Below are 56,324 nucleotides of genomic sequence, written 5' to 3'. Positions count from 1 at the left end.
TCGACGGCCGCCTGCAGGCCCTGCCCCCGGCGGCGATGGCCATCCTCACCGCCCTGGCCGGCCGGCCCGGTGCCGTGGTCTCGAAGGACCGCCTCGCCGCCGCCCTGCCCCGGGGCACCGACGGCCACGCCGTCGACGTGGCGATCGCCCGGCTGCGGACGGCCCTGGGCCCGGCCGGGCACATCGAGACCATCATCAAACGCGGCTACCGGCTGCGCGTCGACGAGCAGGCCGGATGACCGCCCCGGCGAAGGACCGGCGGCCGGTCCTGCTCGCGGTTGCGCACGGTACGCGCTCAGCGGCCGGCCAGGCGCAGATCCGCGACCTGGTGGACCGCATCGCGGGCCGGCGTCCCGACCTGGACGTGCGGCTGGCCTATGTGGACGTGCAGCAGCCCCGGGTCGGTGACGCGATCCAGGGCCTGCGGGCGGTGGTGGTGCCGCTCCTGCTCTCGGCCGGCTATCACGTCCGGGTGGACATCGCCGAGGCGGTCGCCGCCAACGACGCTGTGGCCACCGCCCCGCTCGGGCCGGACCCGCTGCTGGTGCGCAGCCTGGAACGCGGGATCGCGGGGGCGTCGGCGGACGCCGTCGTGCTGGCGGCCGCGGGGTCGAGTGATCCGGCGTGGCGGGCCGACATCGCCGGCGTCGCGGCGCGGCTGGGGGCGCAGGTGGCTTACGCGTCGGGGGCTGAGCTGCGGGTGGCCGATGTGGTGGCGGGGCTGCGGGAGCAGGGGGCGCGGCGGGTCGCTGTCGCGGCTTACCTGCTGGCTGAGGGGTTGTTCTACCGGTCGCTGCACCGGGCCGGCGCGGATGTGGTGACGCCGCCGCTGTGCGCGGACCCGGCTGTGGAGGATCTCGTGCTGCGGCGCTACGAGGACGCGTGCGCTCTGCAGCCGGCGAGCCGCTAGTCCTTGCCGCTCCGTGATGCGAACGCGATCAGTGTCAGCGCTGAAGCCACGCCCACGGTCGCGGCGATGGCTGACAGAGCGTCCTCGCCCAAATTGACGACGACCGCGACAACCGATACAGCGGCGGTCGCGACGAGGAGTCCGATCGCGACACGCGGTCGATAGATCTGTGCGTCGTGGTTCACGGGCTCGTTGTCCTGTTTGTGATCAGCCATAGACCTTCACCCCGGCCGCCACCGCACTGAGCAGGATCAGGCTCGCGACGCCGTTGGCAGCCCCGACCCACCACCAATTCTTGATTTTCGCATTTTGAGTGTAGGCCACCATGCGCAGCCCGAACGGCATGACGCTGAATCCGACAAAAAGCGCCAGCGCCGCCACCACCACCTGAGGAACCGGCACGTCTTTGTCTTCCGCCCTGGCCGCGGCAATCAGCGAGCCGACCAGCGCGAATGACGCTGCGATCACCCAGTCTGTCCACCATAGGGCGTCTTCCATTTCAAGACCGTGCTTCTTCGGTTGACGAGGTGTTCTGGAGATCAGTTTGAGCCACACCTGCAGAATCGCGGTCGCCGCGGCAACGGCCGCGGTAATCAGAAGAGCCCGCAGGTGATCACCCCCGTGGCTGAAGGATCAATGCTGACCGAAGGATCAAAGCTGGCCGAAGGATCAAAGCTGGCCGAAGGATCAAGATTGCAATCGATCTTTTCATTGTTGCCCGCCGACCGCAATCCTTCTTAGGGATGTCGGCGGGCAGCAGTCGGAATACCGACTGCTGCGCCGCGAGCGGCACCGTCAAAGCGTCAGTACGGCCCGGATGAACACCGCCGCCGACATCAGCAGAAGCGCCGAAGCGATCATGAACCAGATGGCCCAGGTGCGCCGCCGGCACTGTTGGCACTCGCAGTGACCCGAGCGTTGGTCACTCATGGCGAAGATCCTTTCGCTGCCTCGTCGACGGCGCGTCATCGACGAGCGTCCCGGCGTTGAGGTGCTGAAGCGCCCCGACTGCCGAGGTACCGCTTGAACCCTTCGTCTGTCCCACTAGACTCATCCAAGTGACCCGACTGATGCCACTTGTCCCAACCACCCCTACCGCAAGATGCTACCGTGCGGAGACAGTGTGGTAAATACAGTTGTCCCGTTCAGCCTCCTCAGTTAGGCGAGGCCTGCCGTAGGACTCATTCCAACAACGACTGCGAGGACTGGTGATGGCAGAACCGATGTACCGGCAGATCGCCGAGGAGCTCCGTCAGCGGATCGAGAGCGGTGACCTTGCCCCCGGCACCAAGTTGCCCACGGAGCTGGAGCTCCGCGAGGAGTTCAACAACGCCTCGCGCAACACCGTCCGGGATGCCATCCGCTCGCTCACCAGCCGCGGGCTCGTGATCACCCGGCCGGGACAGGGCACCTACGTCGTCGACCGGATCGTGCCCTTCGCCATCACACTGTCCACGGACAACGACACCGGCCTCGGCGGCGGTGAGGGTGTCGCCTACATGTCGGCGGCGCGGGCTCAATTGCGCCGGCCGGACGCCACCGTGCCGCGAGTGGAGATTCAGCTCGCCGCCGGCCGGGTGGCTCGCGAGCTCCAGGTCAACGAGAGCTCGGCGATAGTGTCCCGGCACCAGAAGCTCAGCATCGACGGCAAGCCCTGGTCGATGCAGACGTCTTTCTACCCGATGAAATTCGTGGAGATGGGCGCGACCAAGCTGGTCGAGGCCACGAACATCGAACCGGGTGTCGTGCGGTACGTCGCCCTGAAGCTGGGTCTTGAGCAGGCCGGCTATCAGGACAAGATCCTGGCCCGGCCGCCGGACGAGAACGAGATCAGTTTCTTCAAATTGCCGGAGAACGGTGTCGCCGTCATCGAGACCGTGCGAACCGCCTACGAGAGATCGGGAACTCCCATCAGGTGCACGGTGACGGTCTGGCCGGCCGACCGGAACCGCCTGGTCTACAACATCGGTGATGTGCCGCCGGAGATCCGTTCGCCGGCCCAGGCCGAGGACATACCGAGCAGTACCGAAGACGAGCAAAGCTGAGCATCTGTCCCCACCAGATGTGTCCGGTCCCTGTCGGCGTGCCCCTCGAGCCGCATCACAGAAACGCAAATGATGAGAAATCTAGCTATCGAGCCCGTGGCGGCGTCGATCGAGGATCACCAGGCCATCGTCAACCTCATCAAGGGGGCGGCCAGTTGGCTGCCGACGAAGGGCACCGACCAGTGGGCGAAGCCCTGGCCGTCGCTGGCGGAGCGGGACGAACGCATCCGCCAAGGACTGGAGACGGAATCGACGTGGATGGTGTGGGACGGCGCCACCGCGGTAGCGACCATCACGTCGTTCCGGCACGGTAGTACGTTGCTGTGGACCGCGGAGGAGCGCCGCTTACCGGCCGTCTACCTGAATCGCGTCTGCATCAACCGGGACTACGCGGGTCAAGGGATCGGGGCGAGGCTCATCGATTGGGCCAGCGGGAAGGCTGCCGCCGAATATGGCGCACAGGTCTCCCGTATCGATGTGTGGTCCACCAATTTCAAGCTCCATGACTACTACCGGGGTATCGGCTTCCGGTTTCTGCGCAGGGTCGACGACAGCCTCGACTACCCGTCCGGTGCGCTGTTCGAACGGCCGATCGCGGCCCGATGCCTGCCCTGATCAGCCGCGGCTCGTCCGCGGCCGGGTTCGGGCCGACCACCTGGTCGGTGCTGAGACATCGGCGATTCCGGTGGTATTTCGCCGGCAATTCGCTGTCGAACATCGGCACCTGGGTGCAGAACGCGGCGCAGGTCGTGCTCGCGTACCAGCTGACCGGCTCGACCACCGGAGTCGGCCTGGTCGTCGGAGCGCAGTTCGTCAGCCCGTTGTTGCTCGGCCCGGTGGCCGGGGCCGTGGCGGATCGTTTCGACCGCCGCCACGTCCTGCTCGTGACGCAGCTCGGTTCGGCCACGGTCTGTGTCGTCCTGGCGGGCCTCCAGTCTGCCGGTCAGCTCGGGCTGGCGACCCTGGTGACCTGCGCCTTCCTCATCGGCGTGGGTTACACGTTCACACTTCCCGCGCAGTCCGCGTTCGTGCCCACCCTGGTTCCGGTGGAGGAGACGCGCGCCGCGGTCACGCTCAACGGCGTCTCGTCCAACATCGGCCGGGCATTGGCGCCGATCCTCGGCCTGGGCGTGGTGGCCGTCCTGGGATTCGGCGCGGCTTTCGCCGTGAACGCCGCCTCGTTCCTGGCGCTGGCAGCGATCCTGCTCAGGATGAGGTCCGGTCGACCGCAATTCCGGTCGCGGAGTACGGCGCTCCTCGACGGTTTCCGCATCGTGCGTAGAACACGCCGTCTTCAGGTACTGCTCCTGATTGTGGCCGCCTCCACCGTGGCCACCGATCCGCCGCTCGTCCTCGGGCCTTCCTTGGCGGTCACCTTCGGGATGAGCGCGGCCATGTCGGCGTATTTTCTGTGCGCCTTCGGGATCGGGACGGTGATCGGTTCCCTGCTGCCCGGCCTCCGGACGGGTCTGACCGGCACCGGGTGGTTCCTGGCCGTGCTCGGCGGCGCCACCATCAGCTTGTCCATCGTGGATTCTTTCGGTGCTGCCCTGGTTGCCGTGGCGACCTCAGGAATCGCCTCGCTTCTGGTCGGCACCGCGACTCAGAGCCTCATGCTCGAGATCGCGGGCCCCGCCCAGGCCGGTCGCGTCATGGCCATGTGGGCCATGGCCTACGTCGGCAGTCGCCCGATCGCCACCGCCGTGGACACCTGGCTCGCCGGTGTTCTGGATGCGCGAACGAGCGCCGCCCTGCTCGCGGTGCCCGCGTTGACCGTGGCCGGTGTGATTCTGAGCTTGAAGGCCACGAATCGGGGCCGGCGCTGGGGCGCGAAAGTTCTGCGTGGCACATTGGCGGTGTCGCCTCGGGCATTGCCGAGCTGATGGTGAACAATACCGGCGACTTTCAACATATTCCTACCGATCAATACCATAAGTCGCTTCGTCACTGCTAGTGATCTGATCTTTCTGCTGCGTAACAATCCACGAAGACGTCTAGAGAGGACGACGACGTGGACTTGAACCTGACCGTGCAGCGGCATCCTGATCCGTGGCTTGATCTGCTCCGGCCGTACGTGCTTGACGTGGTGACCACCATGGCGCGGAGCGGCGTGCGTATCCAGGAGAGCTGGCTCGACCCGCGAGACCCGCGGGACGCGACGATCGTGTGTGCCGGGAGCGGCAGTGGTCTCGTCGGCCTGGTCTGGGATGAGGAGACCGGCTGGCGCACGGGCGAGTTCGTCGACGGCCGTCAGGGAAGCCGGACGGTGCTCCGCGACGTCGTCCACGTGGGCGGCGGGCTGCTGCCGTCGCCGGCGGGGCTGGCCCAGGACCTGATCAAGGGCGACGGGCAGCCGCAGCGCAGCTATCGTTCGCATCGGGATCTGCGGGACGGGCTGGACGAGACGCTCCGGAGCTGGCCTCGGCTCTGATCGGTTCGGTCTCACAACGGGGCCGGGGCGGTTGTAGGGTTTTTTGAACGCCGCGGCAATCGTCGCGGTCCGGTGAGGAAATGGTTACCGCCGAGCATCTTCGGTGTGACGGTGACCGAGACGCATTGCCCGTACTGCGCCCTGCAGTGCGGCATCGCGCTGACGCCTGAGATTCCCCGGGTGCGGCTGGAGCCCACCGAGTTCCCGGTCAACCGGGGTGGCCTGTGCGCCAAGGGCTGGACCGCGGCCGAGCTGCTCGACCACAAGGACCGGCTGCTCACGCCGCTGGTGCGCAAGGATCCCACGGACCGCGGCAGCCCGCTGCGGGAGGCGACGTGGGATGAGGCGTACGAGCGCATCGTCGCCGGGATCGAGCGCTGCCAGCGGGAGTACGGCCTCGACAGCGTCGGTGCCTTCGGTGGCGGTGGTCTGACCAACGAGAAGGCGTACACGCTCGGCAAGTTCGTACGGGTGGCGCTGCGGTCCGCGTCGATCGACTACAACGGCCGGTTCTGCATGTCGTCCGCCGCCACCGCCGCCAACCGTGCGCTCGGGGTCGACCGGGGGCTGCCGTTCCCGCTGGAGGATGTGGCCCAGGCCCGCACGGTCCTGCTGGTCGGGGCGAATCCGGCTGATGCCATGCCGCCGTCGATGCAGTATCTCGACGCCGGGCGGGCCGAGGGGGCGCGGCACATCGTCGTCGACCCGCGGCGTACGCCGACCGCCGCGGGCGCGTACCGGCATCTGCAGCCCTTGCCCGGCACGGACCTGGCGCTGGCCAACGGCCTGTTGCACATCGCGGTCCGGGAGGGCCTGATCGACGAGGCCTACATCCGGGACCGGACCAGCGGCTTCGACGGCGTGCGGGCGGCCGTCGCCGCCTACTGGCCGGAACGGGTCGAGCGGATGACCGGGGTCAGCGAGGCCGACCTGCGTGAGACCGTCCGGCTGCTGGCCACCGAGCGACCGTCGATGATCCTCACCGCTCGCGGGGCCGAGCAGCACAGCAACGGCACCGACACCGCACAGGCGTATCTCAACCTCGCCCTCGCGCTGGGCCTGGTCGGGCGGCCCTACTCCGGTTACGGGACCATCACCGGGCAGGGCAACGGGCAGGGCGGGCGCGAACACGGGCAGAAGGCCGACCAGCTGCCCGGCTACCGGCGGCTGGACGACCCGGCCGCCCGGGCGCACGTCGCCGGCGTCTGGGGGGTCGACCCGGACGAGCTTCCGCAGCCCGGCAGGTCCGCGTACGAGATGCTCGACCGGCTCGGCACCGACGGCGGGGTCCGCGCGCTGCTCGTGCTGGCCAGCAACATGGCCGTCTCCGCCCCGCACGCCGGGCACGTCATCGAGCGGCTGCGCGCGCTGGATCTGCTCGTCGTCTCCGACATCTTCCTCTCCGAGACCGCGGCGCTGGCCGACGTCGTGCTCCCCACGGCCCAGTTCGCCGAGGAGGAGGGCACGATGACCAACCTCGAGGGCCGGGTCATCCGCCGCCGGAGGGCCCTCCCGCCGCCGCCGGACGTGCGGACCGACCTGCAGTTCCTCAGCGGGCTGGCGGACCGGCTGGGCCGCGGGCGGTTCTTCAGCGACGACCCGCGGACCGTTTTCGACGAGCTGCGCCGGGCCAGCGCCGGCGGGATCGCCGACTACGCCGGCATCACCTACGAGCGGATCGAGGCCCAACAGGGCGTGTTCTGGCCGTGCCCGGCCGAGGACCACCCGGGTACGCCACGACTGTTCGCCGATTCGTTCCCGACCGCGGACGGGCGCGCGAAGTTCGTCCGCGTCGAGCACCGCGACCCGCACGAGATGCCCGACCGGGACTACCCGTACGTGCTCACCACCGGGCGCAACATGCAGCAGTACCAGAGCGGCAACCAGACCCGCCGGGTCTCCGCCCTGACCGTCTCGCTGCCCGAGCCCCGCGTCGAGCTGCATCCCGATCTGGCCCGCCGGCTCGGCATCGCCGACAGCGACATGGTCGAGCTGTCCAGCCGCCGCGGCCGGGCCGTGTTCCGGGCCCGGCTCAATCCCGGCATCCGGCCGGACACCGTCTTCGCGCCGTTCCACTGGGGCGGCGACCAGGCCGTCAACCTGCTCACCGACCCGGCCCTCGACCGGCACTCCAAGATGCCCGCTTTCAAGGCGTGCGCGGTCGCCATCACGAAAGGAACACCTAGGTGAACTCCACACCCCGCTTCCTGCAGGGCGTCCTGCCCTTCGAGGGCAAGGGCCTGGACCAGCCGGCCCCGATCGGCGTGCCGGGCTACGTCGTGCCCGCCGGCGTGGCCGCGCAGGCTGTCTACTTCCGCGGCGGCAACTCGGCCGACGATCTGATCTGTGTCGTGCTGATGCGGGACGGCAAGCCGATGCGGTACTTCCCGATCGGGGCCAAGGCCGACGTACACGTCCCACTGCGGGTCGTCGAGGACCTGGACGCCGGGACCGCCGTCGAGCTGTGGCTGGCCGCACCGGCCGGAACCACCGGCACCGTGGTCATTGATCTCGGGCTGGTGGAGGTCTGATGGCCCCGCGACTGGTCGTCATCGGCAACGGCATGGCCGGCGCGCGGACGGTGGAGGAGATCCTCAGCCGCGGCGGCGACTTCGACATCACCATGTTCGGCGACGAGCCGTACGGCAACTACAACCGGATCATGCTGTCCAACGTCCTGGCCGGGGTCGAGGACGAGTCCGGCATCTTCCTCAACGACCTGAGCTGGTACGCCGACAACGGCATCACCCTGCACGCCGGCCGCCGGATCAGCCGCATCGACCGGTTCGCCAAGCAGGTGTACGCCGAGGACGGCACCGCCACCCCGTACGACAAGCTCATCATCGCCACCGGCAGCCGGGCGTTCGTCCCGCCGATCCCCGGCATCCACCGCCCCGGCCGCGGCTACCACCAGGGCGTCTTCGCCTTCCGCACGCTCGAGGACACCCGCAGCATGATCCGCTACGCCCGCGAGCACGAGCGGGCCGTGGTGATCGGCGGCGGACTGCTCGGCCTGGAGGCGGCCCGCGGTCTGCAGAACCACGTCTCGCACGTGACGCTGCTGCACGCCATGGGGCACCTGATGAACACCCAGCTGGACGCCCAGGCCGGCGCGATCCTGCAGCGCAGCGTGGAGAAGCTGGGCATCGAGGTCGTCTGCGAGGCGATGACCACCGAGATCCTCGGCAAGCACGCGGTCACCGGGGTCAAGCTGGCCGACGGCCGGGTCATCGACTGCGACGTGGTCGTGGTCGCCGCCGGCATCCGGGCCAACACCGAGGTGGCCGCGGCCAGCGGGCTGGTGGTCGAGCGCGGCATCGTGGTCGACGACCAGATGCGGGCCCAGGACGAGCCGGACATCTACGTGGTGGGGGAGTGCGCCCAGCACCGCGGCGAGACGTACGGGCTGGTCGCCCCGCTCTGGGACCAGGCCAAGGTGCTCGCCGACCACCTCACCGGCCGGGACCCGCGGGCCGCGTACCACGGTTCCCGGATCGCCACCAAGCTCAAGGTGGCCGGGGTCGACGTCGCCTCGATGGGCCTGAAGGAGTCCGACCGCGAGGACGACGAGACGCTGGTCTTCAGCGAACCCCGCAAGGGCATCTACAAGAGCGTGATCATCCGCGACGGCCGGCTGGTCGGCGCGACGCTGGTCGGTGACGTCAAGAAGGTCGCGTTCCTGATGCAGGCCTTCGACCGCGGGCTGGCCCTGCCCGAGGACCGGGTCGAGCTGATGTTCGACCTGGGTGGCCCGCCCGCCGAGGTCAGCGCGGCCGAGCTGGCCGACGACGCCCAGGTCTGCAACTGCAACGGCGTCACCAAGGGCACGATCGCCGAGACGGTGCACGGCGGCTGCAAGACGGTCAGCGGCGTGATGGACAAGACCCGGGCCGGCAAGGGCTGCGGCACCTGCAAGAGCCTGGTCGCGCAGATCGTCGAGTGGGCCGCCGGCGGCGCCGTCGAGGAGGACCCCAGGGCGAGCTGGTACGTGCCCGGCGTGCCGATGCCCAAGGCCGAGCTGATGGCCGCGATCCGCACCTACGACCTGCGCTCGGTCTCGTCGGTCTTCGCCAAGCTGGTCCCCGGCGGCGAGGAGGACGCCAAGAGCAAAATGGGCCTGGCCTCGCTGCTGAAGATGATGTGGGGCGAGGACTACGTCGACGAGCGCGACGCCCGGTTCATCAACGACCGGGTGCACGCCAACATCCAGCGCGACGGCACGTTCTCGGTGGTGCCGCAGATGAAGGGCGGCGTCACCACCCCGGCCCAGCTGCGCCGGATCGCCGAGGTGGCCGAGAAGCACGCCGTACCCATGGTGAAGCTGACCGGCGGGCAGCGCATCGACCTGCTGGGAATTCCCAAGGAGACGCTGCCCAAGATCTGGGCCGACCTGGACATGCCCTCGGGCTACGCCTACGGCAAGAGCTTCCGCACGGTGAAGACCTGTGTGGGCTCGGACTTCTGCCGCTTCGGCGTCGGCGACTCCACCGCCCTGGGCATCGCCCTCGAGGAGCGCTACCAGGGCATCGAGGGGCCCGGCAAGATGAAACTCGCGGTCACCGGGTGCCCGCGCAACTGCGCCGAGGCGTACGTGAAGGACCTCGGCGTGGTGGCCATCGACGGCGGCCGCTGGGAGATCTACGTCGGCGGTGCGGCCGGCGCCCACGTCCGCAAGGGCGACCTGCTCGCCACGGTCGAGTCGCCCGCGGAGGTCATCACGCTGACCGGGCGCTTCCTGCAGTACTACCGGGAGAGCGCCAACTGGCTGGAGCGCACGTACGCGTGGGTGCCGAGGCTGGGCATCGAGCACATCCGCGCGGTCGTGGTGGACGACGCCGAGGGCATCGCCGCCGACCTGGACGCCGCGATGGCCGCCTCGGTCGCCGCGTACCGCGATCCGTGGAAGGAACGGGCCGAACCGGCCACCCCCGGGCAGTTCCGCACGTCGCTGCCGCTGGTCGTGCTGCCGCAGGTGCCGGTCCGATGAGGATCCTGGGGCCGGTCACCGACATCCCGCTGGGCGAGGGACGCACCTACGAGGTCGACGGCGAGATGGTCGCCGTCTTCCGGCTGCGCGACGGCTCGGTGCGCGCGCTGTCCGCCGTCTGCCCGCACCGCGGCGGGCCGCTGGCCGACGGCCAGATCGACAACAAGGTGCTGGTCTGCCCGCTGCACCTGATGGCCTTCGACCTCACCACCGGGTGCTCGCTGTCCGGGATCAGTGATCTCACCGTCTACCCCGTCACCGTCGACGCCGACGGTCACCTCGTCATCTCGTCGCTCACCGCCTCGGAGGTCCCGTCATGACCGCAACCCTGGAACGTCCCGCGGCGAGAACCGTCCACGGGCACTGGATCGACGACTGGCGTCCCGAGGACCGGACCTTCTGGGACACCACCGGCGCCCCGATCGCCCGGCGCAACCTGATCTTCTCGATCTTCTCCGAGCACATCGGCTTCTCGGTGTGGACACTGTGGTCGGTGCTGGTGTTGTTCCTCGGCCCCGCGTACGGCATCGACCCGGCCGGCAAGTTCCTGCTCACCGCCGTGCCCGCACTGGTCGGCGGCGCGCTGCGGATCCCGTACACCTTCGCGGTGGCCCGGTTCGGCGGCCGCAACTGGACCATCATCAGCGCGTCCCTGCTGCTGATCCCGGCGGTGCTGGCCGCTTTCCTGATCGAGCCGGGCGTCTCCTACACGACGCTGATCCTGCTGGCCGCGGTCGCCGGCGTCGGCGGCGGCAACTTCGCGTCGTCGATGGCCAACATCAACGCGTTCTATCCGGACCGGCTCAAGGGCTGGGCGCTGGGCATCAACGCCGGCGGCGGCAACCTCGGGGTCGCGGCCGTGCAGCTGGTCGGCCTGTTCGTGCTGGCCGTCTTCGGCGCCGGGCACCCGGGCATCGTCGCCGGCATCTACATCCCGCTGATCGTGGTGGCCGTGCTCGGCTCGGCGCTCAGGATGGACAACCTGACCCAGGCCCGCAACGAGAAGCGCGGCATGCGCGACGCCGCCCGGGAGGGCCACACCTGGATCATGGCACTGTTGTACATCGGCACCTTCGGCTCGTTCATCGGCTTCGGCTTCGCCTTCGGCCAGGTGCTGCAGGTGCAGTTCGCGCAGGACTTCGACACCCCGGTCAAGGCCGCCTACCTGACGTTCCTGGGCCCGCTGCTGGGCTCGCTGATCCGCCCGGTCGGCGGGGCGCTGGCGGACCGCCTCGGCGGCGCCCGGGTCACCTTCGCCAACTTCATCGCGATGGCCGCCGGCGCCAGCATCGTGCTGCTGGCCTCGCAACTGCGCTCGCTGCCGCTCTACCTGGTCGGCTTCATCGCCCTGTTCATCTTCAGCGGCATCGGCAACGGCTCGACGTACAAGATGATCCCGCGCATCTTCGCGCTGAAGAACCCGGGCGACGAGCACGAGGCCCGCCGGCTGTCCGGTGCGGTGATCGGCATCGCCGGAGCGATCGGAGCCTTCGGCGGGGTGCTGGTGAACCTGGCGTTCCGGCAGTCGTTCCTGACCTACAAGACGGCCGACGCGGCGTACATCGCGTTCATCGCCTTCTACGCGCTCTGCGTGCTGGTCACCTGGGCCGTCTACCTGCGCGCGTCGAGCCGCAAGCTCGCCGGCGTCTGATCGGGACGCGTGGTCCGGCCCGGTCGTCCGTCGCGGACGGCCGGGCCGGGCTCATTCCGGGGGAGCGTGCAGAGCGCGGGGCAGTCCGGCCGCCCGTAGCGCGTCGGCGGCTCCGGCGTCGTCGGTGACCACGGCATACAGCTCGGTGACCGGCGCGACCAGGTACGGACTGATCGAGCCGAACTTCGTCCGGTCGGCCAGGACCACCGTGTGCCGGGCCGCGCCGGCCATGGCCCGCTTGACCTGTGCGTCGGTGTCGGACTCGGCGGTCACCCCGGCCTGCGGGTCGATCGAGCAGGCGCCCAGGAACGCCCAGTCGCCGCGACGGGCCGCGAGAGCCGCCAGCGTGGCCGAGCCGGTCAGCAGGCGGCCCTCCGGCTGCCAGTCGCCGCCGGTGACAGTGAGCTGGACCTGACGGTCGTCGGCGAACACGGCCGCGATGTCGAGGGAATTGGTGATCACGGTCAGCGGGCGGGGGGTGAGCTGCCGGGCCAGCTCCCGCACGGTCGAGCCGGCGTCGAGGAAGATCGTCTGACCGGGGGAGACCAGCGGCGCCGCGACCGCGCCGATCGCCGCCTTGCCCTCGGTGTGCAGGTCCGAGCGGGCGGTCCAGGCCATCCGGGCCGGATCCAGGGCGACCGCGCCCCCGTGTGTCTTCTGCAGGTAGCCGCGGTCAGCCAGGACTTTGAGGTCGCGCCGCACGGTGTCCTCGGAGACGCCTTGCGCGGCCGCCAGCGCGGTCACCGTGACCCGGCCGTGGGCGACGAGCTCGGCCAGGATCCGGTCCTGGCGCTCGGCTGCGAACATCTGCGGTTTCCTTCCGGAAGTCTGAGGTTTCTTGCTGGATTCTGCGGCTATCCGCATACTAGGCCGGTGGCCGAGATCTTCGCACCGTCCCCGGCGCCGGTGCGCCCGCGTCCGCCGTCGCTCCGGGTCGCCATCGGCGGCGGTGCGGCGTTCTTCCTGATCGGGCTGCTCGTCGCGGTCTACGGCCCGCTCATCCCCGTCCTGCGCGCGACCTTCGGCGGCTCGGCGACCGCGGCCAGTCTGCTGGTCAGCGCCCACTTCGCGGGGTCCGTCCTGGGCGTGCTGACGGCCGGCGTGGCGGACCGGCGCAGCACCTTCCGCACCCGGTTCGTCGTCGAGCTGATCGTGGTCGCGGCCGGCGCTCTCGTGCTGATGGCCGCACCCGCCTGGCCGGTTCTGCTGGGCGGAGCGTTCCTGCTCGGGCTCGGCTTCGGCGGGCTCGACCTCGACCTCAACGTCTACTTCGCGTCCGCGTACGGCGCGCGCGGCGCCGTGGTCCTCAACCTGCTCAGCGCCGCCTTCGGGGTCGGTGCCGTCGCCGGTCCGCTGCTGGTGGCGGCGACCGACGGGAGCCGCATCGCCATCGGGTGCACGTACCTGGTCATCGCCGTGGCGACGATGCCGCTGCTGGGCGCTGCCCCGGCCGTGGTGCCGGCGGTCCCGGGCCGGGACCGGGCGGCAGGCGGCGGCCGGCCGCTGATCGTGGCCGCGTTCCTGATGCTCTTCCTGCTCTACGTCGGCGCCGAGACCGGCGTGGCCAGCTGGGCCGCCACCTACCTCATCGAAGTCGTCGGTTCCAGCGCCGACACCGCCGCCGGGGCCACCGCGACGTTCTGGGTCGCCTTCACCGTCGGCCGGCTGCTCGCCGCCCCGCTCAGCCTGCGGGTGCCACCGGCCCGGCTGGTGCCCCTGACCCTGCTCCTGGCGACCGCGAGCATGACCCTGGCCTGGTGGCCACCGGCCGCCGGCTACAGCTTCATCCTGACCGGCCTCTTCCTGGCCCCGGTGTTCCCCACCGCCCTGTCCTGGTTCGTCCAGGTCACCCCCGCGGCCGGCACCTCCACCGCACTGGTGATCGCCGGGGCCAGCTTCGGACCGATCGTGATCTCACCGCTGATCGGCCTGACCCACGACGGGCTCGGACCGGCCGCCATCGCGCCGGCCCTGGCCGCGGTCATCATCCTCGACCTCGGGCTGGCCACAGCCCTGCGCCGAGTCCGCCGATGAGCCTGGTCACGCCGGGCCGGCCAGGGTCCGCGCGACGGCCGGGGCCAGCATCGGGGTCAGCGGCAGCCGGGCGGTCAGCGTCGCCTGCAGGCTGTGGTACAGATCCGGCTTGCCCGGCCACACCGTCGCGGTCGGCACGTTGTCCGCGTCGAGCTGGTGGAACCACGAACCGTGGTCGTGGTCGAGCTGGTACGCCGCCGCGTAGTCCCACCAGGTGCGGTACCAGGTCGCGTACTGCTCGTCGCCGAAACGCCGATGCAGGGCCGCGGCGGCGCTGATCGCCTCGGTGGTCACCCAGTGCATCCGGTCGCGGACCACCGGCTCGCCGTCCCAGTCGGTGGTGTAGACGAAGCCCGGCCGCCCGTCGACCGACCAGCCGTCGCTGACCGCCCGGTCGAACAGGGACCGGGAAGCTCCGGCCAGCCAGGACTCCGCCGGGCGGGCGGCCTCGGCGTGCAGGAAAAGCCGCGACCACTCCAGGCCGTGACCGACCGTGGCCCCGTACGGCTTGAACGGGTGGTCCGGCTGCTCGCGGTGGAAGTCCGGCAGCGGCCGCCAGTGCTCGTCGTAGTGCTCCGGGATGCGCCAGTCGTTGGCCCGCGCCGTGTCGGCCACGAACCGGCAGACCCGCAGTGCCCGGTCCAGCCACGCCTCGTCTGCGGTCACGCCGGCGACCGTCAGCATCGCCTCGACCGCGTGCATGTTGCCGTTGATGCCGCGGTAGCCGTCCAGGACCGTGAAGTCGGCGTTCCAGGTGTCCACGCAGCGACCGGCGTCGTCGTCCCAGAACCGCTGGACGAACACCCCCTCGGCCGCGGCGAGCAGGGCCGGCCCGCCGGTCAGTCCGGCGCTGGTCGCGGAGGCCCCGGCGAGCAGCACGAACGCGTGGTCGTAGCAGGCTTTGACCGTCCGGTCGCCGAGCGCGGGGAACCAGCCGCCGTGCTGCTCGTCGCACAGCCGCCCGGTGAGCCCGCGCAGGGCCTGCTCGGCGATCGGCGCCGCGCCGGGCACGCCGAGCAGGGCGCCGACGGCGTAGACGTGCGTCATCCGCGAGCTGAGCAGGGTGGAGACCTGCTGCTGGGGGTCCGGCCGGCCGTGGGCGTCGAGCCAGCGGGCGCCGCCGGCCGGATCGGCGGTCCGGCGCCCGAACGCCAGCAGCTCCCGGGTGTGCTGGTCCAGCCAGCGGTGATGGGCGGGGTTCGTCGGCCAGGAGGACATCTGGATCACTGTAGGGGGACCGCCGTCCTCATGCCGGGGCAATCCCCGGTGGCGTCGCACCGCCGGGCCGGTCGACGCTCATGGCCATCAGGGCGACGTCGTCGTCGAGCTCGTCGAAGGTGCCGAGCAGCTCCGCGAACGCCGCCACGGCCCCGGGCGCGTCGGTCGGTGTCAGCGTGCCGGCGAAGGCCTCCAGGGCCTCGCTGCCGTACCGCTGATCGCCGGTGCGCGCGTCGGTGAGCCCGTCGCTGTACAGCACCAGCGTGTCGCCCGGGTCCAGCCGCAACGTCCGGCTGACCAGCCGCGGATCCGCGATGATGCCGATCAGGGTGCCGCCGGTGGTGTGCTGGTGACGGGCGGTGCCGTCGGGACGCAGCAGCAGCGGGGGCGGATGCCCGCCGCCGGCGATGGTGGCCGTCCAGCCGGTCCCGTCCGGGGTCAGCAGGCCGAAGACGACCGTGCAGTGCCGGTGGGCCTGGCTGCGGTACTCCTGGCAGAGCACCGAGTTGAGGTTGCGCAGGACCGCCTCGGGCGTGGGGTCGTAGACGGCGGCGGCGCGCAGCGTGTAGCGGGCCGCGGCGGTCACGGCCGCCGCCTCGACGCCCTTGCCGCAGACGTCACCGAGGAAGAACCCCCACCGGCCCTCGCTGAGCGGGAACAGGTCGTAGAAGTCGCCGCCCACCTCGTCGGGCGAGGCCATCCGGTAGTGCCCGGCGGTGCGCATCCCCGCCGGTGCGGGCAGGCTGACCGGCAGCAGGCTGCGCTGCAGGCCGGAGACCAGGCCGCGGAGCCGTTCCCGGTCGCCCTCGGCGTCGCGCCGGGCCCGCAGCAGCTCCTGCTCGTACGCGCGGCGCTCCCGGGCGTCGAAGATCGTGGTGCGCACCATCAGCGGCGTGCCGTCGGCACCGGTCCTGACCGTGGCGGTGACCAGCACCGGAAGCCGGGTGCCGTCGGCCGCGCGCAGCTCCAGGGCGATGCCGTTGACCTCGCCGCGCATCCGCAGCAGCGGCGCCAGGTGGGTCTCGTAAAAAACCTGGCCCCCGACGGTGAGCAGGTCGACGAAGCGCCGCCGCCCGACCAGCTCCTCGCGGGTGTGCCCGAGCCAGCCCAGCAGCGTGGCGTTGACCCGCACGATCGTGCCGTCGGGCAGGGTGGCGAGATTGCCGCAGGGGGCGTTGTCGTAGAGCTCGTCGGTGTCGTCGCCCATGAGGGCAGCAAGCTCCGAGGGGATCCCGGCGGAGCGGGACGAGACCGCGTCCATCAGCACATTCTTTCATCCCGCCCGGCGGTGGGCGAGCGGAGGCGGGTCAGCGGCGATGCCGGCGTACGCCGCTGCGCTGGTGGTCGCGCCGGCGCCGGCGGTTGCCCAGGACCAGGGCCGGCACCGCGCCGAAGCCGACGACCACGAAGGTGGCCAGCGCCGTGCGGACCACGGGATCGGCGGCCGGGCCCCGGACCGCGGCCGCCAGTGAGCTGTCGTCGGCCGGCGGGGCGCTCGGCTTCGTGGCCGGTGGCTTCTTCACCGGCGCCCGGGCCGACGCGGGCGCCTTCGTGGCCGGCGCCGGGCGGCCGATGATGCCGGTGATCCAGCCGGTGATGGTGTCGATGCGCCCGCTCAGGTCGACCTTCGCGTGCGGGCACGACGGTCCGTGGCTGACCACCGAGATCAGCACCGCGTCGCCGTCCTGCTGGGTGAAGTAGGGGCCGCCCGAGTCCTGCGAGCAGGGGCTGGTGGTGGAGCGCGGGGCGTGGCCGCGCATGCCGACGTATGCGCGGCTGAGCGAGGCGACCTTGAACTGGCCGGTCTGCAGGTGGGTGGCCAGGCTGGACGGGTCGTCGTCGACCGTACGGCCGTAGCCGGCCAGCCGCACGATCGTGCCGACCGCGGGCGCTCTGCGGTTGAGCTTGACCGGGGCGATGTCGGTGATCGGCTCGGCCAGCCGGGCCAGCGCCACGTCGGTCGTCGACGACTGGCGCACCGCGATGACCTTGACCTTGTGCCCCGCCCGGCCGGACAGGTCGGTGCGGCCGGCGGTGGCGGTGGTCAGCCGGGCGACCAGGCGCGAGACGTGGGTGCCCTTGATGTTCTTGAAGCAGTGCCCGGCCGTGATCACCCAGCGGGGTGCGACCAGCGCGCCCGTGCAGGAGCTGTCGCGGCGCCCGCCACCCGCTTCGGGGATGCCCGTCATGGTGAGCTTCACCGCGAAGCCGTACCGGCCCGGCACGGCGTCCTCGCCGTTGGCGATCGCCGGTGGTGCCGCGGCGGCCCGCGCCGGGGCACCGGGGCCGAGCGCGAGCGCGACGGCGACCGCCGGCAACAGCAGGAGCACCAGCAACGTCGTGGCGGAGCGGGGTCGCAAAGGGCGGTCCTTCCGGAGAGCAACTGTGCAACAAGACGTGGGAAACGTATCCTAAGTTGCCGGCGCCAATATAATTTCTCTCCGGAACGGTCTGCTGACTGTGCGCTAAACGCTGGAGGAATGGGCGACCAGGAACACCCGGGCCAGGTCGGCGAAATCGTCGGCCCGCTCGATCTGCGGCATGTGCCCGGTGTCGGGGAACAAATGCGTCCGGGCGTGCGGAAAGGCCGCGCGCGCGGCGGCCAGGTGGGCCACCGGCAGGATCAGGTCGCGGTCGCCCCAGACGATCAGGGCCGGCCGGGTATGGGCCGTGACCTGCTCCAACAGGGTCTCCCGCCAGGGCGCGCGGATGCCCCGCAGGGTGCCCAGCTCCCTCGCCGTCTCCAGGAACACCCGGGCATTGTGCGGCCGGGCGGCGACCCGCAGGGCGAGATCCACCCGCTCCGGGGTCACATGCGCCCGGTCATGGAACAGGCTGCGTTCGATTCGGTACGCGGAGCGAGCATCGATGCGCCGCAACAACGGTTTACCGAGGCCCGGAACGGCGAGAATGCGCAATGCCAGCGCCACTTCCTTGCCGAAGCCGGCGCTGTTCACCAGGGTCAGCGTGGCAATCCGCGCCGGAGAAGCGGTGAGCATCCGCATGGCCACCGCGCCGCCCAGTGAATTGCCCATCACGTGCAGTGGCCGGTCCTCGCCGAGCGCGTCGACGGTGGCCGCCACTCCCTCGGCCAGCCCGGCCAGGGTCACCCGCCCCGGCAGCGGCTCGGACAACCCGAAGCCCGGCAGGTCCACGCTGATCAGCCGGTGGTCGCCGGCCAGCCGCTCGTGCTGCGGATCCCAGTCCTCCAGGCTGCGGCCGATGCCGTGCAGCAGCAGCACCGGCGGGTGGCCGGGGTCGCCACTCGCACGAACCCGGATCCGCGCACCGCGGACGGTCAGCTCCCGGACCGGGCCCGGGCCGCTCATCGGGTCACCGCCGTACGGGCGCGGCGGCCGGCCGCGGCGGTCAACCGCCCGATCACCCGCATGTGGTTCACCGGCAGCAGCCGGGCGAGCACGTCGGAGATCTTCGCGCTGGCGGCGATCAGCACCCGGGCGCGGCGGCGCTCGACGGCGTCGAGGATCTCCCGGGCCGCCTTCTCCGGCGGATACGTCAGCAGGGCGGCGAAGACCCGCTGCTGCAGCTCGACCTCGGTGGCCGGCACTCCCGCCCCGATCTGCGCGCTCTCGGCGATCCGGGTACGGATGCCACCCGGATGCACCGTCGTCACGCCCACGCCCGACTCCAGCAACTCGCCGCGCAGCACCTCGCTGAGCCCGCGCAGGGCGAATTTGCTGGCGCTGTAGGCCGACTGTCCCGGCGGTGCGACGAGCCCGTACAGGCTGGAGACGTTGACCAGGTGGCTGCCCGGCTCGGCGGTCAGGGCCGGCAGCAGGTGGTGGATGAGCAGCATGGGCGCGGTGAAGTTGACCGTCATCACCTGCTCGAACTGGGCGACGTCGAGCTGGTCGAAGCGCCCGCCCAGCGCCATCCCGGCGTTGTTGACCAGCAGGCCGATCGCCGGGTGCCGCTCCCCGATGCCCGCCGCGGTGCTCAGCACGGCCGCCCGGTCACCGAGGTCGGCGACCAGCGTCTCGACCGCGCGCCCGGGGTGCGTGGCCCGGATCCGCTCGGCGACCGCGTCGAGCCGCAGCGCGTCACGGTCGACGAGGACCAGGTCGCTGCCGCGGGCGGCGAGGCCGTGGGCCAACTGCTCGCCGATGCCGCTGGCGGCCCCGGTGAGCACGGCCGTCCGGCCCGGGAAACGGTACGGGCTCAGCCGCGTCATCGGATCTCCTCCAGCACGGGCGCGGTGGATCGGGTGAAGGTCATGTCCCGGCGGACGTCGGCCCGCGGGGTGGTGAGCACGTCGAGCAGGTAGTTCTGCCGGACCGTCCACGGGTCCTTGTCGCCCTGCTGCGGGAAGCGGTCCAGCGCCCGTTGCACGTAGCCGGACGTCAGGTCCAGCAGCGGCCGCCGGTTGCCGGGCCCCTCCTTCGGGGTGGCGCTGACGTACCCGCTCTTGTCCATGAAGGCCAGCAGCCGGCAGACGTAGCGGTGCGACAGATCGGCGCGCAGTGTCCACGAGGCGTTGGTGTAGCCGATGCAGTAGGCGAAGTTCGGCACCCCGCTGAGCATCACCCCGCGGTACGCGACGCTCTTGCCCGGGTCGACCTCGCGACCGTCGACGGTGAGGGTGACCCCGCCGATCGGCAGCAGCGACAGCCCGGTGGCCGACACCACGATGTCCGCCTCGAGCGTGCGGCCCGAGCGCAGCCGGATGCCCTCCGGTACGAACCGTTCGATGTGGTCGGTGACCATCGAGGCGGTGCCGTTGTTGATCGCCGCGAACAGGTCGCCGTCCGGGATCACGCACAGCCGCTGGTCCCAGGGCTGGTAGGCGGGGGTGAAGTGCTCGTCGACGTAGGCCGGGTCGGCCAGGTGCCGGACGGCGAAGCGGCGCAGGATGGCCTTGACGCGTTCCGGGCGGCGCCGGGCGAGCTGGTAGAAGCCCTGCGCGAGGACGATGTTCTTGGCCCGGGCCACCTTGTGGGCGACGCGGGCGGGCAGCCGCCGGCGCAACAGGTCGGCGACCACGTCCCGGCCGGGCAGCACGGTCAGGTACGACGGCGAGCGCTGGAGCATGGTGACGTGGGCGGCTGTCTCGGCCATCGCGGGCACCAGCGTCACCGCGGTCGCCCCGCTGCCGATGACCACCACTCGTCGGCCGGCATGGTCCAGGTCCGCGGGCCACGACTGCGGGTGCACGAACCGGCCGGTGAAGTCGTCGAGCCCGGCGAAGTCCGGCTGGTGACCCCGGGCGTAGTCGTAGTAGCCGGCGCACGCGTACAGGAAACGGCAGGTCAGGGTCTCGCCGCCGGCCAGCCGGACGGTCCAGCGGCCGGCGCTCCAGTCGGCGGCCACGACCCGGGCGGAGAAGCGGATGTGCGGCGTGATGCCACCCTCGTCCGCCGTGTCCTGGATGTACTGGCGGATGCTCTCGCCCGAGGCCAGCGAACGGTCGCCCTGCCAGGGACGGAACGGGTAGCTGAGGGTGAACATGTCGGAGTCCGAGCGCACGCCCGGGTAGCGGAACAGGTCCCAGGTCCCGCCGATGGCGTCGCGGGCCTCGAGGACGGCGTAGCTGGTGCCCGGCCGCTCCTGCTGCAGCCGCCACGCCGCGCCGATCCCGGACAGCCCGGCGCCGATGATGAGCACGTCGAAGTGTTCGGCCATGGCGCCAGTCTCGGTCACCGCGGACCGGGCCGACTTGTCTTCGCGCGACACTCATTTACCTCTGCGCGACACCGTGGTTAGGGTTCGGCATGGACTCGATGGTGCGGGCAGCGTCCCTGCGCGGACTGCCCCAGCTGGTGGACGGGCTGGGCGGCGACGGTGCGGCGCTGCTGGCCCGGTTCCGGGTGCCCGCGCCCGCGCTGGCATCAGACGACGCGGTGATCCCGTCGCCGGCGGCCGGGCGCATCCTGGAGACGGCCGCGGCCGAACTCGACTGCCCCGACCTGGGGTTGCGGCTGGCCGGGCAGCAGAACGCCACCGTACTCGGGCCGCTCGCCCTGGCCATCGAGAATTCCCCGACGTTCGGCGCCGCGCTGGAGACCGCGAACCGTTTCCTGTTCGTGCACAGCCCGGCGCTGACCGTCTCGCAGATCCCGGACCCGGCCGGCCGGCCCGGCGTGGTGGGCCTGCTCTACCGCGGCACCGAGGCCGAGCCGCTGCCACCGCAGGTCGTCGACCTCGGGCTGGGCCTGTTCCACCGGATCATCGTGCTGCTGCACGGCGGCCCGTACGGCCTGCGCTCGGTGCACCTGCCGCACGCGCCGCTCGCGCCGGTCGGCAGCTACACCGCGTTCTTCGGCGCCGACGTGCGTTTCGACCGCCCGGACGCGGTGCTGCGGGTGCCCGGCGGGCTGGCCACCATGGCGGTGCCGGGCGGCAACCAGGTGCTGCGCGACATTGCCGTCGACTACATCACCAGCCACTTCCCGGCGCCGGGCCGGTCCGTCTCCGACCGGGTGCACCTGCTGCTGTCCCAGGCCCTGGGCACCTCGCCGGTCGAGGTGGGCGCGATCGCCCGGCTGCTGCGGACCCACCCGCGGACCCTGCAGCGCCGCCTCGCCGCCGAGGGCACCACCTTCGAGGCCATCCTGGACGAGGTCCGGCGGGTCACCGCGGCCCGGCTGATCACCCAGACCGACCTGCCGCTGAGCCAGGTCACGGCCATGGTGGGGCTGGCCGAGCAGTCCGCGCTGAGCCGGGCGGCGCGCCGCTGGTTCGGGGTCAGCCCGCGGGAGCTGCGTGCCACGGCGGCCGGCCCGTCCCGGTGAGACGCACCCCGCCCCAGGGGTCGGGCTCGCCGAGCCGGGCGCGGGCCGGCGCGCCGCCGATGCGCACGGTCGCCTCGCGCAGCCCCGCCCGCAGCTGCGCTGTCAGCGTGTCGTCGGGAGCGGCCCGCCCGGCCCAGCGGTAGCGGCCCTCGATCGGCTCGAAGTGGGCGGACAGCCGTACCGCGACGGTGACCCTGAGCTCGCCGGTCTCGATCGTCGCCTCGCCGCGGTAGTCCTCGTCCCGGCCGTCCCCGCCCTGAAGGTCCTGGTCCGGGGTCATCGCCCGGTCACCGCCAGCCCGCCCGGAGTGTCGGCGGCGGCCCGGATACCGGCGATGCCGCCCCAGAGGAACGTGGTCAGATACTCCGCCAGGGCGGTCCGGCTGATCGGCTGCTGCTGCCGCAGCCACCAGTCGGCGACCGTCTGGACATAACCCACGATCCCGTACGCCCACGGCAGCGCCGGCCCGGAGTCCAGGCCCAGCGCCCGCAACCGGTCGCCCAGGATCCGGGCCAGCCCGCTGGCCACCGTGTCCATCGCGTCGGCGACCACGTCGGTGTCGCGGGCGATGCCGCGCTGGTGCACCACGAAGCGGTACACGTGCGGATCGGCCTCGATGAAGGTCAGGTACGCGTCGATCGCGGCGGCGACCACGTCGCGTTCCTCCCGGACCGCGGCCACGGCCGGCGCGATGGCCTCGACCACCGCGGTCGCCGCCTGCCGGCCCACCGCGAGCCACAGCCCCGACTTGTCCTCGAAGTAGCGGTAGAGCACGGGCTTGCTGACCCCGGCGTGCGCGGCCACCGCGTCGATGCCGGGCTCGGGCCCGAGCTCGCGGATCGCCTCGATCACCGCCTCGACCAGCTCGGCGCGGCGGCGCTCGCGGTGATCGGCCCAGCGGCGGCTGCGCCCGTCGGGACGGTTGACGCCCTCATCGGCAGAGTTCATAGTACGAGAAGTAGCTGTTACTTCCGGTAACGTCAACCCCTCTGGAGGTTCTCCATGGTCGTCTCCGACCGCGACCGGACCGCGACCCGGCTGCTGCGCTCGTCGGCCGAGCACTCGTACGACCCGGAAGTGGAGATCGACTGGGACGCGCCGCTGGCGAGCGACCGGTTCTACACCCCGGAGCACCGGTCCAGCCTCTACGGCACCGAGCTGTGGCAGGGACTCAGCCAGGAGCAGCGGATCACCCTGACCCGGCACGAGGTGGCCAGCATCGCCGGGCTCGGTGTCTGGTTCGAGACCATCCTCATGCAGCTGCTGATCCGCGAGTACTACCGCGCCGACCCGACCGCCGCCCACTCCCAGTACGCCCTCACCGAGGTCGCCGACGAGTGCCGGCACTCGGTCATGTTCGGCCGGATGATCGCCAAGCTGGACTGCCCGGTCTACCGGGTCGGCGCGTTCGACGACGCGCTGGGCAAGTGGATCGCCGCCACCGCCACCGGCCCCCGGATGTACGCGGCCATCCTCATCGCCGAGGAGATCCTGGACGCCCTGCAGCGCGAGGCGGCGGCCGACGAGACGGTGCAGCCGCTGGTCCGGATGGTGTCGCGGATCCACGTCATCGAGGAGGCCCGGCACGTGCGCTACGCCCGCGAGGAGCTCGCCCGCCAGGTGCGCGCGGCGGGCACCCGGCGGCTCGCGTTCGACCGGGTGGTGATCGCGCGGGCGGCGTACCTGACCGGCACCCGAATCATCTCGCCGCAGGTCTACCGGTCCGTCGGCATCGAGCCCGAGGTGGGACGGCGGGCGGCGCGGGCCAACCCGTACCACCGCGAGACGATGCGCTGGGCGGGCGAGCGGATCGTCGCGTACCTGCGGGAGCTGGACCTGATCGGCGGGCCGGGCATGGCTCTGTGGCGGCGCTCCGGCCTGCTCTGAGCGGTCCTGGCACGATGTGCGGTGCCCACCGCAGGCCGAGCCAGGGGAGATCCGCAGTGCCGTTCGCCGACGAGCTCATCGGGGATCAGACCGCCCGGGCGCTGATCGCCGCGCTCGCCGCCGCGGCGCCGGGCAACGGGTGGCAGTCGCTGCGTACCGCGGCCGGTGACCTGGCCGGACGCCCGCTACGCGAACGCAGCGACCTGTTGCGCGACGGCCTGCTCGCCGACCTGCCGGGCGGCTACCCGGAGCTGGCCGCGACGGTCCGGGCCGCCGCGGCCGGCCCGCTGCCGTTCGAGGGCTGGCTGATCTGGCCGGTCACCGGCGCGGTCGCGGCCCGCGCGGTCACCGACGGCAGCGGTACGGCGTTCGACGACGCGATGGCGCTGCTGGCCGCCCTCACCGGCCGCCTGACCGCCGAGTTCGCCGTCCGGACTCTGCTGGACCACGACCCGGACCGGGCACTGGCCATCGTCGCCACCTGGACCGGCTCGCCGGACGAGCACGTACGCCGGCTCGCCTCCGAGGGCACCCGGCCCTTCCTGCCCTGGGCGAAACGGGTGCCCGCGCTGCTGGAGCGTCCCGAGCACACCCTGGAGATCATCGGCGCGCTCCACCGCGACGACAGCGAGTACGTGCGCCGCTCGGTGGCCAACCACCTCAACGACCTGAGCCGCCATCACGGCGATCTCGTGGTCCGGACCGCGGCCGAATGGCTCGCGGAGCCCGATCGGCACACCGCCCGGCTGGTCCGGCACGGCCTGCGCACCCTGGTCAAGCAGGGACACCCGGGCGCGCTGGCCCTGCTCGGCTTCGCCCCGGCGACCGTCGAGGTCACCGGCCCGCTCGTCACGGCCGGCGAGGTGCCCTTCGGCGGTGAGCTGGCCTTCACCGCGACGGTGACGAACACCGGGTCCGCCCCGGCCACGCTGGCCATCGACTACGTCGTGCACCACCGGAAGGCCAACGGCACGCAGACCGGCAAGACGTTCAAGCTGACCACCGCGACGCTCGGACCCGGGCAGCGGCTGTCGCTGGAGCGCCGGCACTCGTTCCGGGAGATCACCACCCGCCGCTATCACCCCGGTGCGCACGCCGTCGAACTGCAGGTCAACGGCGTGCGCTCGGGCCGGGCCGACTTCGTGCTGGGCCGGCCCGCGGGCTGACTCAGCGAGCCGGCGCGGCCTCGTACGCGGTGCGCAGCGCCTGCAGGAACACGTCGGCGGACTGGGCGCCGGAGACGCCGTAGGCCTGGTTGAGCACGAAGAACGGCACGCCGGAGGCCCCGTACAGGCGGGCCTGGCGGATGTCGTCGGCCACGTCGGAGGTGTAGTCGTCGCCGGCCAGCACCCGCTGCGCCTCAGCCGCCGGTACGCCGATCTCGGCCCCCAGCCGGACCAGTGTCGCGGTGTCCAGCGTCGCGCCCTCGATCAGGTTGGCCCGCATCAGCCGCTCATGCGCCTCCGCGCCCAACCCGTGCGCCTTGGCCAGGTGGATCAGCCGGTGCGCGTCGAATGTGTTGATGCTCACCGCGCTCGCGAAGTCGTAGTGCAGACCCTCGGCCTCGGCCAACTCGGCGACCTGCGCCGTCATGGCCTTGACCTGGTCCTTCGACCCACCGAACTTCTTGGCCAGGGCGTCGTAGACCGGCTCGGCCGTGCCCTTTTCGATCGTCGGGTCGAGCTGGAAGCTGCGCCACACCAGCTCGACGTCGTCGGCGTGCTCGAACGAGCGCAGCGCGGTCTCGAGCCGCCGCTTGCCGATGTAGCACCAGGGGCAGACGATGTCCGACCAGATCTCCACCAGGACGCCGGCCACGTCAGCCACACATCCCGTCGGTGCAGGTCGCGGCATCCTCGGCACCCAGCGCGATCAACGGCTGCGGGGTGCTCGCGGGCTGCGCCGGAGGCGGCGGGGGCGGGGGAGCGGACTGCTTCTGCACATCGGTCACCGATCCATCATGCGTCGGGAATCGGAGATCGTTAAGAAGGCACTTCCGGGTAAGTGCCTCCCAGGTGTGAGGCATTTGCCCGATAGGTCGGGTGGCCCCGTCGATCGACCGCGGGTGGGCTAGCGTCGACCTTTCGTGCCGAGCTGTCAGGGGGAGTCGTGGCCAAGGCCGGGGGAGTGTTCTGCGTCGAGGGTCAGTGGGAGGACGACCTGAACAGCCGCGGGTCGGTGCTGCCCACCCTCGAACTGCTCGAACGGCTCGGCAGCATCCGCTACATCCACCGGGACACGGCCACCACCGAGGAGCTGCACTACTACCTGGACACCTGGCTGTCCCGTAAGTACGCCGACTACAAGGTGGGCTTCTTCGCTCTGCACGGCCAGCCCACCCAGCTGTGCCTGACCAGCAAGCAGACGGTCGAGCTGGACGAGATCGCGGCCTGGATGTCGGGCCGGTGCGGAGGACGGTCCCTGTACTTCGGCAGCTGCTCCGTCCTGCGCGCCTCCGACCGCGTCCTGAAGGACTTCCTGCACGAGACCAAGGCGGCGATGCTCTGCGGCTTCACCAAGTCGATCGACTGGGTGGAATCGGCGGCCTTCGAAACCGTGGTCCTCAACACGCTGGTCAACGGGGGCAAGATCGACAGCGCGGAACGCCTGATGCGCTCGTCCCGCTGGACGGCCCTGTCGGACCACCTGGGCTTCCGCGCCGTCTACGCCAACGGCCGGAGCTGAGCCAGGAGTCGTGAATTGGCCGCAGCCGGGGCGGCGGTCCGCGTTCTACCGTACGGCCATGGAGCACAGCGAGAACGTCGGTTTTCTGGGGCTGGGCATCATGGGTGAGCCGATGGCCCGCAACCTCGCCGCGGCCGGGGTGCCGGTGGTCGGCTGGTCGCGTACGCCTCGGTCGGTCCCCGGGGTGAGGCCGGCGGACCGGCCGGCCGACGTCTTCGCCCGGGCCCGGATCGTGCTGCTCATGCTGGCCGGCAGCGACGCGATCGACGAGGTCCTGGGCCGCGGCGGCCCGGGCTTCGCGGAGCTGGTGCGGGGGCACACGATCGTGCACATGGGCACCACCGCGCCGGAGTATTCGGTCGCGCTGCGTGACGATGTCGTGGCGGCCGGCGGGCGTTACGTGGAGGCGCCCGTGTCCGGGTCGCGGACCCCGGCGGTGGCCGGCGAGCTGGTCGGGATGCTGGCCGGCGATCCGGACGCCGTCAAAGAGGTACGCCCGCTGGTGGCCCCGATGTGCCGGGAGGTCGTCGAGTGCGGCCCGGTCCCGCAGGCGCTGCTGATGAAGCTGTCGGTCAACCTGTTCCTGATCAGCCTGGTCACCGGGCTGGCCGAGGCCACGCATTTCGCCCAGCGGCACGGTCTCGACCTGGACCTGCTGCGGGGCGTGCTGGACGCCGGGCCGATGGCCAGTGGCGTCTCCCGGGTCAAGGTGGAGAAGCTGGTCAGCCGGGATTTCACGGTGCAGGCGTCGATCCGGGACGTGCTGATGAACAACCAGCTGATCGCCGACGCGGCGCGGGCGGCCGGGATCGCGTCGCCGTTGCTGGATGAGTGCCACCGGTTGTTCGGCGAGGCGCTGGCGCTGGGCCACGGCGCGGAGGACATGGCGGCCGTGGTGCGGGCGATCGAGGCCCGTACCGACGCCTAGGCCGGTGGCCGATTCACCCCTTTGCTGGCCCCGCGGGCCTCGCTGTCCAGGCTGCGCACGGGTAAAAGGCCTGGTCAGGCAGGGTCTTGCGGGCGATCGGCCGACGTCGGCAACCGATGACGCGGGCATCGTGGAGCCGGATGCGACCGCCGTGTCCGCGTACCGGTGAGAGGAAGCCCACCATGACCGCCGAATCCCTGGGCGGCCGCGGGCTGCCCCGGCGCCGGCTGCTCGCGCTCGCGGCGCTGACGCTGCCGGCTGCCTGTTCGACTGCGCCGTCCGCGGCCCCGCCGCCCGCTGCGCCCATCACTGGCGCGCTGACGGCGTCGTCGTCCGGCTCACCCGTTGCCAGTGCCTCGCCGGCGCCGTCCTTGTCCCCGACGCCGTCACCGAAGCCTTCGCCGGCCCCCAAGAAGGTGGCGCCCCGGCGTGGCGGGCCGGTGCCGGCCGGGACCGGCCAGGCGATGTTCGGCTCCTACCTGGCGCTGAGCGGCATGTCGCTCAAGGAGAGCCTCGCGCTGCGCCGCCGCCAATTGGGCCGTGAGCAGCGCATCGTGCACGTCTTCTACCCGTGGGACGGCTACGTGCCCTCGTCCGAGCCGGCCGTGGCCTCCTCCAGCACGTTGATGGTGTCGTGGCACGGGGCGCCGTACCGGCGGATCGTCGACGGCTCGTCGGACCGGGTCATCGCCCGGGTGGCCCGCAAGCTGGCCGGGATGAAGCGGCCGATCCTGCTGCGCTGGGGCTGGGAGATGAACGGCGACTGGTTCGAGTGGGACGGCAGCCACAACGGCAACGACCCGGCCGGCTACGTCAAGGCGTGGCGGCGGCTGCACCGGATCTTCCGCGAGCAGGGCGCGGACAACGTCGCCTGGGTCTGGAGCCCGAACTGGAACTCGTCGCCGGACACCTCGTGGAACAGGTTCCAGCGCTACTACCCGGGCGACGACTACGTCGACTGGGTCGGGGTCTCCGGCTACGACTTCTTCTCCGAGTCGCCGCGCACGCTCTTCAGCGCCGTGGTCGCGGCGTACGGCGAACGCAAGCCCATCATCCTGAGCGAGACCGCCGCGGTGGATCACGGCCGGGGCAGCAAGGCCGCCTGGATCAGGAAGCTGTCCTCGTGGGTCGAGGACACCCCCGCCGTCGGCGCCGTGGTCTGGTTCGACACCGACACCCAGGACGACAGCCCGCACAACTTCCGGCCGGACACCGACGAGGCGGCGCTGGCCGCCTACCGGGCGATGGCGCGCAGGTCCCGCTTCGCCGGCTGAGGCCCGGGCGGGGCCGGCGGCGGGGCGTCGGAGCCCCATCGGGCGGTCATCCACCGCGCGACCCGGCGCCCGAACCGCTGCCCGGGCACCTCCACGAACCGGTGCGTCAGCCAGGAGATCCCGACGACCAGGCCCAGGTACGCGGCCGCGACCGGCACCTCGGCCACGGCGGGCAGCCGCTCACCGAGCGGGATCAGCAAGGGACGCAGCAGTACGATCAGCACGTAGTGGACAAGGTAGACGGAGTAGCTGATCAGGCCCAGGCGGGCCAGCGCTCGCGGTGTGCGCCGGCCCCGGGTGAGCCGGCCCAGCGCGAAGGTGCCGCCGATGACCAGCAGGGTGACGACCGAGCGGGTCACGTACCGGGGGGTGAGCCCGCCGAGGGACGCCAGCTCGGCGACCCAGTTCACCATGAGCGCGGCGGCCACCACCGCGGCCACCCCACCGGCCTGCCACCAGCGGATCCGGCCGTGGTCGGCGCGGTGGACCGCCGTACCGACCAGCATCACCGCGACGATCAGCAGGCCGTCCCAGACGTGGGCCGGATCCTGGCCCGCGACCAGCAGCGTCATCGCGAGCCCACCCAGCAGCAGCGCGCCGGCCACCACGACGGCGCGCCGCCCGGTCGCGATCGCACCCAGTCCGAGCACCAGCGCGACCGCCACGACCGTTGTCAGCTCCCGCGCGGCGCCGGGCGTCGCGGCCAGCAACCGGGGCGCCAGCGGAGCGGTGCCGACGGCGACCACGGCCAGCACCACCGCCAGCACGGTGCCGGCCCGGTGCAGCCGTACCGCGAACAGCGCGCCGACCAGCAGGTAGAACGCCATCTCGAAGGTGAGGGTCCAGATCACCGGCGTGATCAGCGGTACGCCCAGCAGGTGCGGCAGCATGGTCACGTGGGCCACGGCCGCGGTCACCGGATCGGCCCGCAGCGCGGGGTCGAGCGGCATCAGCCCGGCGGCGCCCAGCGCGACCACCAGGGTGATCACCACCAGGTAGAGCGGCAGCAGGCGGCAGAGCCGGCTCACCCAGAACGTGCGCAGGCTCCCGTGCCGTTCCAGCGACGCCGGGATGATGTAGCCACTGACCAGGAAGAACAGCATGACCCCGGCGCTGCCGGCGTGCAGCCACTCGGCCGAGACCTCCCGTGCCCCGCGGAACAGCATGCGGCTGAGGTGGGCGTAGACGACCAGCAGGACGGCCACGGCCCGGAGCCCGTCGAGCCAGGCCAGCCGGTCCGCCGGCCGTACGGCGGGGGCGGTCGGCTCGGCGGGCATCCGCGAACGATAGCCGGAGGCGCGGGTCATCTCACCAGCGCGACCCGGCCGGTGTCGAGGTCGTAGCGCGCTCCCACGATGCGCAGCTCGCCGGCCCGCACGTGCTCCGCCAGCAGCTCGCTGCGGGCGGTCAGCTGGGCGGCCTGGGCCCTGATGTTGGCGCGGACGGCGTTGTCCACCACGTCGCCGGGGCGGCTGAGCTCCGGTTCGACGATCGGCCGCAGCGCGTCGACGATCGTGCCGATGTGCCCCGGGGCGCCGGCGCCGCTCTCGATGGCGTCGATGGTGGCAGTCACCGCGCCGCACCGCTCGTGGCCGAGCACGACGATCAGCGGGCTGCCGAACTCCTCGACGGCGAACTCGATGCTGCCCAGCAGCAAGTCGTCGACGATGTTCCCGGCGACGCGGTTGTCGAACAGGTCACCCAGTCCCTGGTCGAAGAGGAACTCGGGGGAGACCCGGGAGTCGGCGCAGCCGATCGTGATCGCGAAGGGGTGCTGACCCGCGGCGACCTCGTGCAGGTCGGCCAGGGTCTGGTGCGGGTGGCGGGCGTGCCCGGAGACGAAACGCCGGTTGCCGGCGAGCAGCCGGGCGAGGGCGGCGGCCGGGGTGACGGCGGGCTCCTCGGTGCGGGGCGAGGACGCGGACGCGGGGGCCGCGCCGGTGAGCAGGCCGGCGCCGAGGGCCGCGGCGCCACCGGTGAGCAGCAGCGAACGGCGGGACAGATCGGGCATGGCGGACTCCTGAGGGGTGCTACCGGCGGTGCCGGGCCGGTCCAAGAGGGACAGACGCCGTTCTATCAGTCCGCCCGGCCGGCCCGGAAGTGTGATATCAGGGCAGGGTCCAGGTCTGATTCGCCGCGCCCGTGCAGTCGGTGACGGTGACGGTGACGGTCAGGGCGCCGGGATCGGTCAGGCACCGGCCGGTCTGCGGGTTGACCAGCGAGCCGTTCGGTCCGGACCGCCACTGGGCCGCGGGCCGGTCGTCGCAAGCGGCGATCCGTACGGCGGCGTCGTCGCCCACCGCGGCGCACCGGTTCGTGACCAGCAGCGTGCCGTCGGTGGCCAGTGTCCACTGCTGGTACGCGACGTCGGCGCAGCCGGAGGTCTGCACGGGAGCACCTTCGAGGCCGAGGAGGCTGCCGAGGGCCAGGCACCGTCCGCCGGCCGCGGTGATGGAGCCGGTCCTGGCCGCGCCGGGCGGCGGTGACAGCGTCGGCGTCGGCGCGCCGGTGGCAGTGGCCGTGGTTGTCGCCGGCCCGGGCGCGCCCTGTGCCGCGCCCGTGGTGGCCGTGGTTCTGGTCGCAGCCGCGGACCGGTTGACAGTGCTGCTGCCGCCCGGGGAGGCGTTGATCGTGCCCGCGCTCGCCACCGGCGCTGCCCCGGCGGACCGGGTGACGCCGGGCGCCGAGGGGGCCGGAAGCGCCGTCACCGGCTGGTCGTCATCGCCGGACGGCTGGAGCAGGAACAACGCGGCCCCGCCGAGCAGGGCGAGCACCCCGATCCCGGCCAGCACCAGCAGCTTCTGGCGGCGCAGCGCGGTGTTCTTCGCCGCCGGATCGCGAGCAGCGACGGGGGCCGGCGCGGCAACCGGCACCTCGCCGGTGCCGTCCTCGGGCAGATCCGCGGTGGCCGGCCAGGTGGGCGCCTGCCGGTCGCCGGACTCCGCCGGTTGGGTGGTGATGTACGGGCGGACCAGCACCGGATCGTCGCGCTCGGAATCGTCAGCCATCTCGTCGTCCTGCCGTGGGAAAGACCGGTGGCCACGGGGGTGCCGACCGGTACGTCAAGATACGCGAGGCCGCCGGAAAGAGATCACTTGATGTCCACCCTTTCTGGACTTCGGCGGGAAAGGCTGGTCAAGACGGGTAGACCTCAGGGTTCGGACGCCCCCCCGGACGGCCCGGCCGGGGCCTACGCTGAGCACACCCGTCACCGCCGAAGGTGAGCACACATGGATCTCGCGACCCTCGTCGCCGGCCCGGTCGCCGACGTGTCCGCTCCGGAGCCGCCGTCGTGAGCAGGGTGATCGTGGCGGCGATGGAGGCGGCCACGGTGGCCGCGCGGGCCGCGCGGGTGCTGGTCCGCCCGGTGCACAGCCTGGCCGAGCTGACCACGCTGGACCGGATGCTGGCCGGCATCTGGCAGGACGACGCGAGCGGCCCGCTGCTGAGCACCGAGCTGCTGCGCGCGCTGGCCAAGTCGGGCAACTACGTGGCCGGCGCCTTCGACGGCGGCACCCTGGTCGGGGCCGCGGTGGCGTTCTTCGCCGCTCCGGGCGAGCGCGAGCTGCACAGCCACATCGCCGGGGTGTCCGCGACCGCGACCGGGCGCGGCGTCGGCTTCGCGCTCAAGCAGCACCAGCGGGTCTGGGCGCTGCAGCGCGGCATCAGCACGATCAGCTGGACGTTCGACCCGCTGGTGGCCCGCAACGCCTACTTCAACCTGGCCAAGCTGGGCGCGGTCCCGACGGAGTACCTGGCGAACTTCTACGGCCCGATGCACGACCGGATCAACGGCGACGACGAGAGCGACCGGCTGATGGTGCGCTGGGATCTCGCCGCGCCGGCGGTCGTCTCCGCCGGTGCCGGCAGGCCGGTGCGCGCCGTGCGGCCGCCGACCGCCACCGTGGCGCTGCGCCGTTCCGGCGCCGGTGGGCCGGTGCCGGGCTCGTTCCGGGGCCAGACCTTGGTGGTGGCCGTGCCGGAGGACATCGAGAGCCTGCGCCGCCGGGCTCCAGGGGCGGCCAAGGACTGGCGGGTCGCCGTCCGGGAGACGCTGAGCACGCTGCTCGCCGACCGGTTGCGCTTCGCCGGCTTCGACCGCGACGGCTGGTACGTCCTCACCCGCGGCTCCGGGGAGTACGGCCGGTGAGACTTCGGGGCGTGGAGCTGCGCCGGGTGAGCATGCCGCTGGTCACGCCGTTCCGCACCTCGTTCGGCACCGAGACCGGCCGGGACGTGCTGCTGGTGCGGGTGGTCACCGGCGAGGCCGAGGGCTGGGGTGAGTGCGTGGCGATGGCCGACCCCCGCTACTCCTCGGAGTACACCGACGCCGCCGCCGACGTGCTGCGCCGCTACCTCGTGCCGGCATTGGCGGCCGCGCCGCGGCTGGACGCGTACGCGGTGGGGCCGGCCCTGGCGCCGTTCAAGGGTCACCGGATGGCCAAGGCCGCCCTGGAGACCGCGGTGCTGGACGCCGAGCTGCGCGCCCAGGGGCGGCCGCTGGGCCGTGAGCTGGGCGCCGTGCACGACCGGGTCCCGTGCGGCGTGTCGGTGGGCATCATGTCCTCGCTCGGCGAGCTGCTCGACGCCGTCGGTGGTTACCTGGCGGCCGGTTACCTGCGGATCAAGCTGAAGATCGAGCCCGGGTGGGACGTGGCGCCGGTCCGGGCGGTGCGGGAGCGCTTCGGTGACGAGGTGCTGCTGCAGGTCGACGCGAACACGGCGTACACGGTCGCGGACGCCCGGCACCTCGCCCGGCTCGATCCGTTCGGGCTGCTGCTGATCGAGCAGCCGCTGGACGAGGAGGACATCCTCGGCCACGCCGAGCTGGCGAAGTTGATCACCACGCCCATCTGCCTGGACGAGTCCATCACCTCGGCCCGTACCGCCGCCGCGGCGATCAGCATGGGCGCCGCCGCGATCGTCAACGTCAAGCCGGGCCGCGTCGGCGGGTATCTGGAGGCGCGCCGGATCCACGATGTCTGCGTCGCGCACGGCGTACCGGTGTGGTGCGGTGGCATGCTCGAGACGGGCCTGGGCCGGGCCGCGAACGTGGCCCTGGCCGCCCTGCCGGGTTTCACCCTGCCCGGCGACACCTCGGCGTCCGACCGTTACTTCCGCACCGACCTGACCGAGCCGTTCGTGCTGCGTGACGGCCATCTGAGCGTGCCGGCCGGGCCCGGCCTGGGCGTCGAACCGCTGCCGGAGGTGCTGCGGGCGGTGACCACGGCCACGGAGTGGCTGCCCCTGTAGATCGACCGGTTCTGTCCCGATTCGGGCCAAGATCAAAAGTGGGCAAAAGCTGAGAACAACGTCACGTTAGGCCCCCGGAGGTTGGTTCCGTGGCGGGCAACGTGGTTACCGTCGGCCGGTCCGCTGACGCGGGCCCCGCGGTCGGTAACGCCGAGTCCTGCCGCCGACCGGGCTGGGAACTCAACTCAGGCATGGAGCGGGGGACCCACAGGTTCTCCGGCGCGCTCCCCGCGCGCCTCGGGGTGAAGCCGCACCACAGCGGCCGGGCAACCTCAGCCCGAACCCGACAGCTGACCTCGCAGGCGTGGAGGTTCACTCGATGGCACAGATCCACAAGCAGTCTCTGCGCGCCCTCGGCCTGGTCGTGGCCGGTGCCGCGGGCACCGTCGCCCTGCTGGGCCCGGCCTCTCCGGCCGCGGCGCAGTCCGGGGTCAACTGGGACGCGGTCGCGCAGTGCGAGTCCGGTGGCAACTGGAGCATCAACACCGGCAACGGCTACTACGGTGGCCTGCAGTTCAGCCGCAGCACGTGGAAGGCGTACGGCGGCGGCAAGTACGCGAGCACCGCGAACAAGGCGAGCCGCGCGGAGCAGATCCGCATCGCCGAGAAGGTGCTCGACGGCCAGGGCATCGGCGCGTGGCCGGTGTGCGGCAAGAAGGCCGGCTCGACGAAGTCCTACCGGGCGAAGAACACCGGCGGTTCGTCGTCGGCCGGCAAGAAGGCCACGGCGTCGCGCACCACCACGCACAAGAAGTCGGCGGCGACCAAGCGCACCTCGGTCAAGGCCACCGGCCAGCACTACACGGTGAAGTCCGGCGACACGCTGGCCAGGATCGCGGCAGCCCAGCACGTCAAGGGCGGCTGGCACGCGCTGTACCAGCTCAACCGGGCGCAGCTCGGCGGCAACCCCAACCTGATCTTCCCCGGTCAGCGTCTGTCGCTGTGATGAGCCGGCCCGGCTGCCTTACCCCCGTGGGGCAGCCGGGCCCCCACCGGCGCTCAGGGCTTGCGGCCCACCGCGACGAACTCCGACACGACCTCGGTGATGCCGGGGTGCCGCGGGTCCGGCCGCCAGGCCGTGCAGGTCACGACGCCGGGTTCGAGCAGCTCCAGCCCGGCGAAGAAGCCGCGGATCTCCTCGATGGTGCGGGTCCTGATCGGAGCCGCGCCGCTCTCGTTCCACTGCCGCATCGACTCCTCGACGGCCTCGCCGTTGACCTCCGTGGTCGGATGCGAGATCAGCAGGAAGCTGCCGGCGGGCACCGCGGCCATGAACTGCTCGACCACCGACCGGGCCTCGGCGTCGTCCATGACGAAGTTGAGGATGCCGGACAGCACCACCGCGGCCGGCCGGCCGAAGTCCAGTGTGGTGGCGGCGGCCCGGAGGATGGCCTGCGGATCGCGGACGTCGGCCGCGAGGTAGTCGGTGGCCCCCTGGGGGCTGCTGGTCAGCAACGCGCGGGCGTGCGTCAGGACCAGCGGGTCGTTGTCGACGTAGACGACGCGGGCGTCCGGGGCGACGGCCTGGGCCACCTCGTGGGTGTTGTCGGCGGTGGGCAGCCCGGTGCCGACGTCCAGGAACTGGCGGATCCGCCCCTCGCCGGCCAGGAACCGCACGGCCCGGCCGAGGAACTGCCGGTTGGCCCGGGCCGACAGCACGAGCTCGGGCATCAGCCGGACGGCGTAGTCGGCCGCCTCCCGGTCCGCCGCGAAGTTGTCCTTGCCGCCGAGCAGGTAGTTCCAGACCCGCGCCGAGTGCGGCAGGTCTGCGTTGAGCTGCGTGGGATCCGTCATCGGCTCGTCCTTCCGCTACCGGCGGCATCGATCGGTGCCGGGAACCCTACCGCGCGAAGCAGCGGGGTGGGCGCACGGCGGCGCACACCCCGCTGCCCCCGGTCAGCGGGACCGGAAGGTGATCGCCAGCGGCGTGGCCAGGAACACCGACGAGTACGTGCCCACCACGATCCCCACCAGCAGCGCCACGGCGAAGTCCACCAGCGACGCCCCGCCCAGGGTGGCCAGGGCGGCCAGGATGAACACCGCCCCCAGCCCGGTGTTGACCGTACGCGGGACCGTCTGCAGGCACGCCGTGTTGGCCAGCCGGGCGAACGGCACCCGCAGCCTCGGGCTGATCCTGCGCTGACCGCGGACCAGCTCCCGGATCCGGTCGAAGACCACGACCGAGTCGTTGACCGAGTAGCCGACCACGGTCAGCACCGCGGCCAGGAAGACGCCGTCGACCGGTTTGCCGAGCCAGGCGAACACCCCGATCAGGATGACCACGTCGTGGACCATCGCCAGCACCGCCGCCGCACTCCAGCGCCACTGGAACCGCACCGACAGGTACGCCAGCTGCGCGCCGAGAGCGATCGCCACCGCGAGCAGCGCCTTGTCCCGCAGCTCGGCGCCGAGGCTGGGCCCGACCCTGTCGTCCCGTAACTGCTGGACGTCACCGCCGCCGGCCGTGCCGAGCGAGTCGCGTACGCGCTGCTCGGTGGCATCGTCGAAGGCGCCCGCCCGTACGGAGACGTTGCCCTGGCCGACCTGGGTGACCACGGCCCGGTCGACGCCCGCGGCTGCCACGGCGGCCCGGGCGGCGTCGGTCGACAACGGCCGGCTGGTGGCGTACTCGACCATGCGGCCGCCGGTGAACTCGACGCCGAGGTTCAGCCCGCGGGTGGCGACGCCGCCGATCGAGAGCAGCACCGCCGCCGCCGAGACGGCCAGCCACAGTCGCCGGCGGCGCATCAGGTCGGGGCCGCGGGACTCGATCGCCCGGCGGACCCGGCCGGCGTGGGCGATGCCGCTCCACCGTGGGCGCACGACCAGCCACCGCCGGCGCAACAGAGCCTCGGCCGGCAGCCGGGTCAGCACGAGCGCGGTGAACATGGACGCCAGCACCCCGATGCCCAGGGTGACGCCGAAGCCGCGTACCGGGCCGGAGGCGAGCAGGAACAGCAGTCCGGCGGCCACCAGGGTGGTCACGTTGGAGTCGATGATCGCCGACCAGGCCCGGGCGAAGCCACCGCGGATCGCGCTGCGCAGGGTGGGCCGGCCGGCGTACTCCTCTCTGGCCCGTTCGAAGACGAGCACGTTGGCGTCGACCGCCATCCCGATGGCGAGCACGAACCCGGCCAGGCCGGGCAGGGTCAGGGTGGCGCCGACCGCCAGCAGCGCGGCGTAGGAGATCAACCCGTACGCCACCAGCGCCACCGCCGCCAGCGCACCGACCACGCGGTACACCGCCACGATGAACGCGATGGTCAGGAGCGCCCCGATGAGCGCCGCCTGCGCCGACGCCTCGATCGCCTGCCGGCCCAGCGTGGGCCCGACCACCTGCTGCTGGATGATGTCCACGGGTACGGGCAGCGCACCCGCCCTGATCAGCAGGGCGAGATCGCGCGCCTCGGCCGCGGTGAACGACCCGGTGATCCGCATGGCCTCCCCGGCGAAGCCCACCTCGCAGGTCGCCTCGGGGCTCACCTCGGGCGAGCTGATCACCTCGTCGTCGAGCAGGATGGCGACCCGGCGGGCCGGGTCGCCCACGGGGGAGCAGGCGGCGTCGGCGGTCAGCTTCCGCCAGTCCCGGGCGCCGTCCCCGGCGAAGTCGACGGCCACCTCCCAGCCACCCGGCGGCTGGACACCGGCCTGCGCGCCGTCGATCTGCCGGCCGGACAGGGCGGCCGGCCCCAGCCGCAGCGGGTTGCCGCGCTCGTCGGGCCGGACGAGCTCGCCGGTCGCGGCGGGCGGGGCGGCCGGTCCCAGGACCGGCCGGAAGGTCAGTTGCGCGGTACGGCCGATGACCTCGGCCGCCTCCCGCGGGTCGGTGACGCCGGGCAGTTCGACGATGATCCGCCGGTCGCCGGAGCGGACCAGGCCCGGCTCGGCCACGCCGAGTTCGTCGACCCGGCGGCGCAGCACCTCCAGGGCCTGGTCGGTGGTGGCGGCGTCGGCCTTGCTCTGGTCGCCGTCACGGGTCTGGAGCACGATCTGGGTTCCGCCGCGCAGGTCCAGCCCGAGCCGCGCCGGCCGGGTGGCGACGAGCCACCCGGAGACGACGAGCACGACAAGGGCGAGAAATGCGCGCGCGGCAGTAGCGCGCGTCACGATGGGGTTGTCTCCTCAGGCAGGGTGGCGCGCCATGCCGCGCGCCGGGGTCAGGACGGGGCGTCTACCGCACGCCGTCCCGGGGGACCCCGGCCCTGATACGTCTCCCGGCGCGCCTGCGCCCGGTGCCCGTCGACGTCCTGCCGCCGGTGCCACCACGCCGCGATCCCGGCGCCGGCCCGGGCCGGCAGCCAGCCGAGGACCTGGAGCAGCGGGGCGGCAGTGCCCAGTCCGCTGCCGGCGTCGACCCGGACGTCCGGGCGTTGCCCGAGGGTCTGCTGCGCGGAGGCGGTGACAGCCTGGACGGCCGGCGGTATGCGGCCCGGGCCGCTCGCGGCCGCCGCCTCGCTGGACGCGGCGACGGCCGTCGTGGCGAACAGCAGCGCCAGCAGGACCGGCAGGCTCGCCCACCGGCGCCACCACACCGGGGGCGGTGCGCCCTGTGCCGACATGGCTGCACCGTACCGTGGCCGCGCGCGGCCCGGGGTCATTCGCGGCGCGAGCCCGGGGGAGCGGTGCTGTCCCGCACCACCATGCGGGTCGGGACCAGCACCGTGCCCGGGCCTTCCGGCTCGTTGCGGATCTGCCGCAGCAGGCCCTGCACGCAGCGCCGGCCCACCTCGGCGAAGTCCTGGTGCACCGTGGTCAGGGGCGGGATGAACGAGGACGAGTCCGGGATGTCGTCGAAGCCGACGATGCTCACGTCGCGCGGGACGATCCGGCCGCGCTCGTGGAACGCCCGCAGCAGGCCCAGCGCCATCTGGTCGTTGGCGGCGAACACCGCGGTGCACTCCGCTTCGGCCGCCAGGACCAGCCCGGCGCGGTAACCCGAATCGGCCGTCCAGTCACCGCGCTGCACCGGCGGCACCCTCCGGCCGGCCTCCAGCAGGGTGCGGCGCCACGCCTGGGTGCGGCGCTCGCCGGCGAACGACTCGGCCGGCCCGGTCACGTGCCAGACCGTCTCGTGGCCCAGCTCCAGCAGGTGCCGTACGGCCTGCCGGGCGCCGTCGGCCTGGTCGGTGTCGACGACGGGGTAGCGGTCGCCCGCGTCGGAGTCCACCACCACGACCTGGACGCCCGGTGGCAGGTTGAGGTTGGCCGCGTCGAGCAGGTGGACTTCCATGATCACGATGATGCCGTCCACCGCCAGCTCGCCGAGCCGGCTGAACGCGCCCAGCACGCCGTCCTGAGTGGGCGCCGCCACCGGGATGAGCGTGATCGCGTACCCCTCCTTGGCGGCGTAGCCGGCGATGGCCTCGACCGTGCGGCTGTTGCCGGTGGTCGCCAGGGTGAACAGGATGACGCCGATGGTGCGGAACTCGCCCCGCTTCAGGGCCCGCGCGGCGCTGTTGGGGCGGTAACCGAGCTGGCGCATGGCCGCCAGCACCTGCTGCCGGGTGGACTCGACCACGCCGGGGTGCCCGGTGGACACCCGCGAGACCGTCTGCGACGAGACGCCGGCGAGCCGGGCGACGTCCGCCATCGAGACCCCTCGGGCCGGGCGGCGGGTTCGGCCAGCGGTCATCGTTGGCAACTCCTTCTTGACGAGCCGGAAACGCAGTGAAACTATCACCCCGATGTTTACGTAAACATACGCCGTCCGGGTCGGGGATGTTAACGCAAACATCGATGGATGCCGCGGCCCCGGCCGAGCGGCGGGAAGGATGACAACGCATGGCCGACACCCTCGTCGTGAGCAGGAGACGCCGTTCCTGGGCGGGCTGGAAGTTCGTCGGCCCGTTCATGGCCGTCTTCGCCCTGGTCTTCCTGGCTCCGATCGGATACTCGATCTACCTGAGCCTGTACCGCAACCGGCTCATCGGCGGCAACTCGTTCGTGGGGCTCGACAACTACACCCAGGCGCTGCGGGACGCGCAGTTCTGGGCCGGGTTCGGCCGGGTCGCGCTCTTCCTGGTCGTCCAGGTGCCGATCATGCTGATCCTGGCCCTGCTGGTGGCCCTGGCCATCGACAGCGGACGGCTCTACGGCAAGGCGTTCTTCCGGGTCACCATCTTCCTGCCGTACGCGGTGCCCGCCGTGGTCGCCACGCTCATGTGGGGCTTCATGTACGGCCCCCAGTTCGGCCTGGTCGGCAACATCAACGACGCGCTGAACATCACGCTGCCCGACCCGCTGGGTGGCAGCCTCGCGCTCGCCTCCATCGGCAACATCGTGACCTGGGAGTTCGTCGGCTACAACATGCTGATCTTCTACTCGGCGCTGCGCGTGGTGCCGGCCTCGCTCTACGAGTCCGCGGAGATCGACGGGGCCGGGCAGTTCCGGATCATCACCGCGATCAAGCTGCCGGCCATCCGGGGCGCCCTGGTGATCGCCACCATCTTCTCGGTGATCGGCAGCTTCCAGCTCTTCAACGAGCCGGCCATCCTGCGGCCGCTGGCCAAGAACGTGCTCACCACCGGATACACCCCCAACATGTACGCCTACCAGCTGTCCTTCTCCGGCCAGCAGTACAACTACGCGGCCACCGTGGCGATCATCATGGGTCTCATCACGATGGTCATCGCCTATGTCGTGCAGCTCCGCGGCACGAGGGAGATCTGATGACCACCACCGTGCAGTCGTCGTCCTCCTCCGGGCGGACAGCCGACGTCCCGCGCACCAAGGTCAGGCCGTACCGCCGGGCCCCGCGCCGCAGCACCGTGCTGACGCTGCTCACCGGCCTGGTGGCCATCTACAGCCTGATCCCGCTGGTCTGGCTGGTCATCAACGCGACCAAGACGCAGCAGGGCCTGCTCTCCTCGTTCGGCCTGTGGTTCGACGACGGGGAGTTCGCCCTCTGGTCGAACCTGCGCCAGACGTTCACCTACGACGACGGCGTCTTCGTCCGCTGGCTGGGCAACACCGTCATGTACGTGGTGGTCGGCGCCGGCGGTGCCACGCTGCTGTCCACGCTGGCCGGGTACGGCCTGGCCAAGTTCAACTTCGTGGGCCGGCGCGCGGTCTTCGCCACCGTGATCGGGGCCGTCGCCGTGCCCGGCACCGCGCTGGCCGTCCCGACGTTCCTCATGTTCAGCAAGATGGGCCTGACCAACACCCCGTGGTCGGTGATCATCCCGTCGCTGGTCTCGCCGTTCGGGCTCTACCTGATGTGGACCTTCTCCGCCCAGGCCGTGCCCGACGAGATGCTGGAGGCCGCGCGGGTCGACGGCGCCGGGGAGTTCCGCACGTTCTTCCGGATCTCCATGCCGTTGCTGGGCCCCGGCATCGTCACGGCGCTGCTCTTCAACATGGTCGTCACCTGGAACAACTACTTCCTCCCGCTGATCATGCTGAAGGACCCGGACTGGTACCCGCTCACCATCGGCCTGAACGCCTGGAACGAGCAGGCCCAGACGGCCGGCAGCGAGGCCGTGTTCAACCTGGTCATCACCGGATCGCTCCTCACGATCCTGCCGCTGCTCGCGGCGTTCCTCCTGCTGCAGCGCTACTGGCAGTCCGGCCTGGCGGCCGGCAGCGTCAAAGAATGAAATTCCCCCGAAAGGACACCAGATGACCCGATTCCTCAAGGTGGTCGCCGCGGCGACCGCCGCGACGCTGGCGCTGGCCGCCTGCGGCGGCAACGACGACAGTTCCGGCACCGGTACGTCCGGCGGCAGCACCTCCGCGGCCGACGTCGACGCCGCGCTGGCCAAGGGCGGCTCGCTGACCGTGTGGGCGTGGGACAACACGCTCAAGAACGTGGTCTCCACCTTCCAGACCAAGTACCCCAACGTAAAGGTCGAACTGGTCAACGCCGGCACCGGCGACAAGCAGTACACGGCGCTGCAGAACGCGATCGCGGCCGGCAGCGGCGTGCCCGACGTGGCGCAGATCGAGTACTACGCGCTGCCCCAGTTCGCCCTGGCCAAGTCCATCGCCGACGTCGGCGGGTACGGCGCATCCGGCCTCAGGAGCACCTTCACCCCGGGCCCGTGGAACTCGGTGACGCTCGGCAGTGACAAGGTCTACGCCCTGCCGATCGACTCGGGCCCGATGGCGCTGTTCTACAACAAGGAGGTCTTCGACAAGCACGGCATCACCGTGCCCGCCACCTGGGCGGAGTACGTCGAGGCCGCCCGCAAGCTGCACAAGGCCGACCCGAAGGTCTACCTCACCGGGGACAGCGGCGACGCCGGCTTCACCACCAGCATGATCTGGCAGGCCGGCGGCAAGCCGTTCCAGACCTCGGGCACCGACGTCACCATCAACCTCGCCGACCCGGGCGCGGCCAAGTTCGCCCAGACCTGGCAGCCGATGATCACCGAGAAGCTGGTCGCGTCGATCCCGCCGTGGTCCGACGAGTGGTTCAAGGCCCTCGGCGACGGCACCATCGCCAGCCTGCCCACCGGCGCCTGGATGCCGGGCAACCTGGTCACCGGCGCGGCGGCCGCGTCCGGCAAGTGGCGCGTCGCCCCGATGCCGCAGTGGGAGGCCGGCGGCAAGGCCAGCGCCGAGAACGGCGGCAGCTCGCTCGCCGTGCCGGAGAAGTCGGCCAACAAGGCGCTGGCCTGCGCGTTCCTGAAGTATGCGGCGGTCGACGAGGGCAAGGACTCCCGGATCAAGGAGGGCGCCTTCCCGGCCACCTCGGCCGACATCGCCAAGCCCGAGTTCCTCAACGCCGAGTTCAAGTACTTCGGCGGCCAGAAGGCCAACGAGATCTTCGCCCAGTCCGCGCAGAACGTGGTGCCCGGCTGGTCGTACCTGCCCTTCCAGGTGTACGCGAACAGCATCTTCAACGACACCGTGGGCAAGGCCTACGTGTCGGCGACGCCGCTGGCCGACGGCCTGAAGGCGTGGCAGGACCAGACCGCGAAGTACGGCAACGAGCAGGGCTTCACCGTCAAGTGACGTCCCCCCGAGGAGATCGCGTGCAAACCCCCTACCGCTGGCTGCGCCTGCACGACCGGGCACCCGCCCTGGCCTACGGCGCCGACTACAACCCGGAGCAGTGGCCGCGCTCCACGTGGGACGAGGACGTCCGGGCCATGCGGGCCGCCGGCGTCACCATCGTCTCGCTCGCGATCTTCTCGTGGGCACGGCTGGAGCCCGCCGAGGGCGAGTACGACTTCGGCTGGCTCGACGAGGTCATGGACCTGCTGCACGCGGGTGGCATCGCGGTCGACCTGGCCACGGCGACGGCGTCCCCGCCGCCGTGGCTGACCGCGAAGCACCCGGAGATCCTGCCGGTCGACGCGCACGGCGCGACGATCTGGCCGGGCGGGCGCCAGCACTGGCGGCCGACCTCGCCGATCTTCCGCGAGCACGCGTTGCGGCTGGTCCGGACCATGGCCGGGCGCTACGGCGACCACCCGGCGCTGGCCGCCTGGCACATCTCCAACGAGCTGGGCTGTCACAACGTCTACGACTACTCCGACGACGCGGCGGCGGCGTTCCGCACCTGGCTGATCGAGCGCTACGGCGACCTGGACGCGCTGAACGCCGCCTGGGGCACGGCGTTCTGGTCGCAGCACTACAGCGACTGGGCGCAGATCCTGCCGCCGCGCCAGGCCGCGACCCACCCGAACCCGACCCAGCAGCTCGACTTCAAGCGGTTCTCCTCCGACGCGCTCAAGGACTACCTGCGCGCCGAACGGGACGTGCTGCGCGAGCTGACCCCGCAGATCCCGGCCACCACCAACTTCATGGTGATGGGCGAGCAGAAGCCGATGGACTACGCCGACTGGGCGGCCGAGGTCGACTTCGTCTCCAACGACCACTACGTGCAACGCGGCCCCCGGGCCCAGGACGAGCTGTCGTTCTCGGCCAACCTGACCGGGCACATCGCCGGCGGCCGGCCCTGGTTCCTGATGGAACACTCGACCAGCGCGGTCAACTGGCAGCCGATCAACGTGCCGAAGAAGCCGGGCGAGCTGGCCCGCGACTCCCTGACGCACGTGGCCCACGGCGCGGACGCGGTCTGCTTCTTCCAGTGGCGCCAGTCCCGGGCCGGCGCGGAGAAGTACCACTCGGCGATGCTGCCGCACGCCGGGACCGACAGCGAGATCTACCGCTCGGTGGTCCGGCTGGGCGAGACGCTGCGGCGGCTGGCCCCGGTCGCGGGTACGGCGCAGACCCCGGCCCGCGCGGCGATCCTGTTCGACTGGACCTCCTGGTGGGCCAGCGAGCAGGACTCGCACCCGACGGACCGGCTGCGCTACCGCCAGGAGGCGCTGGACTGGTATTCGGCGTTCCTCGACCTGGGCGTACGGGCGGACGTGGTGCCGGTGGACACCGACCTGTCCGGCTACGACCTGGTGGTGGCGCCGGTGCTGCACGTCGTCCCGGCCGCCCTGGGTGAGCGCCTGCGGGCGTACGTGTCGGCCGGTGGTCACCTGGTCACCACGTACTTCTCGGGCATCGTCGACGAGCACGACCACGTGTGGCTGGGTGGCTACCCGGGACCGCTGCGCGACCTGCTGGGCATCCGGATCGAGGAGTTCGCCCCGCTGGGCGACGACGAGCGGGCCGAGCTGGACAACGGCCTGACCGGCACGGTGTGGACCGACGGCATCACGGTCACCGGACCGGACGTGGAGGTGCTGGCGTCGTACAAGGGTGGCGCCCCGGCGATCACCCGGCGCCCGGTGGGAACGGGCTCGGCGGCGTACGTGTCGACCCACCTGGGTCCGGACGGCCTGGCGCCGGTGCTGCGCGACCTGCTCAGCCGGGCCGGCGTGCCGAGCGAACTGCCGGCGGAGCTGCGCGGCCGGGTGGAACTGGCGGTCCGCGGCGACTTCCACTTCCTGATCAACCGCACGGCCGAACCGGTCGAACTGGCCGGCCTGCCCGGCGAGCTCCTGCACGGCACCCCGAACCTCCTGGAACCCCGCGGCGTGACGGTCCTGCACCGCCCGTCCTGAGCGAGGGCCGGCCCCGGCGGAAAAACTTCGGCGGGGCCGGCAACCTTTTGCCGCCGGTGGGCCACTAGGGGGCAAGTGACCTGCGAGGAGGCCGTTCCATCAGGACCTCACCCGGCCTCCTCGCGGGTTTCTTGACGTCGTCCCCCGTACCTCGGAGTATTTCGTGTCGATCCACTGAACCCCGGCTGCTCCGGTTCCGTTTACCCCCACAGCCGGGGCAGCCGGCCTCCACCCGTACCGATGACCGGAGAGGAACGTGTGACGGACCTGGACGACGAGCGTGCCTTCCGGCGCTTCTTCGAGCAGCACCACGCGGACCTCTCACGGCTGGCGTACCTCGTGACGGGGGAGTCCGGCGTGGCCGACGACCTGGCCGCGGACGCTTTTGTCGAGGTGTGGCGGCACTGGGAGCGGGTCCAGGCGGCGGACAGCCCGATCGCGTACGCCCGGGGCATCCTGGCCAATCTGGCCCGGCAGTGGATCAAGCGGCAGAGCCGGGAGCGGCTCGGGCTGCTCGGGCTGGGCCTGCTGCGCCGGGACCGGGCGGAGCCGGACACCCCGGCCGTGCTCGACGTGCGGGCGGCCCTGCGGCACCTGCCGCTGCGCCGGCGCGAGTGTGTCGTCCTGCGGTACGCGTTCGACGTGCCGGAGCGCGAGGTCGCCGAGATCCTGGGTATCTCGGTCGGCGCGGTCAAGAGCCTGACGTCGCGGGGAGCGGCCCAGCTCAGCCAGTACCTGAAGGATCTGCCAGTGACGACGGGAGGACTGAGTGCGTCAGCATGACGAGCGTGACCTCCGCACGGCGCTGCGCGAGGAGGCCGACCGGCACCGGCCGGACCGGCAGGCGATGCTGGACCGGGTGGCCCAGGGCCGGGCGGCGTACGCCCGCCGCCCGATCGACCGGCTGTTCGCCCTGGTCCGGCCGGCCGCGGCCGCGCTGGCGGTGGCGGTGGTGCTGGTGCTGGCCGTCGCGGGAGTCCGGCTCAGCAATCGGGAGCCGGACCTGGACGACACCCCGGTGGCGGGTCCCTCGGCCGTACCGGCCACGACCCCGGCACCGGCCACCACGAACGCGCCCAGGCCGACCAGCCCGGCCCCGACCGCCACGGATCCCAAGCCACCTCGGACCACCACCGGCACGCCGTCGTCCCCGTCGGTGACCACGCCGTCCAGCTCCGCGCCGCAGACCGACCGCGACGGTTACCTGAGTTCGACCGGCAAGATCGACCCGAACACCAGCGACGGCTGGACGCAGGACAGCGTGGTGCTCAAGTCGACCCGCAAGATCACTTCCCTGGACGTCACCGTGGAGGTCGCGCTGACCCCGGGGGTCGTCGAGACCGGCCGGTGGAGCACGGTGTCCGACGACCTGCTGGCCATCAGCAGCAGCCGGACCAGCAAGATGCTGGTCTTCCGCTTCACGCTGCGGCCGGGCAAGACTCTCGCACCGGGCGAGTACACGTTCGCCGCGCAGTTCAACCACACCGTGGGCAAGCACTCACCCGCCGAGGACAGCTACGAGGCCAGGATCACCGGCGACGGCAAGGACGCGAAGGTCAGCGGCACCTTCATGCCGCAGCAGTGACCGCGTCGTCGAAGACCCGGTCGCGGCCGGCGCGTTTCGCCGCGTAGAGGTTGCGGTCGGCGGCGGCCAGTGCCGCCGCCGGAGTCGCTCCGGCGCCGGTCACGGTGGTGACGCCGATGCTGCAGGTCACCGGCAGGCCGCCGGTGAGCGCGGCCCAGTCCTCGCCGGCCACCGCCGACCGGATCCGCTCGCAGGTCTGCCGGGCCCGCGCGGCGCCGGTCCCCGGCAGCAGAACGACGAACTCCTCGCCGCCGAGCCGGGCGATCATCGAGTCCGGCGGTGCGGCCGCGGTCAGCACCCCGGCCAGGCGCCGCAGCACCAGGTCCCCGGTCGCGTGCGACCGCGTGTCGTTGACCCGTTTGAAGTGGTCCAGGTCGACCAGCGCGACCGACACCGGCGTGCCGTCGGCGGCGGTGGCCAGCGCCGCGGGCAGTTCCTCGTCGGCGTGGCGCCGGTTGTGCAGGCCGGTCAGAGCATCGCGGTGGGCCAGCTCGCGGAAGGTGTCCGTGGCCCGGCGCGCCTCCTCGGCCTGGTAGACCGCCTGCAGGGCCCGGGACCGGGCGTCCTGCTGGGCCGAGGTGAGCACCCGGGTCTCGACGTGGAAGCGGCGGTACTCCTCGAACGCCTCCTGATAGCGGCCGGTGGCGGCGTGCAGCAGCGCTTGTTGTTCCCGGCCCTGGGCCTGCAGCCCGGCCAGGTCGTGCTCGGCGCACAACCGGAACAGCCGGTCGAGCAGCGTCTGGGCGCGTTCGGCCGCCCCCAGCTCCCGGTACGCCTCGGCCGCGGTGAGCAGGGCCTCCTCGAGCGCGCTGCCCTCGTCGATGCGGTGCCGGGTCGCGTCGTCGGCCAGCAACGGGGCGAGGATCTGTTCCACCTCGCGGTGCCGCCCGCCCAGCATCGCCACCCGGGCCAGGGTGTCCAGGCAGGTGGCGCTCAGCGGGATCCCGGCACTCTCGGCGGTCGCCCGCATCCGGCGCACGAGCTCCTCGGCGGCCGGCAGGTCACCGCGCTCGTACGCGGTGTAGGCCATGTTGTTGAGCAGGTGCAGGGCCAGCTCGCTGTCGTGGTGGGCGGTGGCCAGCCCGAGCGCCTCGGTGAACGCCCGCAGCGCCTCCTGCGGTGAGCCGGTCTCGTCCAGCAGCACGGCCAGGCACATCAGGTGCCGGCTGCGGATGGCCGGCGGCACGTCAACGGCGGTGTGCGACATGCACTGCACGGCGTGGGCCAGCGCGGTGGCGTTGTCGCCCAGTTGCCGGAAGAAGATCGACAGCGCCCGGTGGCTGCGGGCCAGCAGACAGTCGTCGCCCAGCTCCACGGCTTCCGGGTGGATCCGGTGGATCAGTCGCCCGCCCTCGACGGTCTCGCCCTCGCGGAGCATGACCACGGCCCGGGCCAGGCGGGCCCGCAGCACCAGGTCCGGGCGGCCGGACCCGGCGGCGTCGCGTTCGATGCGCTCGGCCACGGCCGCGTCGTCGTGGCCGGAGGCGGTGCGGCCGATCTCCAACCTCAGCAGGTCATCGGCCAGGCGGCCGGCGTCGACCGGCGCGTGTGTCGTGGTCACGATGCTCCCGGGGCTGGATGGCTCCCCAGACTGGCGGTCCGGGGGTGCAGCACGGGTGCACGGCGGTGGCGATCGGGGAGCGGCCCGGCCCGGGGGTGACGGACCGGGCCGCTGTGGGAACCCCGGTTGGCACGGGGCGTCAGGCGGCCGCGCAGGCGGCGATGGTGACAGGTGCGGTACGGGGAACGGCGGTGCCGGCCGGGGTCAGGCAGCCGCGCAGGTCACGGCCGGCGCGGTGTTGGTGCCGGTCGAGCTCGCGGTGAAGCCCCAGGTGGTGCTGGCGCCGGCCGCCAGCGAGCCGTTGTACGGCGCGTTGCGGGCGGTCACCGCGTCACCGGAGCTGGTGACCGTGGCGTTCCAGGTGTTGGTGAAGCGCTGGCCGCTGGGCCAGGTCCACGTCACGGTCCACGCGGTGATCGCCGCGTTGCCGGCCTTGACGGTGACCGCCCCCTGGAAGCCGCCGCCCCACTGGCCGCCGACCGTGTAGGTGGCCGTGCAGGCCTTGCCCGCGGGCGGCGGGGTCGACGGGCCGGGCGTCGGCGAGACAGTCGGTGAGACCGGCGGCGTGGTCGGCGTGGTGGGCTGCACGCCACCGAAGACCGACGCCTCCCGGGAGGTCGCCTTGATGCCGTTGGCGCCGTTGAACAGACGCTGGCCCCACGAGGTCAGGGCCGCGGCGTTGAAGTCGGTGACCAGGTCGAGGTACTCCACGCCGCCGCCGTTGCCGCTCCACGACCAGCCCAGATAGCCGATGCCGCGGGCCTGGGCGGTGGCCAGGACGGTGTCCTCGTCGGGGTCGCCGTCGGAGTGGTTGTGGCCGAACTCGCCGACCACGACGGGCAGCCCGGCGGTGACGAACCGGCCCAGGTAGTCGTTGATCTCGGCGGCGGTGTCGAACACGCCGTACATGTGGATCGAGAAGATGGTGTTGCGCTGCGGGTCGGTGGCGAACACCGAGGCCGCGTTGTCGCGCATGGTGAAGGACCAGTCCTGGCCCCAGTTCGGGGCGTCCACCATGATCGAGTGCTCGAAGCCGGCGGCGCGCAGCCGGGTGATCGCGTTCTTGGTGTCCGCGACCCAGCCCGCGGCGTTGGTGTTGCCGTACGGCTCGTTGCCGATGTTGAGGATGACGTAGCGCTCCTGGCCGGCGAGCGCGCTCTTGACGCTGATCCAGTAGTCGACGGCCTGGGCGAGGGTCGCCGCGCCGGCCTGCTCGCCGTACCCGGTGGTGTCGTGGGCTTCCAGCACGCAGATCAGGCGGTTGGCCTTGCACTGGCTGATCACGGCGGAGACGTTGGCAGCGTTGTCAGGACCCCAGCGTTGCCCGCTGCCGAGCACGATCCGGACCGTGTTGGCGCCGAGCGCCTTGATGTCGGCCAGGGCCTGTGGCGTGCGGTCCTGGTACCAGGTGTGGGCGTGGTTGACGCCGCGCATGACGAAGGCGTTGCCGTTCGCGTCCAGGATGCGGCCGCCGCTCACGGTGAAGCCCGCCGCCGCCTGCGCGGGCTGGGCCGCCACGGTGACCAGGCCGGTCGCCGCGACCAGGAAGGCGGCCAGGCCGCCGAGGAGTCTGCGTCTCATGTGGTCCTCCATCGATGTCGGATGCGCTCCCACGATCGATTGACCGACATCTTCCTACCTACTCGGTTCAGTCCTTGTCAACACGGCGGTAACCGCGGCGTGACGGGTGGGTCATTTGTTTCCGGCTCTTGACAACGAAATGTCAACGGCCCACATTCATGGGAGCGCTCCCATGTTCATGACCGTCGATGGCGCATCCGCGGCGTCGCAGCCGTGCCCGGAGAGGAACCCCTTTGCGACGACCAAGATTCACCACGGTGGCCGTTGCCGCGCTGCTCATCGGCGCGACGACCTTCGTCGCCACCGCGGCCGACCGTCCCCGGCCGGCCGGCGCGGCCGCCGCCGTCGACGCGTACAACTGGAAGAACGTCCGGATCGACGGCGGCGGCTTCGTGCCGGGCCTGATCTTCAACCGGACCGAGAAGAATTTGATCTATGCGCGCACCGACATCGGCGGCGCGTACCGGTGGAACCAGGCCGGGCAGAACTGGGTGCCGCTCCTGGACTGGGTGGGCCAGGAGAACTGGGGCTACAACGGCGTCACGAGCATCGCGACGGACCCGGTCGATCCCGACCGGGTCTACGCGGCGGTCGGCATGTACACCAACAGCTGGGATCCCAACAACGGCGCGATCCTGCGCTCGGCCGACCGCGGCGCGACCTGGCAGGTCACCACGCTGCCGTTCAAGAACGGCGGCAACATGCCCGGCCGCGGCATGGGCGAGCGGCTGGCGATCGACCCGCACGACCACAGCCACGTGTTCTACGCCGCCGAGGGCGGTAACGGCCTCTGGCGCAGCACCGACTACGGCGCGACCTGGGCGAAGGTCACCGCGTTCCCGAACGCCGGCAACTACGTGCAGGATCCGGCCGACACCAACGGCTACCTGAGCCAGAACCAGGGCCTGACCTGGGTCACCTTCGACGACGTCAGCCGTGATGTCTACGTCGGCGTGGCCGACAAGGCCAACCCGGTCTACCGCTCCACCGACGGCGGCAGCACCTGGGCGCGGGTCCCCGGCCAGCCCACCGGCTACCTGCCGCACAAGGGCGTCCTGGACTCGGTCAACCACTACCTCTACGTGGCCACCAGCGACACCGGCGGCCCGTACGACGGCGGTAAGGGACAGGTCTCGCGGCTCAACACGGTGACGGGGGAGTGGACCGACGTCAGCCCGGTCAAGCTCAGCGCCGGCGCCGACCTCTACTTCGGCTACTCCGGCCTGACCGTGGACCGGCAGCGGCCCGGCACGCTGATGGTCGCCACCCAGATCTCCTGGTGGCCGGACGCGATCTTCTTCCGCAGCACCGACAGCGGCGCCACCTGGACCCGGATCTGGGACTTCACCAGCTATCCGAGCCAGTCCAAGCGCTACACCATGGACATCTCGGCGAACCCGTGGCTGGACTTCAACACCAACCCGCAGCCGCCCGAGGCCACGCCCAAGCTCGGCTGGATGAACGAGTCGGTCGAGATCGACCCGCTGGACTCCAACCGGCTGCTCTACGGCACCGGCGCCACCGTCTACGGCACCACCCAGCTGACCAACTGGGACAAGAACACGACGTTCACCATCAAGCCGATGGCCAAGGGTCTCGAGGAGACCGCGGTGCTCGACCTGGCCAGCCCGCCGTCCGGGGCGCCCCTGGTCAGCGCGCTGGGTGACATCGGCGGGTTCCACCACGCCGACCTGGACACCGTCCCGGCGAGCTTCCACGACACCCCGAGCCTGGGCAGCAACACCAGCCTGGACTTCGCCGAGCTGAGCCCGGCCTTCTTCGTCCGGGTCGGCAACGCCGACGCGGCACCGCACATCGGTGTCTCCACCGACGGCGGCAAGAACTGGTACAACGGCCAGGAACCGGCGGGCGTCACCGGCGGTGGCAAGGTGGCCGTGGGGGCCGACGCCAACGCCGTGGTCTGGGCCCCGGCCGGCGTGGGCGTGCACTACTCGACCACCCGGGGCAGCTCCTGGACGGCCTCCACCGGCATCCCGGCCGGCGCCGAGATCGTCAGCGACCGGGTCAACCCGAAGACCTTCTACGGGTACGCGGCCGGCAAGGTCTACGTCAGCAAGGACGGCGGTGCCACCTTCACCGCCTCGGCGGCGACCGTGCCCACGACCGGGAACGTCAAGCTGCACACCGTCGCCGGCCGTACCGGGGATGTCTGGCTGGCCGGCGAGACCGGGCTGCTGCACTCCACCGATGCCGGTGCGACGTTCACGGCGGTCTCCGGCGTCAGCAAGGCGATCAACGTCTCCACCGGCAAGGCCGCGCCGGGGGCCGCGTACCCCGCGGTCTTCACGATCGGCACGGTCGGCGGCGTGGCCGGGGTCTTCCGCTCCGACAACGGCGGCGCCGGCTGGGTGCGGATCAACGACGACGCCCACCAGTACGGCAACGCGGGCGAGGCGCTGGCCGGTGACCCCCGGGTGTACGGCCGCGTCTACCTCGGCACCAACGGCCGCGGCATCCTCTACGCCGACCGCACCGGCACGACCACGCCGCCGCCGGTGACCCCGTCCGCCTCGGCCTCGGCCACCCCGCCGCCGGTCACTCCGTCCGCCTCGTCCTCGGCCTCGGCCACCCCGCCACCGCCGACGACGACCGGTTGCACCGCGACCTACCAGATCACCGGGTCCTGGGGCGGTGGCTTCCAGGGTGAGGTGACCGTCCGCAACACCGGCACAGCCCCCACGAAGACCTGGTCCGTCGGCTGGACCTTCGGCAACGGCCAGGTCGTCTCGCAGGTCTGGGGCGGAACCGGTGGTCAGACCGGCACGGCCGTGACCGTGCGCGACGCCGGCTGGAACGGCGTGCTGGCCGCGAACGCGACCACCACGTTCGGCTTCCTCGCCTCCACCACCGGCACCAACCCCCTTCCGTCGCCGATCACCTGTGCGGCCACGTCATGACCCGCCCCACCACCCCCAGGAAGGACCCGCGATGAGATCCCCCCTGTCCACCCGATCGCGTTATCGACGCGGTCTCGCGGCCTCGGCTGCGGCGTTACTCGCCGCCGGCCTGGTCGTTGCCGGCTCGTCGCCCGCGCAAGCGGCCGCCGGCTGCACGGTCGTCTACCGTGTGCAGAGCCAATGGAGCGGCGGCTTCACCGGTGACATCGCCATCACCAACTCCGGTGACCCGTTGAGCAGCTGGAAGCTGGAGTACGACTTCCCGGACGCGGCGCAGAAGGTCACCCAGGGCTGGAGCGCCACGTACGCGCAGAGCGGTCAGCACGTCACCGTCTCCAACGCGGCGTGGAACGGCACCCTCGGCACCGGCGCCACGGTCAGCACGGGCTTCAACGGCACCTTCGGTTCGGCCAACCCGGTCCCGACGGCGTTCACCCTCAACGGCACGGCCTGCAACCAGACCGCCGCCGTACCGACGGTGTCGATCAGCAGCCCGGCGGCCAACACCCGGTTCAGTGCGCCCGCCTCGATCCCGATCGCGGCTACCGCCACGGCCACGAGCGGCCGGACCATCAGCAAGGTCGAGTTCTACCACGACGGCCTGCTGCTGGGCACCGACACCGCGGCGCCGTACGCCTACACCTGGGAGAGCGTCCCGGCCCAGACCGCGGCGTACCGCCTGCAGGCCATCGCGTACGACTCGACGAACGCCAAGAGCGCGACCGCCGACGTACCGGTGTTCGTCGACGCGGCCACCAACCCGGCGGTCGTCACCGACCCCACCTCGCTGACCGTCGCTCCGGGCGAGTCGGCGACCTTCAAGGTGGCGCTGTCCAAGGCGCCGACCGCGAGCACCACCGTGGCGATCGCCCGCACCGCCGGGGCCACCACGGTCTCGGCGTCGCCCGCGTCGCTGACCTTCACCACCGCGAACTGGAACACGGCGCAGACGGTCACGGTCTCCGCGACCGACGCGGCGGCCCTCAACTCGACGGCCACCTTCAGCGCCACGGCCACCGGGCACACCGCGGCCAGCGTGACCGCGACAGTGCTGGCCAAGGGCAGCGCCGACGCCCGGTTCACCCAGCTCTACAGCGACATCAAGAACCCGGCCAACGGCTACTTCAGCCCCGACGGCGTGCCTTACCACTCGATCGAGACGCTGATCGACGAGGCACCCGACCACGGCCACGAGACGACCTCCGAGGCGTTCAGCTACTGGCTGTGGCTGGAGGCCGAGCACGGCCAGGTCACCGGGGACTGGGCGCCGTTCAACGCGGCGTGGACGACGATGGAGAAGTACATCATCCCGTCGCACGCCGACCAGCCCACCAACGACAAGTACGACCCGAGCAAGCCGGCGACCTACGCGGCGGAGTACCCGCTGCCGTCGCAGTACCCGTCGCAGCTGGACACGAGCGTGTCGGTGGGCACCGACCCGCTGGCCAACGAGCTGAAGAGCGCGTACGGCACCTCGGACATCTACGGCATGCACTGGCTGATGGACGTCGACAACGTCTACGGCTTCGGCCACTGCGGTGACGGCACCAGCAAGAACGTGTTCATCAACACGTTCCAGCGCGGCCCGCAGGAGTCGACCTTCGAGACCGTGCCGCAGCCGTCCTGCGACACGTTCAAGCACGGCGGCCCCAACGGCTACCTCGACCTGTTCACCAAGGACGCGTCGTACGCCAAGCAGTGGAAGTACACCAACGCCCCCGACGCCGACTCGCGGGCTGTGCAGGCCGCCTACTGGGCGCTGACCTGGGCGACCGCGCAGGGCAAGCAGTCGCAGCTGTCCGCCGCGGTGGCCAACGCCGCCAAGATGGGCGACTACCTGCGCTACTCCTTCTACGACAAGTACTTCAAGAACCCGGGCTGCACCTCGACGTCCTGCGCGGCGGGCTCCGGCAAGAGCAGCTCGAACAACCTGATGTCCTGGTACTACGCCTGGGGCGGGGCCACCGACACGCAGGCCGGCTGGGCCTGGCGGATCGGCTCCAGCACCAGTCACTTCGGCTACCAGAACCCGATGGCGGCGTACGTGCTGTCCAACGTCGCGGCGATGGCCCCGAAGTCGCCCACGGCCAAGGCCGACTGGCAGGCCAGCCTCAACCGGCAGCTGGAGTTCTACCAGTGGCTGCAGTCGTCGGAGGGCGCGATCGCCGGCGGCGCGACCAACAGCTGGCAGGGTGCCTACAAGGCCCCGCCGGCCGGCACGCCGACGTTCTACGGCCTGTCCTACGTCGAGGCCCCGGTGTACGAGGACCCGCCGTCCAACCGCTGGTTCGGTATGCAGACCTGGTCGCTGGAGCGGCTGGCCGAGTACTACTACCTGACCGGTGACACCAAGGCCAAGACGGTGCTCGACAAGTGGGTGCCGTGGGCGCTGGGTGAGAGCACCATCAGCGCGACCGAATTCTCCATCCCGTCGGACATGGAGTGGACCGGCGCGCCGGCCACCTGGAACGCGTCGAGCCCGGCCGCCAACACCAACCTGCACGTGGAGGTCACCAGCCACGGTCAGGACCTCGGTGTGGCCGGCTCGTTCGCCAAGCTGCTGACGTACTACGCCGCCAAGTCCGGCAACACCGCGGCGAAGACGGCGGCGAAGAACCTGCTCGACGCCATCTGGACGAAGAAGGACTCGAAGGGCGTTTCGGTCACCGAGACCCGCGCCGACTACAACCGGATGGACGACCGCTACGACGCGGCCACCGGCCAGGGCATCTACATCCCGCCGGGCTGGAGCGGCAAGATGCCCAACGGTGACGAGATCAAGCCGGGTGTGTCCTTCCTGGACATCCGTTCCTTCTACAAGAACGACCCGGACTACCCGAAGGTCGACGCCTACCTCAAGGGCGGCGCGGCCCCGACCTTCAACTACCACCGATTCTGGGCCCAGGTCGACGTGGCCACCGGCTACGCGGACTACGCCCGCCTCTTCCCGAACGGCTGAGAGGACCGAGATGAAGAGAAGATTCCTGTACGCGGCCGCGGTGCTGCTCGCCACCGGCGTGGGCGTGACCGTGGTGCAGACCCAGGCGCAGGCCCACGGGGCCATGATGGTCCCCGGCAGCCGTACCTACTTCTGCTGGAAGGACGGCCTGTCCGGCAGCAACGGCGGCATCGAGCCGAAGAACCCGGCCTGCGCCGCCGCGGTGGCCCAGGGCGGCACCACCCCGCTCTACAACTGGTTCGCCGTGCTGCGCTCGGACGGGGGCGGCCGGATGGCCGGCTTCATCCCGGACGGCCAGCTGTGCAGCGGCGGCACCGGGGGCCCGTACAACTTCACCGCCTACAACGCGGCCCGCACCGACTGGCCGGAGACCCACCTCACGGCGGGCGCCAGCATGCGGTTCGACTACAACAACTGGGCCAAGCACCCGGGCACGTTCTCGCTGTACGTCACCAAGGACAGCTGGAGCCCGACCCGTCCGCTGGCCTGGAGCGACCTCGAGTCGCAGCCGTTCTCGCAGGTGGTCAACCCGGAGTCGATCGGTGGCCCGGGCACCAACGACGGCCGGTACTCGTGGACCGGGCGCCTGCCCTCGGGCAAGAGCGGCAAGCACATCATCTACTCGGTGTGGTCGCGTTCGGACAGCCAGGAGACCTTCTACGGCTGCTCGGACGTGAACTTCGACGGCGGTAACGGTCAGG

54 protein-coding genes and 1 riboswitch (2 of these 55 only partly in view) are annotated in these 56,324 nt (G+C 71.6%); of the genes, 31 read left to right on the top strand and 23 right to left on the bottom strand.

All coding sequences use genetic code 11. The features are described from left to right. Together AB0C12_RS01380 and AB0C12_RS01375 are read left to right on the top strand one after the other, a co-directional pair. A protein-coding gene (locus AB0C12_RS01380; RefSeq protein WP_360542902.1) for a uroporphyrinogen-III synthase crosses the window boundary here: on the top strand, positions 1-239 show its 3' end. It extends 916 nt beyond the left edge of the window; only the last 239 of its 1,155 coding nucleotides appear in the window; the start codon falls outside the window, past its left edge; the stop codon is at positions 237-239. Next, on the top strand, positions 236-910 hold the full coding sequence (locus tag AB0C12_RS01375; RefSeq protein WP_360542900.1) for a CbiX/SirB N-terminal domain-containing protein: 675 nt from the start codon (positions 236-238) through the stop codon (positions 908-910). Before AB0C12_RS01380 ends, AB0C12_RS01375 begins: the two co-directional genes overlap by 4 nt. On the opposite strand, the gene AB0C12_RS01370 is transcribed toward AB0C12_RS01375, so the two are convergent. Both AB0C12_RS01370 and AB0C12_RS01365 read right to left on the bottom strand, forming a co-directional pair. After that, positions 907-1,125, bottom strand: coding sequence for a hypothetical protein (locus AB0C12_RS01370; protein ID WP_360542898.1), 219 nt, complete (start codon positions 1,123-1,125; stop codon positions 907-909). The genes AB0C12_RS01375 and AB0C12_RS01370 overlap by 4 nt on opposite strands. After that, positions 1,118-1,465 (bottom strand): hypothetical protein, encoded by a 348-nt coding sequence (locus tag AB0C12_RS01365; RefSeq protein WP_360542896.1) that lies wholly within the window; start codon positions 1,463-1,465, stop codon positions 1,118-1,120. Before AB0C12_RS01365 ends, AB0C12_RS01370 begins: the two co-directional genes overlap by 8 nt. Before the next feature lie 54 nt (positions 1,466-1,519). Here AB0C12_RS01365 and AB0C12_RS01360 point away from each other — a divergent pair, with 54 nt between their 5' ends. Further along, positions 1,520-1,651 carry a hypothetical protein gene (locus AB0C12_RS01360; RefSeq protein WP_360542894.1) on the top strand — a complete coding sequence of 44 codons (132 nt, stop codon included), beginning with the start codon at positions 1,520-1,522 and terminating at the stop codon, positions 1,649-1,651. Between the two features lie 54 nt (positions 1,652-1,705). On the opposite strand, the gene AB0C12_RS01355 is transcribed toward AB0C12_RS01360, so the two are convergent. Further along, complete coding sequence (locus tag AB0C12_RS01355; RefSeq protein WP_360542892.1) at positions 1,706-1,840, bottom strand: hypothetical protein; 135 nt, start codon at positions 1,838-1,840, stop codon at positions 1,706-1,708. Positions 1,841-2,121: 281 nt separating this feature from the next. Between AB0C12_RS01355 and AB0C12_RS01350 the strand changes: the two genes are divergently transcribed. From AB0C12_RS01350 to AB0C12_RS01310, 9 genes are all read left to right on the top strand, one after another. Then, complete coding sequence (locus AB0C12_RS01350) at positions 2,122-2,955, top strand: GntR family transcriptional regulator (RefSeq protein WP_360542890.1); 834 nt, start codon at positions 2,122-2,124, stop codon at positions 2,953-2,955. A 96-nt stretch (positions 2,956-3,051) separates the two neighbouring features. Next, complete coding sequence (locus tag AB0C12_RS01345; RefSeq protein ID WP_360542888.1) at positions 3,052-3,570, top strand: GNAT family N-acetyltransferase; 519 nt, start codon at positions 3,052-3,054, stop codon at positions 3,568-3,570. Continuing rightward, positions 3,558-4,838: an MFS transporter gene (locus AB0C12_RS01340; RefSeq protein ID WP_360542886.1), complete on the top strand. Its 1,281-nt coding sequence runs from the start codon at positions 3,558-3,560 to the stop codon at positions 4,836-4,838. The genes AB0C12_RS01345 and AB0C12_RS01340 overlap by 13 nt, the downstream gene beginning before the upstream one ends. A 128-nt stretch (positions 4,839-4,966) precedes the next feature. Next, positions 4,967-5,386: a DUF6292 family protein gene (locus AB0C12_RS01335; RefSeq protein ID WP_360542884.1), complete on the top strand. Its 420-nt coding sequence runs from the start codon at positions 4,967-4,969 to the stop codon at positions 5,384-5,386. A gap of 105 nt (positions 5,387-5,491) precedes the next feature. Beyond that, on the top strand, positions 5,492-7,576 hold the full coding sequence (locus AB0C12_RS01330) for a molybdopterin oxidoreductase family protein (protein ID WP_360542882.1): 2,085 nt from the start codon (positions 5,492-5,494) through the stop codon (positions 7,574-7,576). After that, a complete protein-coding gene (locus AB0C12_RS01325; RefSeq protein ID WP_360542880.1) occupies positions 7,573-7,917 on the top strand; it encodes a molybdopterin oxidoreductase in 345 nt (114 codons plus the stop codon). Before AB0C12_RS01330 ends, AB0C12_RS01325 begins: the two co-directional genes overlap by 4 nt. Next, positions 7,917-10,373, top strand: a complete 2,457-nt coding sequence (nirB, locus tag AB0C12_RS01320) for a nitrite reductase large subunit NirB (protein ID WP_360542878.1) — start codon at positions 7,917-7,919, stop codon at positions 10,371-10,373. The genes AB0C12_RS01325 and nirB overlap by 1 nt, the downstream gene beginning before the upstream one ends. Next, a complete protein-coding gene (locus tag AB0C12_RS01315; protein ID WP_360542876.1) occupies positions 10,370-10,693 on the top strand; it encodes a Rieske (2Fe-2S) protein in 324 nt (107 codons plus the stop codon). The genes nirB and AB0C12_RS01315 overlap by 4 nt, the downstream gene beginning before the upstream one ends. Beyond that, positions 10,690-12,024, top strand: coding sequence for a nitrate/nitrite transporter (locus tag AB0C12_RS01310; protein WP_360542874.1), 1,335 nt, complete (start codon positions 10,690-10,692; stop codon positions 12,022-12,024). The genes AB0C12_RS01315 and AB0C12_RS01310 overlap by 4 nt, the downstream gene beginning before the upstream one ends. A 51-nt stretch (positions 12,025-12,075) precedes the next feature. On the opposite strand, the gene AB0C12_RS01305 is transcribed toward AB0C12_RS01310, so the two are convergent. Then, positions 12,076-12,831, bottom strand: coding sequence for a DeoR/GlpR family DNA-binding transcription regulator (locus tag AB0C12_RS01305; RefSeq protein ID WP_360542872.1), 756 nt, complete (start codon positions 12,829-12,831; stop codon positions 12,076-12,078). Positions 12,832-12,897: 66 nt separating this feature from the next. Between AB0C12_RS01305 and AB0C12_RS01300 the strand changes: the two genes are divergently transcribed. Then, positions 12,898-14,058 carry an MFS transporter gene (locus AB0C12_RS01300; protein WP_360542870.1) on the top strand — a complete coding sequence of 387 codons (1,161 nt, stop codon included), beginning with the start codon at positions 12,898-12,900 and terminating at the stop codon, positions 14,056-14,058. Positions 14,059-14,064: 6 nt separating this feature from the next. Here the strand turns inward: AB0C12_RS01300 and AB0C12_RS01295 are convergent, their stop codons facing one another. The 6 genes from AB0C12_RS01295 to AB0C12_RS01270 all read right to left on the bottom strand — a co-directional run bounded on the left by AB0C12_RS01295 (position 14,065) and on the right by AB0C12_RS01270 (position 20,916). Next, a complete protein-coding gene (locus tag AB0C12_RS01295) occupies positions 14,065-15,276 on the bottom strand; it encodes an AGE family epimerase/isomerase (RefSeq protein WP_360542868.1) in 1,212 nt (403 codons plus the stop codon). 28 nt (positions 15,277-15,304) lie between these two features. Next, positions 15,305-16,537: a SpoIIE family protein phosphatase gene (locus AB0C12_RS01290; protein ID WP_360542866.1), complete on the bottom strand. Its 1,233-nt coding sequence runs from the start codon at positions 16,535-16,537 to the stop codon at positions 15,305-15,307. Positions 16,538-16,583: 46 nt separating this feature from the next. Beyond that, complete coding sequence (locus AB0C12_RS01285) at positions 16,584-17,636, bottom strand: trypsin-like serine protease (protein WP_360542864.1); 1,053 nt, start codon at positions 17,634-17,636, stop codon at positions 16,584-16,586. A 105-nt stretch (positions 17,637-17,741) separates the two neighbouring features. Then, positions 17,742-18,605 carry an alpha/beta fold hydrolase gene (locus tag AB0C12_RS01280; RefSeq protein WP_360542862.1) on the bottom strand — a complete coding sequence of 288 codons (864 nt, stop codon included), beginning with the start codon at positions 18,603-18,605 and terminating at the stop codon, positions 17,742-17,744. Further along, on the bottom strand, positions 18,602-19,468 hold the full coding sequence (locus AB0C12_RS01275; RefSeq protein WP_360542860.1) for an SDR family NAD(P)-dependent oxidoreductase: 867 nt from the start codon (positions 19,466-19,468) through the stop codon (positions 18,602-18,604). The genes AB0C12_RS01280 and AB0C12_RS01275 overlap by 4 nt, the downstream gene beginning before the upstream one ends. Further along, on the bottom strand, positions 19,465-20,916 hold the full coding sequence (locus tag AB0C12_RS01270) for an NAD(P)/FAD-dependent oxidoreductase (RefSeq protein WP_360542858.1): 1,452 nt from the start codon (positions 20,914-20,916) through the stop codon (positions 19,465-19,467). The genes AB0C12_RS01275 and AB0C12_RS01270 overlap by 4 nt, the downstream gene beginning before the upstream one ends. Before the next feature lie 89 nt (positions 20,917-21,005). On the opposite strand from AB0C12_RS01270, the gene AB0C12_RS01265 reads away from it, so the two are divergent. Further along, on the top strand, positions 21,006-22,025 hold the full coding sequence (locus tag AB0C12_RS01265) for an AraC family transcriptional regulator (RefSeq protein ID WP_360542856.1): 1,020 nt from the start codon (positions 21,006-21,008) through the stop codon (positions 22,023-22,025). Here AB0C12_RS01265 and AB0C12_RS01260 read toward each other — a convergent pair. After that, on the bottom strand, positions 21,979-22,305 hold the full coding sequence (locus tag AB0C12_RS01260; RefSeq protein ID WP_360542854.1) for a DUF4873 domain-containing protein: 327 nt from the start codon (positions 22,303-22,305) through the stop codon (positions 21,979-21,981). The genes AB0C12_RS01265 and AB0C12_RS01260 overlap by 47 nt on opposite strands. Continuing rightward, complete coding sequence (locus AB0C12_RS01255; RefSeq protein ID WP_360542852.1) at positions 22,302-22,973, bottom strand: TetR/AcrR family transcriptional regulator; 672 nt, start codon at positions 22,971-22,973, stop codon at positions 22,302-22,304. Before AB0C12_RS01255 ends, AB0C12_RS01260 begins: the two co-directional genes overlap by 4 nt. A 54-nt stretch (positions 22,974-23,027) precedes the next feature. Here AB0C12_RS01255 and AB0C12_RS01250 point away from each other — a divergent pair, with 54 nt between their 5' ends. Together AB0C12_RS01250 and AB0C12_RS01245 are read left to right on the top strand one after the other, a co-directional pair. After that, the gene (locus AB0C12_RS01250) at positions 23,028-23,912 is read left to right on the top strand and encodes a diiron oxygenase (protein WP_360542850.1); all 885 of its coding nucleotides are present in this window, start codon (positions 23,028-23,030) and stop codon (positions 23,910-23,912) included. A 56-nt stretch (positions 23,913-23,968) separates the two neighbouring features. Next, positions 23,969-25,078 (top strand): DNA alkylation repair protein, encoded by a 1,110-nt coding sequence (locus AB0C12_RS01245; RefSeq protein ID WP_360542848.1) that lies wholly within the window; start codon positions 23,969-23,971, stop codon positions 25,076-25,078. Between the two features lies 1 nt (position 25,079). On the opposite strand, the gene AB0C12_RS01240 is transcribed toward AB0C12_RS01245, so the two are convergent. After that, entirely contained in the window at positions 25,080-25,739 is a 660-nt protein-coding gene (locus AB0C12_RS01240) for a DsbA family oxidoreductase (RefSeq protein WP_360542846.1), read from the bottom strand. Continuing rightward, positions 25,732-25,863 carry a hypothetical protein gene (locus AB0C12_RS01235; RefSeq protein WP_360542844.1) on the bottom strand — a complete coding sequence of 44 codons (132 nt, stop codon included), beginning with the start codon at positions 25,861-25,863 and terminating at the stop codon, positions 25,732-25,734. The genes AB0C12_RS01240 and AB0C12_RS01235 overlap by 8 nt, the downstream gene beginning before the upstream one ends. A 158-nt stretch (positions 25,864-26,021) precedes the next feature. On the opposite strand from AB0C12_RS01235, the gene AB0C12_RS01230 reads away from it, so the two are divergent. The 3 genes from AB0C12_RS01230 (at position 26,022) to AB0C12_RS01220 (ending at position 28,799) form a co-directional block, all read left to right on the top strand. Next, complete coding sequence (locus AB0C12_RS01230; protein ID WP_360542842.1) at positions 26,022-26,597, top strand: hypothetical protein; 576 nt, start codon at positions 26,022-26,024, stop codon at positions 26,595-26,597. 58 nt (positions 26,598-26,655) lie between these two features. Continuing rightward, complete coding sequence (locus tag AB0C12_RS01225; RefSeq protein ID WP_360542840.1) at positions 26,656-27,525, top strand: NAD(P)-dependent oxidoreductase; 870 nt, start codon at positions 26,656-26,658, stop codon at positions 27,523-27,525. A 182-nt stretch (positions 27,526-27,707) separates the two neighbouring features. Beyond that, positions 27,708-28,799: a glycosyl hydrolase gene (locus tag AB0C12_RS01220; protein WP_360542838.1), complete on the top strand. Its 1,092-nt coding sequence runs from the start codon at positions 27,708-27,710 to the stop codon at positions 28,797-28,799. Here AB0C12_RS01220 and AB0C12_RS01215 read toward each other — a convergent pair. The 3 genes from AB0C12_RS01215 to AB0C12_RS01205 all read right to left on the bottom strand — a co-directional run bounded on the left by AB0C12_RS01215 (position 28,760) and on the right by AB0C12_RS01205 (position 31,807). Continuing rightward, a complete protein-coding gene (locus AB0C12_RS01215) occupies positions 28,760-30,076 on the bottom strand; it encodes an acyltransferase (RefSeq protein ID WP_360542836.1) in 1,317 nt (438 codons plus the stop codon). The two genes, AB0C12_RS01220 and AB0C12_RS01215, sit on opposite strands and share 40 nt — an antisense overlap. Positions 30,077-30,102: 26 nt before the next feature. Continuing rightward, entirely contained in the window at positions 30,103-30,810 is a 708-nt protein-coding gene (locus AB0C12_RS01210) for a carbonic anhydrase (protein ID WP_360542834.1), read from the bottom strand. A 97-nt stretch (positions 30,811-30,907) separates the two neighbouring features. After that, on the bottom strand, positions 30,908-31,807 hold the full coding sequence (locus AB0C12_RS01205) for an RICIN domain-containing protein (RefSeq protein WP_360542832.1): 900 nt from the start codon (positions 31,805-31,807) through the stop codon (positions 30,908-30,910). A 284-nt stretch (positions 31,808-32,091) separates the two neighbouring features. Between AB0C12_RS01205 and AB0C12_RS01200 the strand changes: the two genes are divergently transcribed. The 3 genes from AB0C12_RS01200 to AB0C12_RS01190 all read left to right on the top strand — a co-directional run bounded on the left by AB0C12_RS01200 (position 32,092) and on the right by AB0C12_RS01190 (position 34,998). After that, positions 32,092-32,949, top strand: coding sequence for a GNAT family N-acetyltransferase (locus AB0C12_RS01200; protein WP_360542830.1), 858 nt, complete (start codon positions 32,092-32,094; stop codon positions 32,947-32,949). Continuing rightward, the gene (gene menC, locus AB0C12_RS01195; RefSeq protein WP_360542828.1) at positions 32,946-34,052 is read left to right on the top strand and encodes an o-succinylbenzoate synthase; all 1,107 of its coding nucleotides are present in this window, start codon (positions 32,946-32,948) and stop codon (positions 34,050-34,052) included. Before AB0C12_RS01200 ends, menC begins: the two co-directional genes overlap by 4 nt. A gap of 171 nt (positions 34,053-34,223) precedes the next feature. Then, a riboswitch (cyclic di-AMP (ydaO/yuaA leader) is annotated at positions 34,224-34,367 on the top strand. A gap of 4 nt (positions 34,368-34,371) precedes the next feature. Further along, entirely contained in the window at positions 34,372-34,998 is a 627-nt protein-coding gene (locus AB0C12_RS01190; RefSeq protein WP_360542825.1) for a transglycosylase family protein, read from the top strand. Between the two features lie 53 nt (positions 34,999-35,051). On the opposite strand, the gene AB0C12_RS01185 is transcribed toward AB0C12_RS01190, so the two are convergent. The 4 genes from AB0C12_RS01185 to AB0C12_RS01170 form a co-directional block, all read right to left on the bottom strand. Further along, the gene (locus AB0C12_RS01185; RefSeq protein ID WP_360542823.1) at positions 35,052-35,846 is read right to left on the bottom strand and encodes an SAM-dependent methyltransferase; all 795 of its coding nucleotides are present in this window, start codon (positions 35,844-35,846) and stop codon (positions 35,052-35,054) included. Between the two features lie 102 nt (positions 35,847-35,948). After that, a complete protein-coding gene (gene secD / locus AB0C12_RS01180) occupies positions 35,949-38,159 on the bottom strand; it encodes a protein translocase subunit SecD (protein WP_360542821.1) in 2,211 nt (736 codons plus the stop codon). Between the two features lie 50 nt (positions 38,160-38,209). Continuing rightward, the gene (locus AB0C12_RS01175; protein ID WP_360542819.1) at positions 38,210-38,611 is read right to left on the bottom strand and encodes a hypothetical protein; all 402 of its coding nucleotides are present in this window, start codon (positions 38,609-38,611) and stop codon (positions 38,210-38,212) included. 35 nt (positions 38,612-38,646) lie between these two features. Then, positions 38,647-39,684, bottom strand: a complete 1,038-nt coding sequence (locus AB0C12_RS01170) for a LacI family DNA-binding transcriptional regulator (RefSeq protein ID WP_360542817.1) — start codon at positions 39,682-39,684, stop codon at positions 38,647-38,649. A 149-nt stretch (positions 39,685-39,833) separates the two neighbouring features. Here AB0C12_RS01170 and AB0C12_RS01165 point away from each other — a divergent pair, with 149 nt between their 5' ends. The 6 genes from AB0C12_RS01165 to AB0C12_RS01140 all read left to right on the top strand — a co-directional run bounded on the left by AB0C12_RS01165 (position 39,834) and on the right by AB0C12_RS01140 (position 46,604). Then, positions 39,834-40,721, top strand: coding sequence for a sugar ABC transporter permease (locus AB0C12_RS01165; RefSeq protein ID WP_360542815.1), 888 nt, complete (start codon positions 39,834-39,836; stop codon positions 40,719-40,721). Next, a complete protein-coding gene (locus AB0C12_RS01160; protein WP_360542813.1) occupies positions 40,721-41,647 on the top strand; it encodes a carbohydrate ABC transporter permease in 927 nt (308 codons plus the stop codon). Before AB0C12_RS01165 ends, AB0C12_RS01160 begins: the two co-directional genes overlap by 1 nt. Before the next feature lie 22 nt (positions 41,648-41,669). Continuing rightward, positions 41,670-43,007: a sugar ABC transporter substrate-binding protein gene (locus tag AB0C12_RS01155; RefSeq protein WP_360542811.1), complete on the top strand. Its 1,338-nt coding sequence runs from the start codon at positions 41,670-41,672 to the stop codon at positions 43,005-43,007. A gap of 20 nt (positions 43,008-43,027) precedes the next feature. Beyond that, positions 43,028-45,019 (top strand): beta-galactosidase, encoded by a 1,992-nt coding sequence (locus tag AB0C12_RS01150; protein ID WP_360542808.1) that lies wholly within the window; start codon positions 43,028-43,030, stop codon positions 45,017-45,019. A 240-nt stretch (positions 45,020-45,259) separates the two neighbouring features. Then, complete coding sequence (locus AB0C12_RS01145; protein ID WP_360542806.1) at positions 45,260-45,802, top strand: SigE family RNA polymerase sigma factor; 543 nt, start codon at positions 45,260-45,262, stop codon at positions 45,800-45,802. Continuing rightward, complete coding sequence (locus AB0C12_RS01140) at positions 45,789-46,604, top strand: hypothetical protein (protein WP_360542804.1); 816 nt, start codon at positions 45,789-45,791, stop codon at positions 46,602-46,604. The genes AB0C12_RS01145 and AB0C12_RS01140 overlap by 14 nt, the downstream gene beginning before the upstream one ends. On the opposite strand, the gene AB0C12_RS01135 is transcribed toward AB0C12_RS01140, so the two are convergent. Both AB0C12_RS01135 and AB0C12_RS01130 read right to left on the bottom strand, forming a co-directional pair. Beyond that, entirely contained in the window at positions 46,588-48,165 is a 1,578-nt protein-coding gene (locus AB0C12_RS01135; protein WP_360542802.1) for a diguanylate cyclase, read from the bottom strand. The genes AB0C12_RS01140 and AB0C12_RS01135 overlap by 17 nt on opposite strands. A gap of 204 nt (positions 48,166-48,369) precedes the next feature. Then, positions 48,370-49,746 carry a cellulase family glycosylhydrolase gene (locus tag AB0C12_RS01130; RefSeq protein ID WP_360542801.1) on the bottom strand — a complete coding sequence of 459 codons (1,377 nt, stop codon included), beginning with the start codon at positions 49,744-49,746 and terminating at the stop codon, positions 48,370-48,372. Between the two features lie 233 nt (positions 49,747-49,979). Between AB0C12_RS01130 and AB0C12_RS01125 the strand changes: the two genes are divergently transcribed. The 3 genes in view from AB0C12_RS01125 to AB0C12_RS01115 are tightly spaced (at most 31 nt apart) and all read left to right on the top strand, a layout consistent with a single transcriptional unit that may run on beyond the window. Continuing rightward, the gene (locus AB0C12_RS01125) at positions 49,980-52,664 is read left to right on the top strand and encodes a cellulose binding domain-containing protein (protein WP_360542799.1); all 2,685 of its coding nucleotides are present in this window, start codon (positions 49,980-49,982) and stop codon (positions 52,662-52,664) included. 31 nt (positions 52,665-52,695) lie between these two features. Beyond that, the gene (locus tag AB0C12_RS01120; RefSeq protein ID WP_360542797.1) at positions 52,696-55,623 is read left to right on the top strand and encodes a glycoside hydrolase family 48 protein; all 2,928 of its coding nucleotides are present in this window, start codon (positions 52,696-52,698) and stop codon (positions 55,621-55,623) included. 10 nt (positions 55,624-55,633) lie between these two features. Continuing rightward, positions 55,634-56,324, top strand: the 5' portion of a protein-coding gene (locus AB0C12_RS01115; protein ID WP_360542796.1) for a lytic polysaccharide monooxygenase. It continues 431 nt past the right edge of the window; only the first 691 of its 1,122 coding nucleotides appear in the window; the start codon lies at positions 55,634-55,636; its stop codon lies beyond the right edge, outside the window.

Source organism: Actinoplanes sp. NPDC048967, from assembly GCF_040649415.1.
GTDB lineage: Bacteria > Actinomycetota > Actinomycetes > Mycobacteriales > Micromonosporaceae > Actinoplanes.
The sequence above is the reverse complement of the archived record's forward strand: the minus strand, read 5'-3'. Positions and strand labels throughout refer to the sequence as shown.

Bases quoted from the DNA above. Each gene is read 5' to 3' on its own strand.
- AB0C12_RS01210 (WP_360542834.1), bottom strand. From the start codon at position 30,810: ATGCCCGATCTGTCCCGCCGTTCGCTGCTGCTCACCGGTGGCGCCGCG.
- AB0C12_RS01160 (WP_360542813.1), top strand. From the start codon at position 40,721: ATGACCACCACCGTGCAGTCGTCGTCCTCCTCCGGGCGGACAGCCGAC.
- nirB (WP_360542878.1), top strand. From the start codon at position 7,917: ATGGCCCCGCGACTGGTCGTCATCGGCAACGGCATGGCCGGCGCGCGG.
- AB0C12_RS01145 (WP_360542806.1), top strand. From the start codon at position 45,260: ATGACCGGAGAGGAACGTGTGACGGACCTGGACGACGAGCGTGCCTTC.
- AB0C12_RS01270 (WP_360542858.1), bottom strand. From the start codon at position 20,916: ATGGCCGAACACTTCGACGTGCTCATCATCGGCGCCGGGCTGTCCGGG.
- AB0C12_RS01255 (WP_360542852.1), bottom strand. From the start codon at position 22,973: ATGAACTCTGCCGATGAGGGCGTCAACCGTCCCGACGGGCGCAGCCGC.
- AB0C12_RS01190 (WP_360542825.1), top strand. From the start codon at position 34,372: ATGGCACAGATCCACAAGCAGTCTCTGCGCGCCCTCGGCCTGGTCGTG.
- AB0C12_RS01155 (WP_360542811.1), top strand. From the start codon at position 41,670: ATGACCCGATTCCTCAAGGTGGTCGCCGCGGCGACCGCCGCGACGCTG.
- AB0C12_RS01275 (WP_360542860.1), bottom strand. From the start codon at position 19,468: ATGACGCGGCTGAGCCCGTACCGTTTCCCGGGCCGGACGGCCGTGCTC.
- AB0C12_RS01215 (WP_360542836.1), bottom strand. From the start codon at position 30,076: ATGCCCGCCGAGCCGACCGCCCCCGCCGTACGGCCGGCGGACCGGCTG.
- AB0C12_RS01315 (WP_360542876.1), top strand. From the start codon at position 10,370: ATGAGGATCCTGGGGCCGGTCACCGACATCCCGCTGGGCGAGGGACGC.
- AB0C12_RS01350 (WP_360542890.1), top strand. From the start codon at position 2,122: ATGGCAGAACCGATGTACCGGCAGATCGCCGAGGAGCTCCGTCAGCGG.
- AB0C12_RS01260 (WP_360542854.1), bottom strand. From the start codon at position 22,305: ATGACCCCGGACCAGGACCTTCAGGGCGGGGACGGCCGGGACGAGGAC.
- AB0C12_RS01250 (WP_360542850.1), top strand. From the start codon at position 23,028: ATGGTCGTCTCCGACCGCGACCGGACCGCGACCCGGCTGCTGCGCTCG.
- AB0C12_RS01170 (WP_360542817.1), bottom strand. From the start codon at position 39,684: ATGACCGCTGGCCGAACCCGCCGCCCGGCCCGAGGGGTCTCGATGGCG.
- AB0C12_RS01375 (WP_360542900.1), top strand. From the start codon at position 236: ATGACCGCCCCGGCGAAGGACCGGCGGCCGGTCCTGCTCGCGGTTGCG.
- AB0C12_RS01225 (WP_360542840.1), top strand. From the start codon at position 26,656: ATGGAGCACAGCGAGAACGTCGGTTTTCTGGGGCTGGGCATCATGGGT.
- AB0C12_RS01265 (WP_360542856.1), top strand. From the start codon at position 21,006: ATGGACTCGATGGTGCGGGCAGCGTCCCTGCGCGGACTGCCCCAGCTG.
- AB0C12_RS01290 (WP_360542866.1), bottom strand. From the start codon at position 16,537: ATGGACGCGGTCTCGTCCCGCTCCGCCGGGATCCCCTCGGAGCTTGCT.
- AB0C12_RS01355 (WP_360542892.1), bottom strand. From the start codon at position 1,840: ATGAGTGACCAACGCTCGGGTCACTGCGAGTGCCAACAGTGCCGGCGG.
- AB0C12_RS01185 (WP_360542823.1), bottom strand. From the start codon at position 35,846: ATGACGGATCCCACGCAGCTCAACGCAGACCTGCCGCACTCGGCGCGG.
- AB0C12_RS01280 (WP_360542862.1), bottom strand. From the start codon at position 18,605: ATGAGCGGCCCGGGCCCGGTCCGGGAGCTGACCGTCCGCGGTGCGCGG.
- AB0C12_RS01340 (WP_360542886.1), top strand. From the start codon at position 3,558: ATGCCTGCCCTGATCAGCCGCGGCTCGTCCGCGGCCGGGTTCGGGCCG.
- AB0C12_RS01305 (WP_360542872.1), bottom strand. From the start codon at position 12,831: ATGTTCGCAGCCGAGCGCCAGGACCGGATCCTGGCCGAGCTCGTCGCC.
- AB0C12_RS01165 (WP_360542815.1), top strand. From the start codon at position 39,834: ATGGCCGACACCCTCGTCGTGAGCAGGAGACGCCGTTCCTGGGCGGGC.
- AB0C12_RS01220 (WP_360542838.1), top strand. From the start codon at position 27,708: ATGACCGCCGAATCCCTGGGCGGCCGCGGGCTGCCCCGGCGCCGGCTG.
- AB0C12_RS01295 (WP_360542868.1), bottom strand. From the start codon at position 15,276: ATGTCCTCCTGGCCGACGAACCCCGCCCATCACCGCTGGCTGGACCAG.
- AB0C12_RS01175 (WP_360542819.1), bottom strand. From the start codon at position 38,611: ATGTCGGCACAGGGCGCACCGCCCCCGGTGTGGTGGCGCCGGTGGGCG.
- AB0C12_RS01310 (WP_360542874.1), top strand. From the start codon at position 10,690: ATGACCGCAACCCTGGAACGTCCCGCGGCGAGAACCGTCCACGGGCAC.
- AB0C12_RS01130 (WP_360542801.1), bottom strand. From the start codon at position 49,746: ATGAGACGCAGACTCCTCGGCGGCCTGGCCGCCTTCCTGGTCGCGGCG.
- AB0C12_RS01205 (WP_360542832.1), bottom strand. From the start codon at position 31,807: ATGGCTGACGATTCCGAGCGCGACGATCCGGTGCTGGTCCGCCCGTAC.
- AB0C12_RS01370 (WP_360542898.1), bottom strand. From the start codon at position 1,125: ATGGCTGATCACAAACAGGACAACGAGCCCGTGAACCACGACGCACAG.
- AB0C12_RS01120 (WP_360542797.1), top strand. From the start codon at position 52,696: ATGAGATCCCCCCTGTCCACCCGATCGCGTTATCGACGCGGTCTCGCG.